Annotated in this window: 53 protein-coding genes, 2 tRNA genes and 2 pseudogenes (1 of these 57 cut by a window edge); 29 read left to right on the forward strand and 28 right to left on the reverse strand. The window is 69.0% G+C overall.

Annotation, left to right across the window (positions count from 1 at the left end):
* Window positions 1-158 precede the first annotated feature (158 nt).
* The 3 genes from ACZ45E_RS16680 to ACZ45E_RS16690 all read right to left on the reverse strand — a co-directional run bounded on the left by ACZ45E_RS16680 (window position 159) and on the right by ACZ45E_RS16690 (window position 2,954).
* The gene (locus tag ACZ45E_RS16680; RefSeq protein ID WP_468221468.1) at window positions 159-1,256 is read right to left on the reverse strand and encodes an LLM class flavin-dependent oxidoreductase; all 1,098 of its coding nucleotides are present in this window, start codon (window positions 1,254-1,256) and stop codon (window positions 159-161) included.
* A 141-nt stretch (window positions 1,257-1,397) separates the two neighbouring features.
* A complete protein-coding gene (locus ACZ45E_RS16685; RefSeq protein WP_468221471.1) occupies window positions 1,398-2,129 on the reverse strand; it encodes a maleate cis-trans isomerase family protein in 732 nt (243 codons plus the stop codon).
* A gap of 3 nt (window positions 2,130-2,132) precedes the next feature.
* Window positions 2,133-2,954, reverse strand: a complete 822-nt coding sequence (locus tag ACZ45E_RS16690) for a maleate cis-trans isomerase family protein (RefSeq protein ID WP_468221473.1) — start codon at window positions 2,952-2,954, stop codon at window positions 2,133-2,135.
* A gap of 272 nt (window positions 2,955-3,226) precedes the next feature.
* Between ACZ45E_RS16690 and ACZ45E_RS16695 the strand changes: the two genes are divergently transcribed.
* Both ACZ45E_RS16695 and ACZ45E_RS16700 read left to right on the forward strand, forming a co-directional pair.
* The gene (locus tag ACZ45E_RS16695; protein ID WP_468221476.1) at window positions 3,227-4,231 is read left to right on the forward strand and encodes a D-2-hydroxyacid dehydrogenase; all 1,005 of its coding nucleotides are present in this window, start codon (window positions 3,227-3,229) and stop codon (window positions 4,229-4,231) included.
* A gap of 172 nt (window positions 4,232-4,403) precedes the next feature.
* On the forward strand, window positions 4,404-5,801 hold the full coding sequence (locus ACZ45E_RS16700; RefSeq protein ID WP_468221478.1) for an amidase: 1,398 nt from the start codon (window positions 4,404-4,406) through the stop codon (window positions 5,799-5,801).
* Window positions 5,802-5,877: 76 nt separating this feature from the next.
* On the opposite strand, the gene ACZ45E_RS16705 is transcribed toward ACZ45E_RS16700, so the two are convergent.
* Window positions 5,878-6,396, reverse strand: a complete 519-nt coding sequence (locus tag ACZ45E_RS16705; RefSeq protein WP_468221480.1) for a DUF3830 family protein — start codon at window positions 6,394-6,396, stop codon at window positions 5,878-5,880.
* Window positions 6,397-6,505: 109 nt separating this feature from the next.
* Between ACZ45E_RS16705 and ehuB the strand changes: the two genes are divergently transcribed.
* From ehuB to ACZ45E_RS16730, 5 genes are all read left to right on the forward strand, one after another.
* Window positions 6,506-7,411, forward strand: a complete 906-nt coding sequence (ehuB, locus tag ACZ45E_RS16710; RefSeq protein ID WP_468221483.1) for an ectoine/hydroxyectoine ABC transporter substrate-binding protein EhuB — start codon at window positions 6,506-6,508, stop codon at window positions 7,409-7,411.
* The gene (gene ehuC, locus ACZ45E_RS16715; protein ID WP_468221485.1) at window positions 7,408-8,157 is read left to right on the forward strand and encodes an ectoine/hydroxyectoine ABC transporter permease subunit EhuC; all 750 of its coding nucleotides are present in this window, start codon (window positions 7,408-7,410) and stop codon (window positions 8,155-8,157) included. Before ehuB ends, ehuC begins: the two co-directional genes overlap by 4 nt.
* Before the next feature lie 47 nt (window positions 8,158-8,204).
* Window positions 8,205-8,822, forward strand: a complete 618-nt coding sequence (ehuD, locus tag ACZ45E_RS16720) for an ectoine/hydroxyectoine ABC transporter permease subunit EhuD (RefSeq protein ID WP_468221935.1) — start codon at window positions 8,205-8,207, stop codon at window positions 8,820-8,822.
* Window positions 8,812-9,627 carry an ectoine/hydroxyectoine ABC transporter ATP-binding protein EhuA gene (gene ehuA, locus ACZ45E_RS16725; RefSeq protein WP_468221486.1) on the forward strand — a complete coding sequence of 272 codons (816 nt, stop codon included), beginning with the start codon at window positions 8,812-8,814 and terminating at the stop codon, window positions 9,625-9,627. The genes ehuD and ehuA overlap by 11 nt, the downstream gene beginning before the upstream one ends.
* Window positions 9,628-9,810: 183 nt before the next feature.
* Entirely contained in the window at window positions 9,811-10,581 is a 771-nt protein-coding gene (locus ACZ45E_RS16730; protein ID WP_468221488.1) for an IclR family transcriptional regulator, read from the forward strand.
* A gap of 400 nt (window positions 10,582-10,981) precedes the next feature.
* On the opposite strand, the gene ACZ45E_RS16735 is transcribed toward ACZ45E_RS16730, so the two are convergent.
* The 5 genes from ACZ45E_RS16735 to ACZ45E_RS16755 all read right to left on the reverse strand — a co-directional run bounded on the left by ACZ45E_RS16735 (window position 10,982) and on the right by ACZ45E_RS16755 (window position 16,838).
* Window positions 10,982-11,055 (reverse strand) — tRNA-Lys (locus tag ACZ45E_RS16735).
* A gap of 64 nt (window positions 11,056-11,119) precedes the next feature.
* Entirely contained in the window at window positions 11,120-12,787 is a 1,668-nt protein-coding gene (locus tag ACZ45E_RS16740; protein WP_468221490.1) for an AMP-binding protein, read from the reverse strand.
* Between the two features lie 200 nt (window positions 12,788-12,987).
* Window positions 12,988-13,584 (reverse strand): lytic polysaccharide monooxygenase auxiliary activity family 9 protein, encoded by a 597-nt coding sequence (locus ACZ45E_RS16745; protein WP_468221492.1) that lies wholly within the window; start codon window positions 13,582-13,584, stop codon window positions 12,988-12,990.
* Between the two features lie 212 nt (window positions 13,585-13,796).
* Window positions 13,797-14,909: an SPFH domain-containing protein gene (locus ACZ45E_RS16750; RefSeq protein WP_468221936.1), complete on the reverse strand. Its 1,113-nt coding sequence runs from the start codon at window positions 14,907-14,909 to the stop codon at window positions 13,797-13,799.
* A 588-nt stretch (window positions 14,910-15,497) separates the two neighbouring features.
* Entirely contained in the window at window positions 15,498-16,838 is a 1,341-nt protein-coding gene (locus ACZ45E_RS16755; RefSeq protein WP_468221937.1) for a peptidoglycan-binding protein, read from the reverse strand.
* A gap of 225 nt (window positions 16,839-17,063) precedes the next feature.
* Here ACZ45E_RS16755 and ACZ45E_RS16760 point away from each other — a divergent pair.
* Window positions 17,064-17,137, forward strand: a tRNA-Lys gene (locus ACZ45E_RS16760).
* A 64-nt stretch (window positions 17,138-17,201) separates the two neighbouring features.
* Here the strand turns inward: ACZ45E_RS16760 and ACZ45E_RS16765 are convergent.
* From ACZ45E_RS16765 to ACZ45E_RS16775, 3 genes are read right to left on the reverse strand one after another with little or no spacing between them, the layout of a single operon-like run.
* A complete protein-coding gene (locus ACZ45E_RS16765) occupies window positions 17,202-17,813 on the reverse strand; it encodes a peptidoglycan-binding domain-containing protein (RefSeq protein ID WP_468221495.1) in 612 nt (203 codons plus the stop codon).
* Window positions 17,810-18,814, reverse strand: coding sequence for a tyrosine-type recombinase/integrase (locus ACZ45E_RS16770; protein ID WP_468221496.1), 1,005 nt, complete (start codon window positions 18,812-18,814; stop codon window positions 17,810-17,812). Before ACZ45E_RS16770 ends, ACZ45E_RS16765 begins: the two co-directional genes overlap by 4 nt.
* 10 nt (window positions 18,815-18,824) lie before the next feature.
* On the reverse strand, window positions 18,825-19,532 hold the full coding sequence (locus tag ACZ45E_RS16775; RefSeq protein ID WP_468221497.1) for a helix-turn-helix domain-containing protein: 708 nt from the start codon (window positions 19,530-19,532) through the stop codon (window positions 18,825-18,827).
* A 370-nt stretch (window positions 19,533-19,902) separates the two neighbouring features.
* Between ACZ45E_RS16775 and ACZ45E_RS16780 the strand changes: the two genes are divergently transcribed.
* The 6 genes from ACZ45E_RS16780 to glxA all read left to right on the forward strand — a co-directional run bounded on the left by ACZ45E_RS16780 (window position 19,903) and on the right by glxA (window position 28,084).
* Window positions 19,903-20,571, forward strand: a complete 669-nt coding sequence (locus ACZ45E_RS16780) for a Crp/Fnr family transcriptional regulator (RefSeq protein WP_468221499.1) — start codon at window positions 19,903-19,905, stop codon at window positions 20,569-20,571.
* Between the two features lie 65 nt (window positions 20,572-20,636).
* Entirely contained in the window at window positions 20,637-21,224 is a 588-nt protein-coding gene (locus ACZ45E_RS16785; RefSeq protein WP_468221501.1) for a hypothetical protein, read from the forward strand.
* 347 nt (window positions 21,225-21,571) lie between these two features.
* The gene (locus ACZ45E_RS16790; protein ID WP_468221503.1) at window positions 21,572-22,903 is read left to right on the forward strand and encodes a hypothetical protein; all 1,332 of its coding nucleotides are present in this window, start codon (window positions 21,572-21,574) and stop codon (window positions 22,901-22,903) included.
* Window positions 22,904-23,023: 120 nt separating this feature from the next.
* Window positions 23,024-23,911, forward strand: coding sequence for a hypothetical protein (locus tag ACZ45E_RS16795; RefSeq protein ID WP_468221506.1), 888 nt, complete (start codon window positions 23,024-23,026; stop codon window positions 23,909-23,911).
* A 292-nt stretch (window positions 23,912-24,203) separates the two neighbouring features.
* Window positions 24,204-26,150, forward strand: a complete 1,947-nt coding sequence (locus tag ACZ45E_RS16800) for a glycosyltransferase family 2 protein (RefSeq protein ID WP_468221508.1) — start codon at window positions 24,204-24,206, stop codon at window positions 26,148-26,150.
* Window positions 26,147-28,084, forward strand: coding sequence for a radical copper oxidase GlxA (gene glxA, locus ACZ45E_RS16805; protein WP_468221510.1), 1,938 nt, complete (start codon window positions 26,147-26,149; stop codon window positions 28,082-28,084). Before ACZ45E_RS16800 ends, glxA begins: the two co-directional genes overlap by 4 nt.
* A 138-nt stretch (window positions 28,085-28,222) precedes the next feature.
* Here the strand turns inward: glxA and ACZ45E_RS16810 are convergent, their stop codons facing one another.
* The 6 genes from ACZ45E_RS16810 to ACZ45E_RS16835 form a co-directional block, all read right to left on the reverse strand.
* The gene (locus ACZ45E_RS16810) at window positions 28,223-29,242 is read right to left on the reverse strand and encodes a glycoside hydrolase family 6 protein (RefSeq protein ID WP_468221512.1); all 1,020 of its coding nucleotides are present in this window, start codon (window positions 29,240-29,242) and stop codon (window positions 28,223-28,225) included.
* A 483-nt stretch (window positions 29,243-29,725) separates the two neighbouring features.
* The gene (locus ACZ45E_RS16815; RefSeq protein WP_468221514.1) at window positions 29,726-30,397 is read right to left on the reverse strand and encodes a class F sortase; all 672 of its coding nucleotides are present in this window, start codon (window positions 30,395-30,397) and stop codon (window positions 29,726-29,728) included.
* A gap of 11 nt (window positions 30,398-30,408) precedes the next feature.
* Entirely contained in the window at window positions 30,409-30,975 is a 567-nt protein-coding gene (locus tag ACZ45E_RS16820; protein WP_468221516.1) for a hypothetical protein, read from the reverse strand.
* 133 nt (window positions 30,976-31,108) lie between these two features.
* The gene (locus ACZ45E_RS16825; protein ID WP_468221519.1) at window positions 31,109-31,888 is read right to left on the reverse strand and encodes an HAD-IIA family hydrolase; all 780 of its coding nucleotides are present in this window, start codon (window positions 31,886-31,888) and stop codon (window positions 31,109-31,111) included.
* A gap of 295 nt (window positions 31,889-32,183) precedes the next feature.
* Window positions 32,184-32,990, reverse strand: a complete 807-nt coding sequence (locus ACZ45E_RS16830) for a hypothetical protein (RefSeq protein ID WP_468221521.1) — start codon at window positions 32,988-32,990, stop codon at window positions 32,184-32,186.
* 195 nt (window positions 32,991-33,185) lie between these two features.
* The gene (locus ACZ45E_RS16835) at window positions 33,186-34,601 is read right to left on the reverse strand and encodes an ROK family transcriptional regulator (protein ID WP_468221523.1); all 1,416 of its coding nucleotides are present in this window, start codon (window positions 34,599-34,601) and stop codon (window positions 33,186-33,188) included.
* A 52-nt stretch (window positions 34,602-34,653) separates the two neighbouring features.
* Between ACZ45E_RS16835 and ACZ45E_RS16840 the strand changes: the two genes are divergently transcribed.
* Window positions 34,654-35,736 (forward strand): Gfo/Idh/MocA family oxidoreductase, encoded by a 1,083-nt coding sequence (locus tag ACZ45E_RS16840; RefSeq protein WP_468221525.1) that lies wholly within the window; start codon window positions 34,654-34,656, stop codon window positions 35,734-35,736.
* Window positions 35,733-36,218 (forward strand): heme-degrading domain-containing protein, encoded by a 486-nt coding sequence (locus ACZ45E_RS16845; RefSeq protein WP_468221526.1) that lies wholly within the window; start codon window positions 35,733-35,735, stop codon window positions 36,216-36,218. The genes ACZ45E_RS16840 and ACZ45E_RS16845 overlap by 4 nt, the downstream gene beginning before the upstream one ends.
* Here the strand turns inward: ACZ45E_RS16845 and ACZ45E_RS16850 are convergent.
* The 7 genes from ACZ45E_RS16850 to ACZ45E_RS16880 all read right to left on the reverse strand — a co-directional run bounded on the left by ACZ45E_RS16850 (window position 36,202) and on the right by ACZ45E_RS16880 (window position 42,989).
* Window positions 36,202-37,590 (reverse strand): choice-of-anchor A family protein, encoded by a 1,389-nt coding sequence (locus ACZ45E_RS16850; protein ID WP_468221528.1) that lies wholly within the window; start codon window positions 37,588-37,590, stop codon window positions 36,202-36,204. The two genes, ACZ45E_RS16845 and ACZ45E_RS16850, sit on opposite strands and share 17 nt — an antisense overlap.
* Window positions 37,591-37,707: 117 nt before the next feature.
* On the reverse strand, window positions 37,708-38,565 hold the full coding sequence (locus ACZ45E_RS16855) for a fumarylacetoacetate hydrolase family protein (protein WP_468221530.1): 858 nt from the start codon (window positions 38,563-38,565) through the stop codon (window positions 37,708-37,710).
* Window positions 38,566-38,697: 132 nt separating this feature from the next.
* Window positions 38,698-39,477, reverse strand: coding sequence for a YidC/Oxa1 family membrane protein insertase (locus tag ACZ45E_RS16860; protein WP_468221532.1), 780 nt, complete (start codon window positions 39,475-39,477; stop codon window positions 38,698-38,700).
* Window positions 39,478-39,575: 98 nt separating this feature from the next.
* Window positions 39,576-39,968, reverse strand: coding sequence for a DUF6412 domain-containing protein (locus tag ACZ45E_RS16865; protein WP_468221534.1), 393 nt, complete (start codon window positions 39,966-39,968; stop codon window positions 39,576-39,578).
* A gap of 431 nt (window positions 39,969-40,399) precedes the next feature.
* Window positions 40,400-41,914 carry a sodium:solute symporter family protein gene (locus ACZ45E_RS16870; protein ID WP_468221537.1) on the reverse strand — a complete coding sequence of 505 codons (1,515 nt, stop codon included), beginning with the start codon at window positions 41,912-41,914 and terminating at the stop codon, window positions 40,400-40,402.
* A complete protein-coding gene (locus ACZ45E_RS16875) occupies window positions 41,911-42,123 on the reverse strand; it encodes a DUF3311 domain-containing protein (protein ID WP_468221539.1) in 213 nt (70 codons plus the stop codon). Before ACZ45E_RS16875 ends, ACZ45E_RS16870 begins: the two co-directional genes overlap by 4 nt.
* An 11-nt stretch (window positions 42,124-42,134) precedes the next feature.
* Window positions 42,135-42,989: a class E sortase gene (locus tag ACZ45E_RS16880; protein WP_468221541.1), complete on the reverse strand. Its 855-nt coding sequence runs from the start codon at window positions 42,987-42,989 to the stop codon at window positions 42,135-42,137.
* 161 nt (window positions 42,990-43,150) lie between these two features.
* Between ACZ45E_RS16880 and ACZ45E_RS16885 the strand changes: the two genes are divergently transcribed.
* The 5 genes and pseudogenes from ACZ45E_RS16885 to ACZ45E_RS16905 form a co-directional block, all read left to right on the forward strand.
* Window positions 43,151-44,191, forward strand: coding sequence for a hypothetical protein (locus tag ACZ45E_RS16885; protein WP_468221543.1), 1,041 nt, complete (start codon window positions 43,151-43,153; stop codon window positions 44,189-44,191).
* Window positions 44,192-44,283: 92 nt separating this feature from the next.
* Complete coding sequence (locus tag ACZ45E_RS16890; RefSeq protein WP_468221545.1) at window positions 44,284-44,796, forward strand: Uma2 family endonuclease; 513 nt, start codon at window positions 44,284-44,286, stop codon at window positions 44,794-44,796.
* Window positions 44,796-44,999 (forward strand): helix-turn-helix transcriptional regulator, encoded by a 204-nt coding sequence (locus tag ACZ45E_RS16895; protein WP_468221548.1) that lies wholly within the window; start codon window positions 44,796-44,798, stop codon window positions 44,997-44,999. Before ACZ45E_RS16890 ends, ACZ45E_RS16895 begins: the two co-directional genes overlap by 1 nt.
* Window positions 45,000-45,100: 101 nt before the next feature.
* Window positions 45,101-45,499: a very short patch repair endonuclease gene (locus ACZ45E_RS16900; RefSeq protein WP_468221939.1), complete on the forward strand. Its 399-nt coding sequence runs from the start codon at window positions 45,101-45,103 to the stop codon at window positions 45,497-45,499.
* Between the two features lie 80 nt (window positions 45,500-45,579).
* A pseudogene (locus ACZ45E_RS16905) lies at window positions 45,580-45,814 on the forward strand (ATP-binding protein); the annotation flags it as partial.
* A gap of 318 nt (window positions 45,815-46,132) precedes the next feature.
* Here ACZ45E_RS16905 and ACZ45E_RS16910 read toward each other — a convergent pair.
* Entirely contained in the window at window positions 46,133-46,294 is a 162-nt protein-coding gene (locus tag ACZ45E_RS16910) for a hypothetical protein (protein ID WP_468221550.1), read from the reverse strand.
* Window positions 46,295-46,605: 311 nt separating this feature from the next.
* Between ACZ45E_RS16910 and ACZ45E_RS16915 the strand changes: the two genes are divergently transcribed.
* From ACZ45E_RS16915 to ACZ45E_RS16935, 5 genes are all read left to right on the forward strand, one after another.
* Complete coding sequence (locus ACZ45E_RS16915; RefSeq protein ID WP_468221553.1) at window positions 46,606-48,687, forward strand: helix-turn-helix domain-containing protein; 2,082 nt, start codon at window positions 46,606-46,608, stop codon at window positions 48,685-48,687.
* On the forward strand, window positions 48,684-49,664 hold the full coding sequence (locus tag ACZ45E_RS16920; RefSeq protein ID WP_468221554.1) for a hypothetical protein: 981 nt from the start codon (window positions 48,684-48,686) through the stop codon (window positions 49,662-49,664). Before ACZ45E_RS16915 ends, ACZ45E_RS16920 begins: the two co-directional genes overlap by 4 nt.
* 2 nt (window positions 49,665-49,666) lie before the next feature.
* Window positions 49,667-50,530, forward strand: coding sequence for a DUF6339 family protein (locus ACZ45E_RS16925; RefSeq protein ID WP_468221556.1), 864 nt, complete (start codon window positions 49,667-49,669; stop codon window positions 50,528-50,530).
* Window positions 50,531-50,626: 96 nt separating this feature from the next.
* Window positions 50,627-51,589, forward strand: coding sequence for a DNA cytosine methyltransferase (locus ACZ45E_RS16930; protein ID WP_468221559.1), 963 nt, complete (start codon window positions 50,627-50,629; stop codon window positions 51,587-51,589).
* 82 nt (window positions 51,590-51,671) lie between these two features.
* Window positions 51,672-52,769 carry a DNA cytosine methyltransferase gene (locus ACZ45E_RS16935; RefSeq protein WP_468221561.1) on the forward strand — a complete coding sequence of 366 codons (1,098 nt, stop codon included), beginning with the start codon at window positions 51,672-51,674 and terminating at the stop codon, window positions 52,767-52,769.
* A 7-nt stretch (window positions 52,770-52,776) separates the two neighbouring features.
* Here ACZ45E_RS16935 and ACZ45E_RS16940 read toward each other — a convergent pair.
* A pseudogene (locus ACZ45E_RS16940) lies at window positions 52,777-53,525 on the reverse strand (IS5 family transposase); the annotation flags it as partial.
* 142 nt (window positions 53,526-53,667) lie between these two features.
* Here ACZ45E_RS16940 and cutA point away from each other — a divergent pair.
* On the forward strand, window positions 53,668-53,985 hold the full coding sequence (gene cutA, locus ACZ45E_RS16945) for a divalent-cation tolerance protein CutA (protein WP_468221563.1): 318 nt from the start codon (window positions 53,668-53,670) through the stop codon (window positions 53,983-53,985).
* A gap of 140 nt (window positions 53,986-54,125) precedes the next feature.
* Here the strand turns inward: cutA and ACZ45E_RS16950 are convergent, their stop codons facing one another.
* A complete protein-coding gene (locus ACZ45E_RS16950; RefSeq protein ID WP_468221566.1) occupies window positions 54,126-54,572 on the reverse strand; it encodes an ATP-binding protein in 447 nt (148 codons plus the stop codon).
* Between the two features lie 199 nt (window positions 54,573-54,771).
* Here ACZ45E_RS16950 and ACZ45E_RS16955 point away from each other — a divergent pair, with 199 nt between their 5' ends.
* Window positions 54,772-55,617 (forward strand): helix-turn-helix domain-containing protein, encoded by an 846-nt coding sequence (locus ACZ45E_RS16955; RefSeq protein WP_468221568.1) that lies wholly within the window; start codon window positions 54,772-54,774, stop codon window positions 55,615-55,617.
* Window positions 55,617-55,618: a 2-nt sliver of a DUF397 domain-containing protein gene (locus ACZ45E_RS16960; RefSeq protein WP_468221570.1), read on the forward strand. Its footprint extends 205 nt past the window's final position; a 2-nt sliver of its 207-nt coding sequence is all that appears in the window; its start codon straddles the right edge of the window (only 2 of its three bases are visible, at window positions 55,617-55,618); its stop codon lies beyond the right edge, outside the window. The genes ACZ45E_RS16955 and ACZ45E_RS16960 overlap by 1 nt, the downstream gene beginning before the upstream one ends.

Below are 55,618 nucleotides of genomic sequence, written 5' to 3' on the forward strand. Positions count from 1 at the left end.
ACGTCCACCCCGACCACACCTAACCGCCGCTTACGTTCCGCTACTGGGTAGTGGGGGGGGGGGGGGGGCCCCCCCCCCCCCCCCCCTCCCCCCCCCCCCCCCCCCCCACACTGCCCCCCGCGGCCGGTTCGCGCAGACGGGGGTTGAAAGACAGGCTCTCAGAGCTGCGGCAGCCCGTAGGCGTCCGCGATGAGTTCGTAGGAGCGCAGGCGTACGTCGCCGCTGTGGGCGTTGGCCGTGAGCATCAGCTCGTCGGCGCCGGTGCGCTTCTGGAGGTCGTCGAGGCCGGTGCGGACCTCGTCGACGGTGCCGTGGATGACGTTGGAGTTCCAGGTGCGGATGAACTCCTGCTCCATCTCGTTGAACTGGTGGGCCTCCGCCTCCTCGGGCGTCGGGACCAGACCCGGGCGGCCGGTGCGCAGCCGCACCATGTTGAGCGCGGCGGCCAGCACCTGGCGGCGGGCCTCGGTGCCGTCGTCGTCCGTGGCGAGCGCGGAGACGCCGATCAGCGCGTAGGGCTTGTCCAGGATCTCGGAGGGCTGGAACGACTCGCGGTACAGGTCGAGCGCCGGGATCGTGTTCTGCGCCGAGAAGTGGTGGGCGAACGCGAACGGGAGGCCGAGGACGCCGGCGAGGCGGGCGCTGAAACCGGACGAGCCGAGCAGCCAGACCGGCGGCCGGTGCGGGTCCTGGACCCCGCCGGGGGAGGTGGCCTGGACGCGTCCCGGGACCGCGTGGATGCGGGAGTAGTGGTGGCCGTCGGGGAAGTCGTCGTCGAGGAAGCGGGTCAGCTCGGCGAGCTGCTGCGGGAAGTCGTCAGCGCCTTCGTTGAGCCGGTCCGTGCGGCGCAGGGCGGCCGCCGTGGCGCCGTCGGTGCCGGGGGCGCGGCCGAGGCCGAGGTCGATCCGGCCCGGGGCCATCGCCTCCAGCGTGCCGAACTGCTCCGCGATGACCAGCGGGGCGTGGTTGGGCAGCATGACGCCGCCGGAGCCGAGCCGGACGCGGTCGGTGTGGGCGGCGAGGTGGGCCAGGATCACGGCCGGGGAGGACGAGGCCACCCCGGGCATGGAGTGGTGCTCGGCGACCCAGTAGCGGTGGTAGCCGCGGCGTTCGGCGAGGCGGGCGATGTCGACGCTGGTGCGCAGGGCCTGCGTGGCGGTGCGGCCCGCGCCCACGGTGACCAGATCCAGGACGGAGAGGGGGGTCGGGGCGGCGCCGAGGGCTGCGCCGCGGATCTCGTCGTGGTTGGCCGGCACGGGGTCCTCCTGGTGACGTGGGTCTGGGTGACTGCTGAGTGACCCCCGCTTAACGGAGGCGCGCTCCGCTTTATTCCCCGCGTTCACCTGCCACGTACGCCGACCAGGCCCGTCGCGCCCGCCCCGCCCCGCCCGGCCCCGCTACGCCTGGATCACCGGTTCCTTCGTGAAGAGGGACCCCAGCTCCGGCACGTTCACCCGGCGGTCCACCAGGCGCAGCGCCTCCCAGACGGTGACCTGGTTGGCCGTGAGGACCGGCTTGCCCAGCTCGCGCTCCAGGTCACGGACGTACGCCGCCGTGTGCAGCGCCGTGTCGGGCAGGAGGAGCGCCTGCGCGTCGGGGTGGTCGCCGGCCCGGGCCATCGCCAGGACCTCCTCCCAGCCCCATGTGCCGACCTCCGCGGCCGTGATGATCCCGCTGCCCCGCACCGAGAGCACCTCGGCGCCGGCCGCCTTCAGGAACGCCGCGAAATGGTCGGCGACATCCGCCGGGTACGTCGCGGCGACCGCCACCCGGTCCGCCCCGAGCTCCCCCAGCGCGTGCGCGAAGGCGAACGACGTGCTGGAGGCGGGCAGCCCCGCGGCCAGCGCCAGCGACCTGACCTGGTCCTGCGCGCCGTCCCAACCGAAGACGAAACTGGCCGACGTGCACGCCCAGACCACCGCTTCCGCGCCGGCCAGCCGCAGCTGCTCGACGCCCGCGGACAAGCGTTCGGCGGAGCCCATCTCGAGAAGCGCGTCGACCCGGTGGGCGTCCTCGCCGATGTCCGTGTGGACGACGGGCAGCCGGATGTCACTGTCGATCAGCATCTCGATGCGCGGGTAGTCGTCCTCGGCCGAGTGTCCTGGGTAGAGAAATCCGAGCGCTGTCATGTTCTATGCCCACCCTTCCTGGCCCTCCGGGAGTTCCGGCAGGCCTTGTCCGGGCCGGAGCCCTTGGTCCGGCAGGGGCCACTGCCGTCGCGCCGCCGGGTCGAGCAGCGCCTGATAGGGCCCCACCGCTCGCGTACCCAGTCGTCGCAGGGCTGCCCACATCGTGACCTGGTTGGCCGAGATCACCGGGATCCGCAGCTCCGCCTCCAGCTGCGGGATGACGTCGTACGTCGGCAGGTTCGTACAGCTGATGAAGAGCGCGTCGGCGGCGGCGCCCACCGCGTCGCGCGCCATCTCCGCCACATCCCGGTACGGGACCTTCCAGATGTGCCGGGTCAGACCGAGATACGCGCGCCCGGTGACCGCGACGCCCGCCTGGGCGAGGTACTCCTCCAGGGACTCGGTGACCGACTGCGTGTAGGGCGTGACGAGCGCGACGCGGCGGGCGCCCAGCTCGTCCAGTGCCTCCAGGAGCGCGCCCGACGTGGTGAGGGACGACCGCTCGCCCGAGCGGCGCATCGCCTCGCACATGGCGCGCTCACCCGCGATGCCGCCGACGAAACTGCCCGACGTGCAGGCGTACGCGAGGACTTCGGGTTCGGCGGCGCCGAGCGCCCGTACCGCCTCGTCCAGCGTCTCGTGCTCGCTGACCAGGCGCGCCAGGTCGAGGCTGACCTCGACCGGGACGAACGGCGTACGGGTGAGGTGGAGGGAGATCTCGTCGGGCACCCACCGCCACAGCTCGCGGTCGAGGGCGAAGTCGAACGGTGCGACGACGCCGACGCCGCGCTGCGGCTGTGGTCCCCCCAGGAAAGAGACGTCCATAGAGCATGCCCCAAGTTCAGCTGACGTGGTGATGCCGGGTGCGGTGCTTGAGCCGGCGGGCCCCCGCCGGGACGTCGGGACAGCGAGGAGGAGGGGAACGAGCGGACGCCGTACCCCTGTTGACGAAGGTAGGTTCAGGTGCCAGCGTGGTCAATCCGCCCATGTCAGATGGATACCGCGAGACGGTCGCACGCCATGATCGTGATGTTCCCGGCCCTCCCGACCCGCCTCTCAAGAAAAGCGGACCTTCGTTGCGAAACGATTTCCCTGCCGTGTCCGGTCCTGACGGCTCGGGCGCCGCGGACGGTGCCCCGGCCGGCGGCCGGCCCACCGTCCTCGTCCTGGACGCCGCGCCCGGCGAACCGCCGCCCCGGCTCGGCGGACTGACCGGCCGGGCCCGGGTGCTGCACGCCGCCGACGCGGCCGGGCTGCGGGCCCGACTCCACGAGGCCGACGCCCTGTTGGTGTGGGACTTCCTCTCCGACGCGGTGCGCGAGGCGTGGCCGGGCGAGGGGCCGCGGCCACGCTGGGTGCACACGGCGAGCGCGGGCGTGGACCGGCTGATGTTCCCCGAACTCATCGACTCCGGAACCGTGTTGACCAACGCCCGCGGGATCTTCGACGGGCCCATCGCCGAGTACGTCGCCGCGCTCGTGCTCGCCATGGGCAAGGACCTGCCGCGCACGCTCGCCCTCCAGGCGGAGCGCGAGTGGCGGCACCGCGAGTCGCAGCGCATCGCCGGGACGCGGGCCTGCGTCGTCGGATCGGGGCCCATCGGGCACGCGATCACCGCCCAGCTCAAGGCACTTGGTATCACCACGGCGCTGGTCGGGCGGCGGGCGCGGGCCGGTATCCACGGCCCCGCCGACCTCGACCGGCTGCTCGCGCGCGCCGACTGGGTGGTCTGCGCGGCGCCGCTTACCGAGGAGACCCGCTCCATGTTCGACGCGCGCCGGTTCGGTGTGATGCAGCCCGCCGCCCGCTTCATCAACGTAGGACGCGGGCAGTTGGTCGTGGAGGCCGACCTGGTGGACGCGTTGCACAAGCGGTGGATCGCGGGCGCGGCGCTCGATGTCTTCGAGCACGAGCCGCTGGCGCCGGACAGCCCGCTGTGGACGGCCCCCGGGCTGCTCGTCTCGCCGCACATGAGCGGGGACACGGTCGGCTGGCGGGACGAACTGGGGCGCCAGTTCGTGGAGTTGTACGGGCGCTGGGAGTCCGGCCGCCCGCTGACGAATGTAGTGGACAAGAAACGTGGGTATGTCCCCGGGAACTGATCCCGGCCGACGCGGACCGCTGATGCGGACCGCCGACGCAGACCGCTGATACGGACCGCCGATGCGGACCGCCGATGCGGACCGCCGACGCAGATCACTGACACAGATCGCTGACACAGATCGCTGACGCAGCACACTGATCCATGGTGGAACGCCATGGGGTGGAGGGCGCATGACGACCGAGCTCACCGGACTGACCGCGCAGGACCTTCTCGACGGTTACCGCAAGGGCGAGTTCAGCCCCGTCGACGCCACCCGGGCGGTGCTCGCCCGGATCGAGGAGACCGAGCCGGAGCTGAACGCGTTCGTGCGGGTCGACGCGGAGGGCGCCCTCGCCGAGGCGGCGGCGAGCACGGAGCGATGGCGGCGCGGTGAGCCACAGGGGCTGGTCGACGGGGTGCCGGTGACGGTCAAGGACATCCTGTTGCAGCGCGGCGGCCCGACTCTGCGCGGCTCGAGAACGGTTCGGGAGAGCGGGAGTTGGGACGAGGACGCGCCGTCGGTGGCGCGGCTGCGCGAACACGGCGCCGTCTTCGTCGGCCGCACCACCACGCCCGAGTTCGGCTGGAAGGGCGTCACCGACTCGCCGCTGTCGGGGGTGACCCGCAATCCGTACGACGCCTCGCGCACGGCAGGCGGGTCGAGCGGCGGCAGCGCGGCGGCAGTCGCCGCCGGCGCGGGGCCCTTGGCGCTGGGCACGGACGGCGGCGGCTCGGTCCGTATACCAGCCGCCTTCTGCGGGATCTTCGCGCTGAAGCCGACGTACGGGCGCGTTCCGCTCTATCCGGCCTCCGCGTTCGGGACGCTGGCGCACGTCGGGCCGATGACGCGGAGCGCGGCCGACGCGGCGCTGATGATGGACGTGATCTCGGGCGCCGACGCCCGCGACTGGTCGGGGCTCGCCCCCGCGCCGGACAGCTTCCGGGGGCACCTGGGGGCCGGGGTACGCGGCCTGCGGGTGGCGTACTCGCCGTCGCTGGGCGGGCAGGTGGCGGTGCGGCCCGGGGTCGCGGCGCGGGTGCGGGCGGCCGTGACGCGGCTCGCCGAACTCGGCGCATACGTCGAGGAGGTAGACCCGGACTTCTCCGACCCGGTCGAGGCGTTCCACGTGCTGTGGTTCAGCGGGGCGGCCCGCGTCGTACAGCATCTGCCTTCCGCGCAGCGGGAGTTGCTGGACCCGGGGTTGCGGGAGATCTGTGCGCAGGGCGCCCGGTACAGCGCGCTGGACTATCTGGCGGCGGTGGACGCGCGGATGGCGCTCGGCCGCCGGATGGGCCTGTTCCACTCGACGTACGACGTGCTGCTGACGCCGACGCTGCCGATCACCGCGTTCGAGGCGGGGGTGGAGGTGCCGCGCGGGTCGGGGCTGCGGCGCTGGACGGGCTGGACCCCGTTCACCTACCCGTTCAACCTCACCCAGCAGCCGGCGGCGTCCGTCCCCGTCGGGCTCGACGACCACCTGCCGGTGGGGTTGCAGGTGGTCGCGGCCCGCCATCAGGACGCGCTGGTGCTCAGGGTGGCGCACGCGCTGTACGAGGCGGGGGTCAGCGCGAGCACCACGGCCCGCTGAACCCGGGCTTTACAGACCCCGAAGGGCGTTGCGGCCCCCTGACCCCGGGCGCGTCACCGCCCCCAGCCTCCGGGCGTCACACGCGCTTGAACCCGAGCGTCTCCCCCACCGCCCCCGCCCGCCACAGGTCCTGGCACGCCGCCGCCATCTCGTCCAGGCCCTCGACCACCTGGCCCCACACGATGCCGGGCACCCATCCCACGTCCCCGTTCATCAACAGGTTGTTGCGCTCGTAGAACAGCGCGAGGTCGACGACGGGAGCCCCGGCGGCCAGCGACGCGCCGTCCCCGTAGCCGTAGGACTGCGACCCCAACTGCGTCCCGTTGAAGGAGAAATAACAGAGGTCGCCCGGAATGGGCGTCACCGTCGGATTCTCCAGCGGTGGCTCCTGTTCCGCGAATGCCGGGAACAGGGCGTAGATCTCATTGCGGGCGTATTTGGCGTGATAGACGTCGGAGACGAGTGGCAGGGCGTCCCACACCGCCGCACAGGTCAGTGGCGCACGGTCGGCGAGCAGCTTCGCCGTACAGGCCACCCCCCGCTTGGCCAGGGAGACTTCGATGTACCGGTCCTTCGATGCAGCTGAGTCAGCCATGCGCTCCATGGTCTGCCTCATCCACCCCTGTGGGTCAAGACCGCATCACCCGCGACAGGGGCGTGAATTGACCGGCATAAGTCGAGTCGAGTCGGGTAGCCGCGCGCCCATGGCTCCACCAACTCAGATACATAGAAGCGAGACTCCGGAGAAACGTCCTCTTCGCAGACGGTCACTGCTCGCCGGCGCGGGCGCGCTCGGCGCACTGGGCGCCCTGGGAGCGGCGGGCTGCAGCCGGGTACCGAACGGGGACACGCTCGCCCGGCTCAAGGGGCAGGGCACGGTACGCCTCGGCATCGCGGGTGAGGTGCCGTACGGGTACATCGACGACAACGGCGAGTTCACCGGCGAGGCGGTGGAGCTGGCCAAGGTCATCTTCAAACGGCTCGGTGTCGGCCATGTCCAGCCGGTCGCCACGGACTTCGCCTCGCTCATCCCCGGCCTGAACACGCAGCAGTTCGACGTCGTGTCCGCCGGGATGTACATCAACAAGGACCGCTGTCAGCAGGTCATCTTCGCCGATCCCGAGTACCAGATGCTGGACTCCTTCATCGTCCGCAAGGGCAACCCCAAGAACCTGCACAACTACGCCGACGTCGTCAAGGCCAAGGCGAAGTTCGGCACCGGCACCGGGTATGCGGAGATCGCGTACGCCGTGGACGCCGGTTACAAGGAGTCCGACATCGTGATCCTCCAGGATCAGGTCGCCGGGCTCAACGCGGTGGAGGCCGGGCGCATCGACGTGTTCGCCGGGACCGCCCTCACCACCCGCGAAGTCACCAAGAAGAGCCGTAAGGCCGAGCACACCGAGCCGTTCGCGCCGCTGGTGGACGGCAAGAAGCACGTCGACGGCGGCGGCTTCACCTTCCGCCCCACCGACACGAAGCTGCGGGACGCCTTCAACGTCGAGATCCACAAGATGAAGAAGAGCGGCGAACTGTTCCGAATACTCCAGCCGTTCGGCTTCACCAAGGCGGAGATGACGACGCTGACCGCCGAGGAGCTGTGCCGATGACCGCCGGACTGTGGGAACACTGGGTACTGCCGGGCATCTGGATCACGATCCAACTGACCGTCTACAGCGCGGCGCTGGCGACCGTGGTCGCGTTCGGCGTCGGCGTGGCGCGTACGCACCGGCTGTGGATCGTACGGTTCGTGGCCGGTCTCTACACCGAGATCTTCCGGGGCACGTCCGCCCTGGTCCTGATGTTCTGGATCTTCTTCGTCCTGCCGCAGCTTGCGGGCTGGTCCCTCGTCCCGATGTGGGCGGCCGTCCTGGCTCTCGGCCTCTCCTACGGCGCGTACGGCGCCGAGATCGTCCGGGGCGCCCTCTCCGCGGTGGCGCCCGCGCAGCGCGAGGCGGGGGTCGCGCTGAGCTTCACGCCGTGGCAGCGGATGCGGCTGATCCTGCTGCCGCAGGCCGTGCCGGAGATGATCCCGCCGTTCTCGAACCTGCTGATCGAGCTGCTCAAGGGCACCGCCCTGGTGTCGCTGCTCGGCATCGGCGACGTGTCGTTCGCCGCGTACCTGGTGCGTCTGGCGACGACCGAGAGCACCGAGATCTACTCGCTCACGCTCCTCATCTACTTCGTCATCGCGTTCCTGCTGACCCGCGGGATGCGGGCGCTCGAACGCAAGACCAAGGCGGGTCTCGGGCAGCGGCCCGAGCGCGGGGTCGGCGTCATGCGCAAGCTCAGCCTGCGCCAGCAGAACGAGACCGCTCAGCTCCCCGCTGGCGGCGGAGGAGGTGCCTCCCTGTGATCACCACTGCCGCATCGAACTGGGACTGGTCCGCGGTCGGCGACTTCATGCCGCACTTCTGGGACGGCATCCTCGTCACCCTCCAGGTCCTGCTGTACGGCTCGCTGATCTCCTTCAGCGTCGGCCTGCTCTGGGCGCTCGCCTTCCGGGCGCCGACGCGCTTCGTCCGCTGGCCGGTCGGGCTGATCACGGAGTTCATCCGCAACACCCCGCTCCTGGTGCAGCTGTTCTTCCTGTACTTCGTGCTGCCCGAGGCCGGTATCCAGTTCTCCGCGCTGACCACCGGTGTCGTCGCGATCGGCCTGCACTACTCGACGTACACCGCGCAGGTCTACCGCGCGGGCATCGAGGCGGTGCCGGAGGGCCAGTGGGAGGCGGCCCGCGCGCTGAGCCTGCCGTACCGCAAGACCTGGACGGCGGTCATCCTGCCGCAGGCGATCCGCCGCGTCGTGCCCGCGCTCGGCAACTACGTCGTGGCGATGCTGAAGGACACCCCGCTGCTCGCGGGCATCGGCGTCCTGGAACTGCTCCAGCGCTCGCGTCTGCAGGCGGCCCAGACGTTCCAGTACACGGAGGCCCTCACGGTCGTCGGTGTCGCCTTCATCGTCATCTCCTACCTCGCTTCCCTCCTCCTCCGATCCCTGGAGCGCCGCCTTGTCCACTGATGCGAACCTCTCGAAAGACCAGCCCAATCCCAAGGTGGACGGCACCGAACTGATCCGCTTCGACAAGGTCGTGAAGCGGTTCGGCGGCAACACGGTCCTGGACCAGCTGGACTTCTCCGTCGCCTCGGGCAAGCACGTCACGCTGATCGGTCCGTCCGGTTCCGGCAAGACGACGATCCTGCGGCTGCTGATGACCCTGCTCAAGCCGGACGAGGGCACGATCAAGGTCGGCGGCGAGTACCTCACGCACGAGGAGAAGAACGGCAAGCTGGTCCCGGCCGGCGAGAAGCACATCCGTGAGGTCCGCAAGAACATCGGGATGGTCTTCCAGCAGTTCAACCTCTTCCCGAACATGAAGGTGCTGCGCAACATCATGGAGGCGCCGGTCACCGTGCTTGGCCTGCCCAAGGACGAGGCGGAGCAGCGGGCGCGCGAGCTGCTCGACCTGGTGGGCCTGGGCGACCGTTGCGACGCGTATCCGACGCAGCTGTCCGGCGGGCAGCAGCAGCGGGTCGCCATCGCGCGGGCCCTGGCGATGCGGCCGCAGGTGCTGCTCCTGGACGAGGTGACCTCCGCGCTCGACCCGGAGCTGGTGGCGGGCGTCCTCGACGTCCTGCGGGACATCGCGCACACCACGGACATCACCATGCTCTGTGTGACCCACGAGATGAACTTCGCCCGGGACATCTCGGACCAGGTCCTGATGTTCGACGCGGGCCGGGTCATCGAGTCCGGTACGCCGGAGAAGATTTTCACGGAGCCGGAGCACGTGCGGACCAGGGAGTTCCTGAGCGCGGTGCTGTGACGGCGCCCTGACCGGCCTGGCCCTCTCTGGGGCATGACAATGGCATATGCCAAGGTGGCGCGTTCCAGTTGAGAGCGACGGAACGCGCCGCCAATCTCCACAACCGTCGCCCCTATTGGGGGTGTTGGCGGCTATCGTGGTAGAAGGCCAGCTGTCCGGAACCGGTCCTTGCAGGGGGATGCCGTGGCGCTGAAGCACGAACAGGACGCGTCGTCGTACCAGCCCAACCAGTCGGTGCGGCATGCTCTGCGCGTACTGGACGCCGTCGCCCACAGCGGCACCGGCGTCACCGCCACCGAGCTGGCGCGCGACACCGGCCTGCCCGCGGACGAGCTGACCGGGCTGCTGCGCATGCTCCGCCGCGAGGGATACGTCCAGCAGATCGCCGACGGCGCGTACGTCACCGGGGAGACACTGAGCAGTCTCGGTTCCGCCGAGGGCGGCGCGGCCGCGCTCACCGCGAAGCTGCAGGCCACGCTCGACGAGCTGCGGGACACGGTGGGCGCCGCGGTCTACATCAGCCGGTACATCGACGGCGAGGTCCGCATCACGCAGTACGCGTCGGGCCCCGAGACCCCCGCGGTCAACGAATGGGTGGACTTCCGGGTCTCGGCCCACGCGAGCGCCGTCGGCAAGAGCCTCCTCGGCCAGCTCGACCTGAACGGGCGGCGCGATCACCTCTCCCGCCACAGGATGGCCCGCCTCACCTCGCGCACCATCACCAACGAGAAGGTGCTCCTCTCCAAGCTGGCCACCCAGCCCGCGACCGTCCCGGTCCTCGACCTCCAGGAGTACGCGGTCGGCACGGTCTGCGCCGCGGTCCCGATCACCGCGGGCTCCGCCGTCGGCTGCCTGGCCCTCTCCCTCCCCCTGGAACACGCCCACCGCCTCCACGACGCGGCAGATCTCCTGAACAGAAGCGCGGCCCCGGTACTGCTGTCGCTGACGATCTAGCCCGCTCGGGGCGTGTCGGCCCGGAGAGTCGGGGGTGTGGGTGGCGAAGCCCCCACAACGCGCGGCGCAGCCGCGCAAAAACAACGGTCGCGGGACCGTTCGCGTTTTCCGCGAACACATCCCGCCACCGACAACGTGCGCCGCCAGGGACTCGAACCCCGGACCCGCTGATGCTGCATCTCCCGGGGGACGACCCCCGGACCCCCAGCCGTGGACCGAGCAGCAGCCCGAGGACGTTCTCAAGCGAAGGCCCCCCGCACGCAGGAGCAGGCCCCGGCGTCGGCCCGGAGAGTCGGGGGTGTGGGTGGCGAAGCCCCCACAACGCGCGGCGCAGCCGCGCAAAAACAACGGTGGCGGGACCGTTCGCGCTTACTGCGAACACATCCCGCCACCGACAACGTGCGCCGCCAGGGACTCGAACCCCGGACCCGCTGATTAAGAGTCAGCTGCTCTAACCAACTGAGCTAGCGGCGCCTGCTGACAGGAAAATAATACCTGGTCCGAGGGAGTGCCTTCGACCAGGTTTCCGGCGGGGGCGTCAGGGCGGCGGGAGGAGCGGTCCCCTGCCCTGTTCCCGGTATGCCCTGGTGAGGGCCTCGCGGTCGGACTCCGTGAGCCGGCGGTACGTCGCCTCGGCGGGCGGGCGCCACCACAGTTCTCCCCCGCTCCAGAACCCTTCGCGGCGCAACTCCCCCCGCCGCACCTTGTTGGTCGCCGTCACCGGCATCCGCCGCATGACCCGTACGAAACGGGGAGCCATCTTCGTCCCGAGGTCGCCCTGCGCCAGCAGGAACTCACCGAAGGCCGCCGGATCGAACCCGGCCCCCGCGCGGAGCGCCACCGTCGCCATGACCTGGTCCCCGGAGACCGGATCGGGCACCCCGTACACGGCGACGGCCGCGGCGTCGGACCAGCGGGCGAGGACGTTCTCGATCATGGCGGGGGCGAGGTTCTCGCTGTCCACGCGGATCTTGTCGTCACCGCGTCCGGCGAAGTACAGGAACCCGGCCGCGTCCCGGTAGAAAAGATCGCCCGTCCAGTACCAGCCGTCCCGCCGGACCCGCTCGGCGTACGCGGCGTCGTTGCGCCAGTACCCCTCGAACGGCGACCGCCCCCGGTTCACCAGCTCCCCGATCGCGGCGCCCCCGTTGATCAGCCGCCCGCCCCCGTCGAACGCGGCGGCCGGGCATTCCGCCCCCGTCTCCGGGTCGAGGACCGCGAGGTCGTCGCCGGGCGCCGCGCGACCGATCGCGCCGGGCGGCGTGTCGGGGGTCCGCTGCACGGCGGCGCCGCCCTCGGACGACCCGTACCCCTCGACGAGCCGCACCCCGAACCGTTCCTCGAAGCGCGCCGCGTCCACCGCCCCCGCCTCGGTGCCGAAGCCGACGCGCAGCGGATTGTCCCGGTCGTCGGGCCGCTCCTCGGTGGCCAGGATGTACTGCACGGCCCGGCCCACGTACGTGAAGTAGGTCGCGCGGAACTTCCTCGCGTCGGCCAGGAACCGGGAGGCGGAGAACCGCCGCCGGAGCGCCACACCCGCCCCGGCCGCCATGGCCGGGGCCCAGTCGGCGATGACCGCGTTGCCGTGGAAGAGCGGCATGCAGATGTAGTGCACGTCGTCCGCGCGTACGCCGAAGTGGCCGGCCAGTGACTGTCCGGCGGCGGCGAGGCGCGCCTGGGTGCAGATGGCGGCTTTGGGAGCGCCGGTCGAGCCGGAGGTGAAGTAGAGCAGCATGCGGGTGCGGGGCCCGACCCCGGCCGCGCTCTCGGGTGTGGCGCCCGCGTAGGGCGCGAGCAGTTCGGCGTAGGCGCCGGTGTCGGTCACCAGGACGCGGACGCCGGGCAGGGCCAGCCCATCGAGCAGCGGCAGCTTGGCCCGTTCGGTGATCAGGACGCGGCATTCGGTGTGGGTGATGTCGCGGGCGAGTTCGGCGCCGCGCCGGGTCGGGTTGATCCCGGCGACGGCGGCCCCGGCGAGCGCCGCCGCGCTCAGCCACTGCGGGAACTCGGGGGTGTTGTCGAGCAGCACCCCGATGTGGGGTTCCGCGCCGCGTGGCAGCAGATCGGCGAGCAGCGCGGCGCGGGCCGCCGCGGCCGAGGCGAGTTGATGGTGACTGAGGACCTGATCCTCGTACGCGAGCCCGGGCCGGTGGTCACCCCAGCGCTCCTGGACGAGTTCCGCGAAGGTGCGCGTCGTGGTTCCCATTGCGGCGCACGGTAGTTGACGGGGCGTCAGATGTGGAGTCGGAGGACGGAACGATCACGTCGGTGGGCGGACCGGCCAGGCCGGTGGACGCACCGGTCACGCGAAAGGCGCGGGCGCGCTTCCCCCCGCACACCGCCCGCGATCGGGACGGCGTGCGGGGAAACCCTCCGCGTCCGGCGTACCGGAGCGTCAGGGCGGGCTCAGAAGGTGACGTCCGAGCACGCGTAGAACGCGTTCGCCGTGTCGGCGATCGTCCACACCGCGAGTATCACGTGGTGGCCGGTCTTGCCGGAGGGCAGGGTGCCGGAGTGCGAGAGCGTGGCCGGCGGCTGGCCGCTGTAGGGCACCGTGAGGAACGGGGTGGTGTCCAGAGCGGCGCGGGTCAGCGGCTTGCTGGCGTCCCAGCCGTTCTTGGTGACGTAGTAGCGGAAGTCCGTGGTGGAGTGTCTGGCGGTGAACTGCCAGCGGAACGTGTAGCTCTGACCGCCCGTCACCTTGGTGGTGGGCCAGGCGGTGCCGTTCGGCTGCTTGGCTGCGTTGAGCGGCGCGAACTCGCCGTGGTTGCCCGAACAGATCTGGCCGTCCGCGGGGCCCGAGGCCGGGAAGCCCTTGGGGCCCTCGACGCTCTGCGGTTCCCACTGGATGTTGCCGCAGCCGCTGACGGTGCCGTTGGCACAGAGTTTCTGCCGGCTGACGGGCAGGTCGGTGTAGCCATGGCCGCTCGCACCGGCCGTGGAGAGCGCGAACGCCCCCACGGTGGTGAGGCCGAGCAAAGCCGCGTACATCTTTTTCCGCATGCTGCCGCTCCTGGGGGTGTGGGGAGTTGCCGGAAGCCGTGCGCACAGCGATATTGCAGGTCTAGACCAACCACCAATGTATGGGCGAGAGTTGGTCGTGTCCATACAAAGATGTGGTCCAGCCTTCACTCGCCCGTCTTCCCGGCCGTCACCCCAGGCCGTCACCCCGGGCCGTCACCCCGGCCGTCACCGCAGGCCGCCACTCCCGTTCGTCACTCACCCCGCCCCGTGTAGAACGCCACGGTCAGATCCTTCACGAGCGCCTTGCGCTCGTAGTCGTCCAGGTCGACCAGGCCCCTGGCGGTCAGCCGCGTCACCGTCTCCTCCACCGAGTCCACGACGGAGGTCAGCACGGTGTCGCGGTGCTGCGCGTCGAGCGCCGCGACCCGGCGGCGCCGCATCGCCGCCGCCACCTCGGGCGCGTACTCGATCCGCGTCGGCTGCGCCGAGAAGACCTCGATGCCGACCGGCCCGGCGTCCGCGGCCACCCGGCGCGTGAGCAGATCGCCCACGGCCTCGGCGTCGCGCAGCGTCGGCGTGCCCCCGTGCGCGGGGGTTCGCCGGGCTCCCCCGGTGGCGGCCGGGGGCGCGTCGGCGGGCAGCTGCGAGAAGACCCGGGCCAGCCCCGCCTCGACGCACTCGCGCAGATACTCCTCGTGGTCCTCCACACCGAGCTTCGCCCGCGCCGTGTCCTTGACCCGCCACACGACGAGTACGGATACGCGCAGCGCGACCCCGTTCGCGTCGACCGCGGGCATCTCCTCGCTGCGCCAGTGCCGCAGCCGCAGGTCGACGCGGTGGCGGAGCAGCAGCGGGTTGACCCACAGCAGCCCTGACCTGCGTACGCTCCCTCGGTAGCGGCCGAACAGGGTGAGCACCCAGGCCCGGCCGGCCCGGCCCCGCGCGAGCCCGCCGAAACCGAACAGCGCGAGCATGCCGGAGGCGGCGAGCGCCGCCCACTGCGGGGCGCCGAGCCCCGCCCCCTCGTACCCGGGCAGCCCCGCGATCTCCGTCATGATCCGCGGCAGCGCCCCGGCCCAGCCGAGGGAGGCCGCGGTACCGGCCGCCCCCACGGCGCCGCCGAACACCCCGAGCGCCCCGGGCAGCGCCCGCCCCCGGCGCTCACACAGCTCCGGGTCGACGAGCGGCGCGGTCCTGGCCGGGGTGCGCAGGTGCGAGCGCGGGGCGGGACGGCCGCCGCCCGTGCCCGTACCGACGACGGCCGGCCGCAGCGGCACGGTGACCGGGTCCGGATCGTCCCGGAACAACAGGTGCACCGGGATCTCGGTGGTCGTCTCGTTGCGAATGAGCCGAGTCCCCCGCATCCCGAGCACCCCCGACACGGCCGCCTCGGCCCCCTCGGCCCGGGCCACACCCACGCCCGCAGCCACCTCCACGCAGCCGATTTCACGGCGCCCGCCGATTCCCGGGTGGCCGTCACCTTCTCCCTGGTCAGCGGTGCCGCGCGGGGCGGCTGCCGATCCAGGGCCGCCGGTTTCGCCAAGGATGCCTACCACTCCGTGGCCGCCTACCCCTCCGTGGCCGCCTGCCGCTCCATGGTCACCGGCCTCGCCCCGGCCGCCGGCCTCCCCGCCACCTACCGGTCCGGAGCCATCGACTTCGCCGGGGACGCCTACCACTGCGTGGCCGCCCGACTCCCCGTCACCAGCACCCGCTCCCTGGCCGCCCATCCCTTGGCCGCCCAGGTCGCCCCGGATGCTCGTCCCGGGCCGATCGGCCGTCTCGTCCCACCCGTTCGCCGTCGCCCCGAGGTCGTTCTCCGCCCCGGTCGCCGTCAGCTGTCCGGGCTCTTCCGCCGTCGTACTCATCCGCGCCTCCGTACTGCGATCCGTAACTACCTGTCGCCGCCTGCCGCCGTGCCCGCTACAAGAACCGCCTCGTCCACGGAGGGCTCACGAGAAGAGCCGCCGCCATGTCTCCGGCCCCGGATATCCGTCGGCCGCCGAGCCACGCCAGCCCTGGGCCCGCTGGAACGCCTCCACGTTGCGCCGGTCCGCCTCGCCCCAGCGCGGGCCGGGGCCCCGGGTGTAGTACTTACCGAATCCTTTTTTCACGAGCTGGCGGCCGAGCCGGGTGACCGAGGAGTTGTTCGCGCCGGGCCGGAACTTCGCCGTGCCCGGGAACGCCGACCTCTTCGCCGCGGAGCCGCCACCACCGCCCGCGCCGGCCCGCGGGATGTCCTTGCCCTCGCCCTTGACCAGGTACGACCACGTCGTCGGCCCGGGCAGACCGTCCGCGTCCCTGCCGGACCAGCCCTGCGCCTTCTGGAACGCCTGCGTCGCCCTGCGGTCTGCGGCGCTCCAGCGCGGCCCCGGCCCCTGCTGGTAGAACCGCTTGCCGCCGCGCTCGACGAGCATCCGCCCGAGCTGGGTGACGTACTTGTTGTTCGCGCCGGGGCCGAAGGACGCGGCGCCGGGGTACTTGGCCGTCGCCGCCGACGCCGCGTGTGCGTCCGAGCCCGCGCTGCTGTCCACGCCGAGGCCCTTGTAGCGGTAGGCCACGTAGCGGCTGGAGTTGCTCCAGTACGCGTAGGGGGTGGTCTTCTTACGGGTGCCGGGGCGTGTCTGCTCGTAGGCGACGTAGTGGGAGCGGGCCCCGTCGGTCCAGCCGCCGAAGATCGTGACGTGCGAGCCCTTCTCCGGGTCGGCGGGGTTGTGGAAGAGCAGGATGTCGCCGGGCTCGAGCTGCGCCTTGGTGATGCGGGTGCCGAAGGCGGCGAGGCTGCCCGTCCACTCGTTGCGGGGCAGGCCCCAGGCCATGGAGACGAACCCCGAGCAGTCCTGGCGGTAACCGTCCTTCCAGTACTTGTTCATGCTGTACGGCACCTTCGCCGCGACCCATGTGTCGGCGCGGCCGATGATCGCGGCCCGGGTCGTGGCGCGCGGGGCGCTCTGCTGCGCGAGCGGCAGGGTCGCGGTCTCGGTGGGGGTGGGGGTGGTGCCGGGCGTCCCGTGCAGCGGGCTGGTGCCGCCCTGCGGGGCCGAGGCGCCGTCGCCGTCGCCGTCGCCCGGCCCGGGGTCCTCCGGTCTCGCCTCGTGGTGTTCGGCCGCCGCGGTCGCCGGGGGCGCCTGGAGGCCGCTGATGACGGTGCCGGCCGCGGCGGCGGCGACCAGCGCGTGCCGGGGGCCGATCCTGGTGCGCGCCAGATGCGGGGCGCGGGCGCGCCACTGGACGCAGCCTGCGCAGTCGCAGTCGTCCGCCGGGGCGATCTCCTCGAAGACCGGCTTCTCGATGTGCACTCTGCGCTCGCTACGATCCATGCGATTCCCCTCACATTCCGGTGCCGGCCGGTGAACTGTCGAGCCACGTTTTCGCACGCGGAAAGCGTCTCAACTCTCTACGCAAATCGCATGTTGACGGTGCGAAAGGTGGAAATCACCACAAACTGACCATCTGCCCGGCGCGTCGAGTGGTCAGGAGCACCCCGGGAGGTCGGGTAAAGTTATGCAGGTCAGCAGGCGCCGCTAGCTCAGTTGGTTAGAGCAGCTGACTCTTAATCAGCGGGTCCGGGGTTCGAGTCCCTGGCGGCGCACAGTCTGTGACCTGGGCATCCTTCTTTTCGGAAGGGTGCCCTTGGTCGTTTTCGGGGCTAGATGCTAGCGAGGGGTTAACGCCACTGTCTTCCGGCTGCACGGCAGGCGGTTCGGGAACGAGCGCGGCGGCGGCTTCAGCAGCCTGCGAGCTATTTCCGGCAGTACCGAGGTGTGGGTGTCGGCCGTGATCTGGATCGTTGAGTGCCCGAGGATGGCGGAGACCACTTTCATTTCGGCTCCGGCGGCGAGCGCCAGAGTGACTGATGCCGCAGGTCTTGCAGACGGACCGGCGGCAGATAGCCAGGGTGCGGGTAGGGCGGAGCGGATACTCGGGGAAAGCCGGTACCAGCCATGCGGGTCAACGATGCCGTTGACTTTGAGCCCGCGGCCTCGTTGGAAGCCAGTCACGGCCCGCCGCGTCAGCGGGCCGAAGAACCCATCTACCGGGAGCCCGAGCGTCGCTTGCACATCCTCAATGGCCGGGCCGGTGTCTCCCTCTCGGAGGGTGTTGGCCCGCTTGATCGTCCTGACGAAGTGGCGGCTGACGTAGTCGGGACGTAGCGGCATGCCGGTTTCGGTGGTGAAGACGAAGTGAGTGTCGGTCCAGGCTGGCCCCAGTAGCTCTCGCTCCTCCAACTGCCGTTGTCTATGCGCCCGCAGCACCGTGGCGGTCATGGAATCCAGCGCGAGGATGCCGTCACTGTCGTCCTTGGGCCGGGTGACTGCGGTCTCCCATCCCACCTGGACGATCTGCTGAACGATGGCGAGCGCGCCCGCGTCCAAGTCCACGTCCGGCCACCGCAGTCCGAAGCCCTCACCGCGGCGTGGTCCTCGGAAACCAACAGGTGGTAGTAGGCGTAGAGCCGGTCGGCCGTCATCAGACCGGGGAAGCCGCCGGTCTGCTCGGGCGTCCAGACAGCGACCTTTGGGCGCCGACCAGAGGCCATCCTGTCGATGACTCGCGGGGCGGTCCAGACGACTTCTTTCGGTCGGGGCGCATTCTCAACTTCAACTGCCAGGGCCGGGTTGTCGATGATGCGGCGCTGACGGACGTCGGCATTGAGTGCTGCCCGGAACGTGGCATGAATACGTTGCAGTGTTGCCGGACCGATCGGTCGCGAAGTGGTGGCAGCGCTGGCCACGATGGCGTCGTATGCGGTCCGAATCTGGACGGGCCGGAGCTTTTCCAGCGGGATGTCACCGAGCTGGGGCCCCAGGTAGCGCCGGGTGAACCCTTCATACGAACGGTGGGTGCTGGCCGCCAATTTGCGCTTGCTGCCCATCCACTCGTCCAGCCACTCGCCGGCGGTCTGCTCAATCGTGAGGGAGACGCCTGCGCCGAAACGACGGCGTACGTCGGCATAGTCCGGCAACTGCTGATAGCGGCGGTAGTGATCGCGAATGGAGGAAACGATCTCCAGCCGACCCGCATCGCCGTCAATGCTTGGTATCTCCAGGAGCTGGATGGCCTGCCGCAGCTCGGCGGCAGCGGTGGTCTGGCTGGCGAAGCCACCCCGAGTGATCTGTTGCCGCCCGTGCTCCAGGCGGCCCTCATCGGACAGTGACACATCGACGACGTAGGACCAGGTGCCGTGCTTCTTCGGACAGGCCAGACGCTTGCCGGCCGCGTTACTGCGGACCGGGCACTTGCAGCGCTCATAGGTGGTGCCTTGCATGACGCACGCCTTACCTTGCGGTCTGCATGTCGTCAGGATGGGCCGCACGAAGGTCGTGTTCCAGCTCGGTCAGCAACTCCCGGGTGATGTGGCTGCGCAACGTGGCCAGTTGACTCTTGGGTGCCTTGGGCCGACGCTCCTGGAGTTGCAGGTCTCGCTCCTGCGACAAGGTCCGATCCCACCGTTGCAGTGCCACCAGATTGACCCACACCGGCGACGTTCCCATCTTGCGGGCCACGTGCCGTTCGGCCTCGCCGACACTGGCGACGGCTCGCTCCACCAGGGCAGGGCCTGCCTTCCCGGATCGTTGGACCGCTGCCAGGAAGTCAGCCGCCCGATTGGCCAGCGCCAGCGACTCGGTGATCTCAACCGCCGGGGTGGGTATGGCCTGCACGGCAGCCGTATTGCCGGACAGCAATGCCTTCACCGCGGAGACCGTGAGCCGCACGCCAGGCGACAGCTCGACGAGGTCATCCGGCGCTCCAGCCACAAAGGCGGCCGGCGGCACCTCGAAGGCGAGGGTCAGCAACAGCACTTCCTCCAGCGCTATGCGCCGAGCCCCAACCTCCGCCTGCGCGACGGTCCCCCAAATCCAGGTCGTCAGTCCGTACCGCTGAAGCAATGCGGTGGCCTCTTCCTGCCTCAGGCCACGGGCTTTCCTGATCTCTCTCAGACCAGCTCCGAGCGCCTGCCGCAGCGTGTGTGGCGTCTGTTCCATGAGGTCACCTTGGGGAGAAAGGTGCCTCAACGGTACGTCCTGATCTGCTCATGCACAAAAGCGGTTGACTTGCAACAAATTAGGGCGGATCACTGCTCTCAGAACTGGTGGAACTACCGGTCGTCATAGACCTCGTCACCGCCGCCCGCGCCCTGGGCATTGGGCGCACGCGGGCCTTTGAGCTGATCCGGCGCGGCGAGTTCCCGGTGCCATCAGTCCGCATCGGCACAACGTGGCGGGTGCCTACCGCGCCGCTTCTGCAACGCCTGGACCTCTCCGCTGACCGATAGACCCGCAGCTCCTCATCCAGCGAGCGCGCAAGTGGTCTACGTTGAGGTCGAGTCCAAGCTCATCCCCAAAGGAAACAACGGTGTTTGGCGATAGCGAAGCGCAGGGAGCAACGCCTCCGGATCCCTTGGCCGCACTGGCGGAGGCCGGGGCCACGGCTCGGTTCAAAGCGGGCGAAGTCATTCTGCGGGAAGGCGAACCCTCAACGCACGCCGTATTGCTACGCGAAGGCCACGCCAAGGTCATCACACACTCCGCCGACGGCACCGAGGTCATTCTCGGACTGCGAGGCAGCCCCAACATCGTGGGCGAGCTAGCAGCCCTAGACGGCCGGCCACGGTCGGCCACCGTCGTCGCCATGACGGAAGTACGAGCCGCAATCGTCACGGCCACCCAACTCGGCGATTTCCTTGCAGCACACCCGACCGCAGCGGCCAGCGTGTTCCACACAGTGGCAGCCAGACTCCGCGAGTCCGATCAACGGCGACAGGAACTGACCACTCAGCCAGTCGCTCAGCGCGTAGTCGCCCGGCTGATCGAGCTGACAGAAGAGATTGGCATCCCAAACGATGCCGCCGGAGTGGTGCGCCTTGACCTGTCCCAGCAGGAGTTGGCGTCTTGGGCTGGAGCATCACGCGAAGCGGTCGTCCAGGTCCTCAACAAGCTGCGCCAACAGGGCACGGTGTCCACCGCTCGGCGGCAGATCATCATCAAGGACATCGACAGCCTCAAGGCAATGGCCGCCGACTGAGCGAGTCGAGTGGTATTTTTACTCACAAGAAGCGTTGAGTAGTACCACTCGGGGAGCGTGGCCACTTGCACCAGCAGGTAAGCCGGATCTTCTTCGGCATCGACATCGCAGGCTTCAACCGCGCCGACCGGTCCGACTACGTGGGTCTCGTCATGCGGCGGACGATCTACGACGCGCTTCAGCGCGGTCTCGACAGCGCCGACATCCCGCCCGAGTGCTACGAACTACTGGACCGCGGCGACGGCATCATGACCGTCCTTGATCCTTCCGTGGACATCGTCCAACTCGTGCACGCCGCCGCCCCAGCGCTCGCTGCATCGCTATATGCACACAACAAGTTGGCCCATCAAGCCCACCGCATCCAGCTGCGCGCAGCCCTCCACTGCGGCCAGGTCGTCCGAGACGAACACGGTTACGCGGGCCGGGACATCAGCCACGCGTTCCGCCTCCTGGACTCTCCTGAACTGCGCGTGGCCTTGACGAAAAGCAACGCCGACATGGTCCTGGCCATGTCCGACCCGGCTCGACTCCTCATGGCGTCCAACCCCTCCTCGGCTCAGCCGGCACTCACGCCCGTCCTCGTCACCACCAAGGAGAGCCCAGCGCGCGCCTGGTTCGCCGAGTTCGCGTCCGATCCCGCCCTGTCCAGGTGAGTGCAGAGTGGACATAACATCAGCCGCCCGCGCCTTAGCCTTTCCCCTGCGCACAATTCCGGCGATCCTCTTGGTCGTCTTCGCCGGGCTTTTGGGCCTGATCGCCCTGGTGTGCGGATCCGACCGCCGGGAGTACGCAATTGAACTAACTCACGCATGGATCACCGCCGCCTGCGTCATCGCGACTGGCCAGAAAATGACCATGATCGGCCGGAGCAGTCGGGCACGTTGATCGCCAGAACCTGAGTCGTCGCTAGCTCTGATCGCAGCCCGACTACGACCGACGGATCGGTGGTGTGGGTTGTAAATCCTCGGCACGTCCGATGATGCATCACTACCGTGGCCACGTGGCCACGACGAACATGTCCCCAACGTGCGAACCGCTCACGCCGGTCTACCCGTACAACGAGCCAGGACAGGCCGTCCTCCTGCACGACGGTCAGATCGGTGGGCTCGGAGGAGTCGATGTTCCTGGTCGAGTCGAGCTTACGTGCTCGAATGGCTTCAACTTTGAGTGGGAAGTTGGCGATGAAGCGTCGCCATTCTTTGCCAACCGAGACGAGGTATCTCTGGCGCTTCGCCGCCCGACGGGCGACATGACCATGCTTGGTGTTCCACGCAACATCGACGGAGGATGGTCGAACGGGGCTGTGTTCGGGGACTCCCAGGCTCCCCTGACCAGAATCCTTGTTCACTGGTTCAACCTGCCCAACTGGCACGGCCCGCTGGGACTAGTGGCGAAAACGGCCGGCGGAGTGCACGAATGGTCGGGCCGTTGGGTGCACCAAGCCGACGGCTGGAGCATCACGCTCGACGTTCGCCCCGATTACCAGCGGGTATGGCAAGGTCTCCACAAGACTGACGTGTACGTCATGACACACGTCATGGAGGTACGTCGCCTTGATGATGGCGTCTTCACGGCCGATGAGGCCGACCCCTTGCTGACCGCACTGCACGTCGGGATCTCGTTCGCCCTCGGCCGCTGGACCGCTCCGATGCTGCCGGTGGGACAAGACAGCGACGGTCGGGTGGTCTGGGAGCAGTGGCAAGGCTCTCACTGTGACCCGGCGCGCCCAAGCGGCGACGGCTGGTGGTACGACCAAGATCACAGCTCGCTGGACTCTTTCCTGAGTCTCGTGATCGACGCCTTCGCCGCCCCGGACAAGGTCACCCCGCTGCGCTTCCAGATGATGTACGCCATCTCCGCTATGAGGAGCCGTGACTTCATCGAGCCCCGGATCATCATGGGCACGGCCGGCTTGGAACACATCGTGTGGCAAAGCCTCGTCCTCAGCGGGATCATGACCAAACGGCAGTACACAGGAAGCCAGGCACACGTTCGGCTACGCAGAGTGCTGCGTGATGCGCAGATTCCCATCGATATCGATCCCGGCTACTTGCCAGCAGCTGCAAAGTACGCCGCCGAAGTGAAAACGAACGAGAAAAAGGACATCGACGGAGCTGACGTCGTGACCTGGGTCAGGAATCGGCTGGTGCATCCGCAGGAGTCTCAGGAACGCGTCTACGGACTGGACGGGCTGACGCAGGACGCCTGGCTCCTCACTCGCCACTACCTCGCGCTATTGATCCTCAACTTATTGGGATACAGCGGTAGTTACCGGGACCTCACCCGAATCCGCGGCTGGGTAGGCGACGTTAGTGTTGTGCCGTGGAAGTGAGCACTGGCTGATCCTCGTTGATGGATCACTGCGCTACAGCAGGACTCTGTCGCAGTCCCGAAATGTGATGCGCGGGCGGCGCTCGGTGTCCGACAATCGTCCCCTGAACATGGAGGCACGATGGCTTCAGATATGAAGTTTGAGGACGGCACGCTGCTGCGACTGAGGTCGCCAGAGCCGGGAGGCATGCCTCCCTTGTCTCTCATGCCGGGCTTCGGCGCACACCGCCTTGCGGTGCGTGTCGAGGTTGAACGGCTCAACGTCGCCGAAGGCATCAACCAGGTCACTTTCTCGGGTGAGTTTAGGGCCGCGAACGGCCTCGGCTGGATCGGATCGATCATGCCGGTATCGGTCCCCCTGCGCACCAAGGTGAACGTGCGGTCCGTGGAGCTGATCATCCCGGTCGCCTCCGAACAAGTCCTGGAGCTGGAGAAGCACCGCAACGGTCAGGACATGGCCGTGCAGCTGAATGTCGAGGGTGCCTTGCCACAGAGCTCTGGGTACCCGTTCGCCGACGTCCAGGAAGTGCGCCGGGTCCCAGCGAACGTCTGGGAGAACCAGATCGAGCAGCTGGGGCTGGCGGTGTCGTTCACCGTCACCGTGCCACTGCCGATGACCGATGGCCCGCTCGCTACCGCCGCAAAGCACCTCCGAACCGCGGACCGGCAGATCACGGCCGGCGAGTACTCGGACGCGATCCGCGAGACGCGCCTAGCCGTGAGCGACATGCGCAAGCTGAACATCTGGCCGATGAACGGCACCAAGAAGCGCGACGACCAGAATCAGGACGACCGGTACGGAGTCCTTCTCGACCGGCTCGCAGATCAGGCCGACGGGTACGCCGAACTGGTTCAGGCTCTGTTCAACCAGACAAGTGGACCTCAGCACAACGACGGCGCGATCCGCAGCGCCTCGTGGGTGCGATCGGACGCCATCGCGCTCAACGGTATGGCGGCTTCACTACTCCATCGGCTCGTCGAGGAAGTCGGCACGGCCGGCGCTCGGTAGCGGAAGCCATCAGCTCCTCAGCCATCCGCCCGAGTTCCACCGCCGCATCCTCGATCTGATCGCCTCCGACCTATCTGGGCTCTCAGCCTCGGTTGCCGGGGGCGCGGGGACGGGAGCCCCGTTCATCCAGCGATGCCGCGGGGGGGCATCGTGCAACCGGAAGGTCGTCGTTCCAGTCCTAGAAGGAAGTGGGACGGTCGCCTGCCACTGATACGTCGGGGAGCGGTCGAGGGGGACCGGCCCGGAGGAAGACCGACGACCACGCGGTGACTCGCGTGCGGGGGGATGACTCATGACGTCGACGCCGACGGGCGCCCGGAAGGACTTCGATCCGTCCGAGACGACCCAGCTTCGCGTGCCACCGCACCGCACCGGCGGCTTCAGACGTATCAAGAAGTCGCTGCCGCGGTACGACTACGAGCACTACAGCCGGCTCGCCGGGCCCCTCACCCAGCCCGACCCGAACAAGCCGTACGAGGTGCAGTACCGCTCGCTGCTCTCCCAGGAGCCGCACCGGTTACGCGCGGCCCTGATGCTGGGCGCCGCCCCGCTGCTCTCGCTCGTCCTGCTGTTCTGGCTGCTCCAGCCCGAGCACTGGACCGAGCGCGACTACGTGAAGTACGACTTCCTGCCCACGCTCGACATCGTGATGCTGGTCTCGATCGGCCTCATCGAGTTCTTCCGTTGTATGAACGTGCTGTCGAACGCGCACGCCACACTGGTCGCCCGCGACCCCATCCCGGTGGTGCCCGAGACCGGCACGAGAGTCGCGTTCCTGACCTCGTTCGTGCCCGGCAAGGAGCCGATCGAGATGGTCACCAAGACTCTGGAGGCGGCGGTCAGGCTGCGCCACCGGGGCCTGCTGCACGTGTGGCTGCTCGACGAGGGCGACGACGCCGAGGTCAAGGCGGTCTGCGAGCGGCTCGACGTGCACCACTTCTCCCGCAAGGGCGTCGCGAAGTGGAACCAGGCGAAGGGCCCGCACCGCGCCAGGACCAAGCACGGCAACTACAACGCCTGGCTGGACGCGCACGGCGACGACTACGACTTCTTCGCCTCGGTCGACACCGACCACGTGCCGATGCCCAACTACCTGGAGCGGATGCTCGGCTTCTTCCGCGACCCGAACGTCGGCTTCGTCATCGGCCCGCAGGTCTACGGCAACTACGACAACTTCGTCACCAAGGCCGCCGAGTCCCAGCAGTTCCTCTTCCACGCGCTTATCCAGCGGGCCGGGAACCGTTACGGCGCGCCCATGTTCGTCGGCACGTCGAACGCGGTGCGCATCAAGACGCTCCAGCAGATCGGCGGCCTGTACGACTCGATCACCGAGGACATGGCGACCGGTTTCGAGATCCATCGCGCCAAGAACCCGGCCACCGGCAAGAAGTGGCGGTCCGTGTACACCCCGGACGTGCTCGCCGTCGGTGAGGGCCCGAGCGCCTGGACGGACTTCTTCACGCAGCAGATGCGCTGGTCGCGCGGCACGTACGAGACGATCCTCAAGCAGTACTGGAAGGGCTTCTTCACGCTCCCGCCGAGCAAGCTCTTCAACTACACCATGATGATCATCTTCTACCCGATGGCCGCGCTGAACTGGATCCTGGCGGCGCTGAGTTGCGCGCTGTTCCTGGGCCTCGGCGCCTCGGGCGTGAACATCGACCCGACGGTCTGGCTGATGCTGTACGGCAACGCGTCGGCGCTCCAGATCGGCCTGTACATCTGGAACCGCCGGCACAACGTCTCGCCGCACGAGCCGGAGGGCTCCGGCGGCGTCGCCGGTATGGTGATGTCGGCCCTGTCCGCGCCGCTCTACGCGAAGGCGCTTGTCGACTCCCTGCTGCGGCGCAAGAGCAAGTTCGTGGTCACGCCGAAGGGCGACTCGGCCAGCCCGGACCGCTGGTTCGGCACGTTCAGGTACCACTGGTACTTCATCCTGATCTTCGCCGGGTCGATCACCGCCGGTTTCGTCTTCGGCCACTCCCACCCCGCGATGATCACGTGGGCCTGCTTCGCCCTGCTGATCACCGCGCTGCCGATGTTCGTCCGGCGGTACATGCTCCGCCAGGAGAAGAAGAAGCCGAAGCCGCCGGTCGCGGAGGCCCCCGGGGCGCCGCAGCCGCAGCAGGCCGGTCCGGCGCACAGCGTGCAGCAGCACAAGCCCCGTTGGGTCTCGGACCCGAACGCCGGGGGCGACGACCAGACCATGCGGATCTCCCTGGGAGGACGTAACAGGTGAAGGACGGTGCGAGCCGCCGCCGTGCCCGGCGCATAGCCATCGGCACGGTGGTGGTACTGGCGCTCGCCGGGATGAACGGACCCTGGCTGTACCGCTTCGGGTCGGCCAAGTACCACGACTACAAGATCAACAGACCCGAGTACAAGGCCGAGAACGGCAAGTGGGACGTCATCGACTTCCCCCAGGACATGCGCCTCAACACGATCCACGCGGCGCTGCTGCGCACCGGGAAGATCCTGCTGGTGGCCGGGTCGGGGAACAACCAGAAGAACTTCGACGCGAAGAAGTTCGACACCCGCCTGTACGACCCCGCGAAGAAGACGATCAAAAAGATCCCGACCCCTGCCGACCTGTTCTGCACAGGTCACACGCAGCTGGCCAACGGGAACCTGCTGATCGCGGGCGGCACCAAGAAGTACGAGAAGCTCAAGGGCGATGTCACCAAGGCCGGCGGCCTGATGATCGTCCACAACGAGGACCCGGACGCGCCCAAGACCATCAAGGCCGGCACGAGGTTCACCGGCAAGAAGAACGGCAAGACGTTCGTCTCCGACATCAACATCACGGTCGAGCGGGCCAAGAAGGTCTTCGACCCCGCCACCGGCCGCTTCCTGCGCAACGACCCGGGCATCGGCCGGGTCTACGTCGAGGCGCAGAAGTCCGGTGCGACGTACGAGACGGGCACCCAGGACAACTACCGGGTGCAGGGCCTCACCGGCGCCGACACCCGCAATGTGTACGGCATCGCGCAGAAGCTCGCTCTCGACAAGAAGGACTTCCAGGGGATCAAGGACTCCTTCGAGTTCGATCCGATCGCCGAGAAGTACATCAAGGTCGACCCGATGAACGAGGCGCGCTGGTACCCGACGCTGACCACGCTCTCGGACGGCAAGGTCCTCTCGGTCTCCGGCCTCGACGACATCGGGCAGCTCGTGCCCGGCAAGAACGAGGTCTACGACCCGAGGACGAAGAAGTGGACGTACCTCAGGGACGTCCGCCAGTTCCCGACGTATCCGGCGCTGTTCCAGACGGAGAACGGCAAGATCTTCTACTCGGGCGCCAACGCCGGTTACGGGCCCGACGACGTCGGCCGCAAGCCGGGCGTCTGGGACCTGACGACGAACAAGTTCCAGAAGATCCCGGGCCTCTCCGACCCCGACAAGATGGAGACGGCCAACACCGTCGAGCTGCCGCCCGCGCAGGACCAGAAGTACATGGTGATCGGCGGGGGCGGCGTCGGCGAGTCCAAGCTGTCCAGCAACAAGACCCGGATCGTCGGCCTGAAGGACGCGAGCCCGTCGTTCGTGGACGGCCCCGAGCTGGAGAAGGGCACGCGCTACCCGCAGGCCTCGGTCCTGCCCGACGACTCCGTGCTCGTCTCCGGCGGCTCGCAGGACTACCGCGGGCGCGGTGACTCCAACATCCGTCAGGCGCGGCTCTACGACACGGGAACCAACTCGTTCAAGCGCGTCGCCGACCCGCTGGTGGGCCGCAACTACCACTCCGGGTCGCTGCTGCTCCCCGATGGGCGCGTGCTCTTCTTCGGCTCCGACTCGCTCTACTCGGACAAGGCGAACACCAGGCCCGGCGAGTTCGAGCAGCGCATAGAGATCTACACGCCGCCGTACCTGTACCGGGATTCGCGCCCGGCCCTGGAGGGCGGCGAGAAGACGATCCGGCGGGGCTCGTCGGCGACGTACCGGACGGGCCACGCGTCGTCGATCAAGGCGGCCCGGCTGATCAGGCCGAGCGCGTCCACGCACGTCACGGATGTCGACCAGACGTCGATCGCCCTCGGCCTGAAGAAGTCGGCGGGTTCGGTCACGGTGACCGTGCCGAAGAACCGGTCGCTGGTCGAATCGGGCTGGTACATGCTGTTCGTGACGGACGGCGAGGGCACGCCGAGCAAGGCGCACTGGGTGCACGTGCCGTAGCGACGCCGGGGGGCGCGGGGCCGGATTCCCGCGCCCCTCTCGGCGCCGCCGGCAACGCGGCGAGCGTGCGTGCCAGACGCCGCGGGGCTGGGGGCACCTCCCGGCCGGAGGCTGGGGGAGGGACTTTCGAAACACGCCCTAGCTGCCGGCCTCGGCGAGCTTCGTCGCGTACTCGCCCCACCACTGCCCGGCCTTGGGCCCGCCCTTGCACGTGCCGTCGGACTCGCCCGGCCGCTTGACCCACAGGTACGCCTTCACCAGCGGGTCACCGGTCCTGGTGGTCGGGGCCTCACCCAGCGCCCGGCCCGGCGGATTGCACCACCGCTCGTCGGCGGCGCCGCCGGTGTACGGCCCGTTCCCGTTGCGGCTCGTGTCGATGACGAACGGTTTGCCGCCGACCTTCGCCGACAGCTCCTTGCCGTACGTCACGGACTCCGCGGTGGTGTAGAAGTTCGACACGTTCACCGAGAATCCGTCGGCCTGCTCGATCCCGGACCGCTGCAACGGCTGGAAGATCGCTTCCGGCCTGCCCCAGCCCGCGTTGCCCGCGTCCAGGTAGACCGTGGTGTTCTTCAGGGACTTGAGCTTGCCGATGGCCCCGTCGAGCAGGTCGTAGCGCTCCTCGTGGAACTGCTCGGGCGTGCAGTTGTCCACCATGTGCTGGACGGCGTCGGGCTCCAGGACAACCGTCGCGCGCCGGTCCCCGATGCCCGCCGCGACCTGGTCGATCCACTTCCGGTACGCGTCACCGTCGGCGGCGCCGCCGCCCGAGTACTGGCCGCAGTCGCGGTGCGGGATGTTGTAGAGGACGAGCAGCGCGTCCCGGTCCGCCTTCTGCGCGGCCTGGGTGTAACCGCGCGCCTGGCTCTCCGCGTTCTCGGGGAGGATCCACTCCCCGCTGGGCTGCTCGGCTATCTTGCGGACCTTGGCGGCCGCGTCCCCCTCGCCGTCCTTCTCCAGGTCCGCGACGGCCCGCGCCGCCTTGCTGTCCGGATTGACCCAGAACGGGTCGGCGCTCTTCGGCTGCTGCTTCACCGGCGGGTCCGGTGGACCGGCCCCTTTGCCGCCGGTCTCGCCGTCCGTGCCTCCGGAGGAACACGCGGACACCAGCAGCACCGCCCCCACGACGGCTGCGCCGGCCCTCAGTTTCCGGTACATCCACTCCCCCTTGGGTGCACTGTCTGGCCTTCAATCGTGACATACGCGGCGCGTCGGGCAGGCGGTCCGACGTCGCTTGTCAGAGACCTGTTACACCGTGCCCACCAGGGCCGATGAACGCCTGTTCGGTGCCGGGGGATCGGTGGTCGGACCGGCGCCCGCCGACCCGGTCCCACCCGGGGGCGTACGCCGGGGCAGTGGCCGCCACCTGCGGGGAGCACCCTCTGCAACCGGACTCGCACGCGGCGTCAGACGCCCTCTAGGCCGACGGGGTCATCCGTTCTAAAGTCGAGAACAGTGGCCCCAGACCTCGGCCTTCAAGACCTTCAGGACCGGACGGGCTCCTCAAGCCTCCCGCGCCGACGCCGGGTCACTCCCGCGACTCGCTGCGCGCGCGGTCGAGGACCAACCCGGTCGGTGGCCCATGGGGGGAGCGGGCCGCCGACCGGGTTGGGTGCGGCGACCGGTGGGGTGCGGCGCCCGTCAGCCCGCCGGCCTCGACGGCTCGTCGACCGCGGTCAGGTAGGCGGAGACGACGACGTTCGCGGTGTACGTGCGCGACGTGCTGTCGAAGGTGCCGCCGCAGGTGATGAGGCGCAACTCGGCGCGGTCGGCGCGGTGTTGGCCGTACACCTTCTGCGCGTCGAAGGAGGTGCGGGAGAAGACCTGGACGTCGTCGACGGTGAACTCCACGACGGAGCCGTCCTCGCGCACCACCCGGACCTTGTCCCCGCTCCTGGCCTCGCTGAGGTGGTAGAAGACCGCGGGCCGGCTCTCGGTGTCGACGTGCCCGACGAACAGGGCGGTGCCGCGCTCGCCGGGCCTGGCCCCCGCGCCGTACCAGCCGACGACGCCGCTCTGGTCGTAGGGCGGCGGCTCGACGGCTCCGCCACCGTCCAGGCCGCGCGCCACGACCGGGGCCTGGATGTGCAGGGCGCCGATGTCGATGCGCTGCGGGGCCGCCGCCCGGACCGGCCGGTGGGCGCCGGGCAGCTGGACGGCGAAGGGACGGCCGACGGCGGCGGCGTCGCCGGTGGTCGGCGAGGAGAGGTTCAGGTCGGTGATGCCGCGGCCCCACAGCCACAGGCCGAGCAGCAGAACCGCCCAGGCGACGCCCGTGATCAGGCGTCCCACTCCGTGCGAACGGTCACTCATGGCGCGCCCGCTCACCGCGAGGAGGACCGGCGGCGCCGGACGCTGCGGAAGGCGACGGCGACCGCGGCGACCGCCGTGAGCACCAGGCCGATGACGGCGTGCCGGGTGCCCGGGCCGTCCGACACCTCGGCCCGCGGGGAGTCGTGCCGAGCGGCGAGCTGGGCCGCGGCGCCGCCACCGCCGGCGTGGACCAGCCCGGTCGGGGTCGGCGCGGGCGAGGCGCCGGCCGCGAGGACCCGGAGGACCCCCTTGACCTTGGCGTCGACGCCGTCGCAGGCCACCTCGATCTCGTAGTCGCCCGGCTCGGCCGACGAGCGCACGCGGGCCTCGGCGAACAGAGCGGGCCGGTCCGCGTCCGGTGCGAGCACGGCGGGTGCGACGAAGACCTCGGAGCGGGCGCGGCCGGTGGTGCCGTCGCAGCCGCTCACCCGAAGCTCGACGTCGGTGCCCGCGGGGGCCCCGTACGGGTCGACGGAGACGGTTCCGCCGTGGTCGGCGGCCTGTGCGGTGGTGACCGGCACGGCCACCAGGGCGACGGCCGCCGCGGCGGCACTCAGAGCAAGCGGACCTGCACGCATCGTGAACCTCCTGGTACTGGCAGGTTCACGCGTCCGGCCGGTTTCCGCATCCCGGGGGCGTCCGACCGCAGGTCAGCGGGGCTGACAGGTCAGCGGGCCTGACAAGTCAGCGGGGCCTGACAGGTCCACCGGGTCAGACCAGGTCCACCAGATCCGCGATGGAGTCGACGACGTGCGACGGCGTGAACGGGTACTTCGCGATGTCGGCGTCGCTGGTCAGCCCGGTCCGCACGAGGAACGTCTGCATGCCCGCCTCCAGGCCGGCCAGCACGTCGGTGTCCATCCGGTCCCCGATCATGGCGCTGGTCTCGGAGTGCGCCCCGATGGCGTTCAGGCCCGTACGCATCATCAGCGGGTTCGGCTTGCCCGCGAAGTACGGCTGCTTGCCCGTCGCCTTGGTGATCAGGGCCGCGATGGCGCCCGTGGCGGGCAGCGGGCCCTCGGTGGAGGGGCCGGTCTCGTCGGGGTTGGTGCAGATGAAGCGGGCTCCGCCGTTGATGAGGCGGACGGCCTTGGTCATGGCCTCGAAGGAGTACGTGCGGGTCTCGCCCAGGACCACGTAGTCGGGGTCGTGGTCGGTGAGGACGTACCCGATGTCGTGCAGGGCCGTGGTCAGGCCCGCTTCGCCGATGACGTACGCGGTGCCGCCCGGCCGCTGGGACTCCAGGAACTTGGCGGTGGCCAGGGCCGACGTCCAGATGTTGCCGACCGGGACCTCCAGACCCATACGGGTGAGGCGGGCCTGGAGGTCGCGGGCGGTGTAGATGGAGTTGTTGGTGAGCACCAGGAACGGCTTGCCGGAGTCGCGGAGCCGCTTGATGAAGGCGTCGGCGCCGGGGATCGGTACCCCTTCGTGGATGAGCACGCCGTCCATGTCGGTGAGCCACGAATCGATGGGCTTGCGCTCTGCCATGCGGTGTCACTCCTGCGGTTCGCTGCGACAGCTGTGGATCCAGTGAGCTGAGGGGCGCCGGGACGACGCTGTGCCGGCGCCCCTCAGCCTAATCAGGAACCGCTGATCTTGACCCCGTCGATCGTCCGGAACCAGTTGTTGCCGCCGGTGTACCGGAACGGCACCTTCGCCCTGGTCACACCGGTGGGCACGGCCGGCGTGACGGTCTCGGCGCGGGAGGGGCGCTGGCGGCGCGGGTGGGCTGTTCGCCGGGGGCGGCGCGGGCGGTCCGGGCGGTCCGGGCGGTCCGGGCGGCTCAGCGGTATCTGACGCGTAGGCGCCGGGCTCCCAGCATGAGGGCGCCGCCGCCGAGGAGGAGGGCGCCGGAGGTGGCCGCCAGGCCGAGCAGCGTGCCGCTCGGGCCGGTCGCGGCCAGCTCACCGGCGTAGGACCGGCCCGGCACGTGACCGGTGCCGTTCCCGCCCCCGCCCCCTTCGTCACCGTCACCGACGCCGTCGCCGCTGCCGTCCGTGACGATGTCGAAGGGGTAGTCGCCGGCCTCCCCCACCCAGTCGCCGTCGTCCCCCCGGCGCTGGACGAGCGCGGCGGTGGCGACGACGCGGGCCGGGAGCGTGTCCGGGGTGAACGCGAGCCGGACCCGTACGGTGACGGTCCCGCCGGGGCCGACCGAGAACCCCGGGAACCCGTCGTCGAAGACGCCCACATGGTCGCCCTGGGCGGTCCTCTCGAACCGCACCGGCCGCCAGCGCGTGCCGTCGGAGAACTCCAGCCTGATCTGCGCGGAGCGCAACGTCCGCCGCTGGTCGACGAGGACGAGGACGGGGTGGAGCGCGCCGCACCCGGCGCCGGTGGTGTCGGTGAGGTCGAACGACCAGTGCCGGTAGCCGCCGCCGGCGCGGTAGAGGGTCGGGGGTGCCTCGCGGATACGGCTCGCGACGGGGAAGTCACGGCCGTCCGCGGCGGCCTCGCACACCTGGCGCGCCCGGCTCGGCCGGAGCCCGTCGCCCGCGGTCGCCGACGCGGGTCCCGAGAGGGCGAGGGCGGTGGCGGCAACGGCGGTGATGACGTGGGTGCTCCGGGCGATCGTGCGGCGCAGTCGCATGAAAAGCCTTTGCTGGTCGCGGAGTTGGTCGCGGAGTCGGTCGACCACCGCGGACCCGCGGGCACGACGGCCGTGGCCCAGGAATCTGCCACGCACGTGCGGCGGGGCCGCCACGACACGACCCCATACGGCCCAATGGCCGCCAAAGTCCCCTCGATCAGCTCACTTCCGGCCGATTGCGGTTGGCGCGGGGGATCAGCTCGCCCGGGGCTGCCGCCGCGGGGCGGGGAGGGCGGCGTTCCCGCGCCCGAACAGGGGGGCGAGGATCAGCTGCGCGGCGCCTTCGACGACGAGGGTCGCCCCGCCGGGCGCGGCCCGTACCGGTATCGCGGGGCCGCCACCCTCGCGCCGCGCACGGGCGTCCAGGACCCGGGCCACTCCCCGTACGAACCGCTCCTCGGCGGCGAGAACGGTCCGGCCGCCGAGCAGCACGGCGTCGATGTCGAGCAGGCTGACCAGGTTCCCGGCGCCTTCGCCGAGCACGCGCGCGGCCTCGTCGAGACCACGCCGGCCGACGCCCTGGCCCTCGTCACCGTCGCCCTTGTCGCCGCTGCCGTCGCCGTCCACCGCGGCCGCGACAGCCGCGAGGCACAGGGCTTCGATGCAGCCGCGGTTGCCGCAGTCGCACCGGGGGCCGTCCAGCTGGATCACCTGGTGGCCGAACTCGCCCGCCCCGGTCCGCGCCCCGCGATAGAGCGCGCCGCCGAGCACGAGCCCCGCGCCGAGCCCGGTGCCGAGATGGAGGTAGGCGAAGGAGCCGGCGCCCGCGGCACCTTCGAGGGCGAGGCCGAGCGCCGCCGCGTTCGTGTCCTTGTCGACGACGACCGGCAGCCCGAGCCGCTCGGCGAGCGCGTCCCGCAGCGGGAATCCGTCCCACTGCGGAAACCCGGTGACCCGGTGCAGTACCCCGTCGGCATGGTCGAGCGGCCCGGGCACGGCGACGCCGACACCGAGCACGGCCGCGCCCCCCGCGCGGCGGGCGCGAGAACCGCTCCCGGCGCCGACCCCTTCCTTGCCACCGCCGCCGCCCACATCGCCACTTCCAACACCGCCATCGCCATCGCCACTGCCATCGCGGCTGCCACCGGCCCCGCCCCGGACCGAAGCCGACGCCGATGTCGATGTCGACACGGACGCCGATGCCGATGCCGAAGCCGAGACCGAGGCCGAGACCGACGCCGCGTCCAGCAGCGCGTCCACCTCCCGGGCCGTGGCAGCGAGGACCGCGTCGGCGCCCGCGCCCAGGTCGAGCGGGGAGCGCCGGCTGGCGACCACGGTGCCGGCCAGATCGGTCAGGACGGCGCGCAGCTCGTCGCGGTCCAGGTGCAGGCCGACCGCGTGCCCGGCGCCCGCCACCAGGCGCAGTACGGTGCGCGGCTTGCCGCCGGTGGAGGCCCGGCGCCCCGCCTCCACGGCGAGCCCCTCGCCGCGCAGCCGGGCCGTGATCTTGCTGACGGCCTGCGGGGTCAGACCGGTGCGCTCGGCGATCTCCAGGCGGCTGATCCCGCTCTCGCCCGCGGTGCGCAGCAGGTCGAGGACGAGGGCCGCGTTGTGCCCGCGCAGGGCGGTCAGGTTCACGCCCGCGGTGGGCCTTGCATGGGTGTTCACCATCCCATTGTCCCCCGCGCTTGCACTTTGGCAACACCGTTGCTTAAGTGGAGGCATGACTGGTACCAGCTCCCCGCTCAAGGTGGGCCTCGTCGGCTACGGCCTGGCGGGCTCCGTCTTCCATGCCCCGCTGATCGCCGCGACCGAGGGCCTGGTCCTCGACACGGTCGTCACCTCGAACCCCGAGCGGCAGGCGCAGGCCCGCGCCGAGCACGGTGAGGGGCTGCGCTTCGCGGCCTCCCCCGACGAGCTGTGGGAGCGGGCCGGCGACCTCGACCTCGTCGTCATCGCCTCCCCGAACAAGACGCACGTGGCGATCGCGACGGCCGCTCTCCGGGCGGGGCTGCCGGTCGTCGTCGACAAGCCGGTGGCGGGCACGGCGGCCGAGGCCCGCGAGCTCGCGGCGCTGGCCGACGACCGCGGCCTGCTCCTGTCGGTCTTCCAGAACCGCCGCTGGGACAATGACTTCCGCACGCTCCAGGCCCTCGTCGAGGCGGGCGAGCTGGGGGATGTCCAGCGCTTCGAGTCCCGCTTCGAGCGGTGGCGGCCGCAGCCCAAGGGCGGCTGGCGCGAGTCCGGCGACCCGCAGGAGATCGGCGGCCTGCTCTACGACCTCGGCAGCCACGTCGTCGACCAGGCCCTGGTCCTGTTCGGCCCGGCCGTCTCCGTGTACGCGGAGTCGGACGTGCGCCGCGCGGGCGCCGAGGCCGACGACGACACGTTCATCGCGATCACCCACGCGAACGGGGTCCGCTCCCACCTCTACGTCTCCGCGACCACGGCCCAGCTCGGTCCGCGTTTCCGCGTCCTCGGCTCCGCGGCGGGCTATGTGAAGTACGGCCTCGACCCGCAGGAGGCCGCTCTGCGCGACGGCGAGCGCCCGGCGGCCGGCAAGCCGTGGGGTGTGGAGCCCGAGTCGCTCTGGGGCCGCGTCGGCGCGGGCGAGTCCCCGCTGACCGGCGGCGGCCGCCCGCAGCCCACGCTCGACGGTGACTACCCCGCGTACTACGCCGCCGTGGCCGCGGCCCTCCGTGACGGCGCCCCGAACCCGGTGCCCGCCACGCAGGCCGCCGACGCGCTCGACGTGCTGGAGGCGGCCCGCCGCTCGGCCCGCGACGGTGTGACGGTGACGCTGTGAGCGCCGGGCAGCCGGCCTCCGCCCTGGACATCGCGACGCTGGAGGAGCAGGAACGCCGCCTGGTCCTGGACTCCTTCACCTACGACGACGCGTGGGCCCTCGGCACGCTCCTGGTCGAACTGGCCCGCGAGCGGCAGGCGCCGGTCGCCATCGACATCACGCGGGGCGGCCAGCAGCTGTTCCACGCGGCGCTGCCCGGTTCGGCGCCGGACAACGACGCGTGGATCGCCCGCAAGCGCCGCGTCGTGGAGCGCTACCACGCGTCCTCGTACCTGGTGGGCAGCCGCTTCCGGGCCAAGGGCACGACGTTCGAGGACTCCTCGCGCCTCGACCCGGACACCTATGCGGCGCACGGCGGCGCGTTCCCGATCACCGTGCGGGGCGCGGGAGTGGTGGGCGCGGTGGTCGTCTCCGGGCTGCCGCAGATCGAGGACCACGCGCTGGTGGTCGAGGCGCTGGAGAGGTTCACCTCCGGCGGCTGACTCCGCGCCGCCTGCGCGCCACGACGAGGATCGCCGCGCCCGCCGCCGTGGTGGCCGCGGCGATCCCACCGAGCACCGCCGCACCCTCGGACGAGCCGCCGGACTCGGCGAGTTCCCCGCCGCCGGTGCCTCCGCTGTCGCCTGAACCCCCGCCTGTGGAGCCTCCGTTGCCGCCGCCCGACGTGCCGCCGCCGGTCGTCGTCCCCGGAGTGCTGTCGGAGGGGCTCGGTGTCGGGGACGGGACGGGGCGGGGTGAATCCGTGGGCGTGGGCGTCGGTGAGTCCGTAGGGGTGGGCGTGGGCCTGGGCTTGGGTGCCGGGGACTCGTCGCAGGTCGGCAGGTCGCCGTCGAAGGGGTAGGCGTGGAACTCCTGCCCCCCGCCGCCTCCCGCCGAGGACGCGTGGGTGAGCGAACCGGCGGTGTAGAAGCGGCCGTTGACACCGGGCATGGTCACCGTCGACATGCTCGCCGGGTTCCCCACCAGCGTGCTGCCGGAGAACTGCGCGGTGCCGCCGAGCGTGACGTCCGTCGCGTCGGGGAAGTTCCACAGCAGCCGGTCGCGCAGCTTCGCCGGGAGCATTCCTTCATAGGTGCTGATCTTCCGCGCGTCCCCGTAGACGTTGACGAGGACAGTGGCGCCGGAGGGGATTCCCTCGAACCGGAGGCCCTCCTGGCCACCACTGCGGCTGACCATGTCGAAGTCGACATCGAAGACCTGGATCGCGGAGCTGCCGTCACCGGTGAACACCGTGGTGCTGCCGTCGTTGACGGCGGTGCCGGTCGCCTTGCGGTGCGCCGTCCCGCCCTCGTACGCGTAGCAGTGGCTGGCCTTCTGCAGTTGGGTACGGAGCGGACGGAACGCTCCGGCGGCGGCCGCGTCCTTGACGGCCGCCGGGTTCACGGTCCCGGAGTGCGCACCGCCGTAGCGCACGTCGCCGCTGACGGTGCCCTCCTCCGCGAGGAGCCGCTCGCCCGTGGCGACGGTCAGATCGCCGCCGACGGTGAGGAAGTCGGTGCCGTTGTCCGGCGGCACGCGCGAGCCGACGCCCGCGACGCCCACGTTGTAGATCTGCGAGACACCGGCGTCCTTGTCCTGGTCGAAGTCGCCGAGGACGACGATCTTGCCCTCCGCCTCGGCGGCGGACCTGCGCACGAGCATGTCCCCGCCGACGAAGACGTTGATGTTGTTGTCGCGTCCGGCCGGGGTCCCGTTGTTCGGGTCCGGGTACGAGCCGGGACAGTTGCTCCCCTTGCAGGGCCCGAGGCCGCCCGGCAGTGGATCGGCGTGAGCGGCCCCGGCGCCGACGACGGCCAGGGCGGCCGAGGCGGCGAGGGTGGCGCTGACGGCCACGGGGAATCGGCGTGCACGCATATTTCGCATAACCGCACTATCCGAACAAAGCTTGGCGCCCCTCGGCAGACACGCGTGGGGCGCCCCCGAAAGAGGGGCGCCCCACCACGTCGCGGTGCACCGCGAGGACAGCGGCCGCTACGCCGGCTTCAGCTCCTGCCGCTGCCGGCCGAGGCCCTCGATCTCCAGCTCCACCACATCGCCGGCCCGCAGGTACGGCTTCGGCTCGGGCTGCCCCATCGCGACGCCCGACGGCGTACCGGTGTTGATCACATCGCCCGGGTACAGCGTCATGAACTGACTTACGTAGCGCACCACTTCGGCCACCGGGAAGATCTGCTGGGCGGTGGTGCCGTCCTGCTTGAGTGCGCCGTTGACCCACAGCTTGAGGCCGAGCGCCTGCGGGTCGGGCACCTCGTCCGCCGTCACGAGCCACGGCCCGAGCGGGTTGAACGTCTCGCAGTTCTTGCCCTTGTCCCAGGTGCCGCCGCGCTCGATCTGGAACTCGCGCTCCGACACGTCGTGGGAGACCGCGTATCCGGCGACGCAGGCGAGCGCCGCTGCCGGAGACTCGGCGTAGCGGGCCGTACGTCCGATGACCACGGCCAGCTCCACCTCCCAGTCCGTCTTGACCGAGCCGCGCGGCACGAGCACGGTGTCCTGCGGCCCGACGACCGTGTCCGCCGCCTTGAAGAAGACGACGGGCTCGGCGGGCGGTTCGGCCCCGGTCTCGGCGGCGTGGTCGTGGTAGTTCAGGCCGATGCACACGACCTTGCCGATCCGGGCCACCGGCGGGCCGATACGCAGCCCCGCGGCGTCGAGGACGGGCAGCTCGCCGGAGGTCGCGGCGGTGCGGACCCGGTCGAGCGCGGCGTCGTCCGCGAGCAGCGCGCCGTCGATGTCCGGCACCAGTCCCGACAGGTCACGCAGGGTGCCCTCGGCGTCCAGGAGCGCGGGGCGCTCGGCTCCGGCCGGACCGACTCGCAGCAGCTTCATGGGGTAACTCCCTCAGTTCTAGGAGAAGCCTCCATGGCTCGGTGCGGCCGCAGCCATCGGAGGTCTGGTCGATCCTCCAAGTTCGGCGTCCACTCCGCAATACCCCGTTCACGGAGTGGACCCGCCGACCGTCTACAGCGCGGGCACCGTGGCGCCGACCCCGTACGGCATGTCGCGGTACAGGGCGGCCCGCTCGATGGCGCTCCACGTCGTCGACGTGACGACGTACAGCGCGGCGGCCAGCGGCACCGCACCCACCGTGAACAGCGTCATGAACGACATCAGCGGCATGAACCTGCCCATCGCCGCCATGGCTCCCGCGCCCGGCACCTGCTGGTCGGCGGCGGGCGTCGGCGCAGCGGCGGCGGACAGGGCCATCTGCCGCTTGGTGCGCCGGTAGTTGAAGGTCGCCACCGCCGCGACGAGCGCGAACAGCGCCACGTACACCAGGCCCTGCGGCCCGAACAGCCCGCCGTGCCCGAGCGCGTCCTTGAAGTTCCCGCTGAGCGGGGCCGCGCCGAGGGTGTGGCCGAGCAGGGCGTTGGGGGTACCGCCGATGCTGTCGCTGGAGAACAGGTGGTAGAGCAGGAAGAACGCCGGCATCTGGAACAGCATGGGCAGGCAGCCCGAGAGCGGGGAGACCTTCTCCTCGCGGTGCAGTTCCATGATCGCCTTTTGCAGGGCCTCCGGGTTCTTCTTGTGCTTCTTGCGCAGTTCGGCGATGCGCGGCTGGAGCTTGAGCCGGTCGCGCTGCCCGCGGGCCCCGGCGCGCGACAGGGGGTGGACGAGGAGGCGGACGAACGCGGTGAACAGGATGATCGCCGCGGCCGTGGCCGAGGCGTGGAAGAGCGGCTGGAGCAGGTCGGCGACCTGCTCGACCAGGCTCGCGAAGACGGACATGAACGAAGACATGGGTGAGCCCTCCGGGGGTCTCGTCGTGCCGGAACGTGCCGGTGTTCAGCAGGGAGTTCGGCGTGACGGACTGCGGAGTGCGGCCGCGAAGGGGCCGGTCAGCAGGCCGTCGGAACGAGACGGCCCGGTGCCCGGGGCCTGGTGCGTCCCGAGGCGTCGGGATCGCGCTGGGGCAGGAAGGCGGTGCGCTGCTCACGGTCGCGCATCGTGGTGCGGACCCGGTGGGGCGGCACGGCCGGCGCGCAGCGTGCGCCGAGCAGGGCGCAGACGGCGAGGGCGGATCCCGCGGCGGCGGTCGCGGCGAGCGCGACGGCCCCGGCGAGGCTGCCGGTGTCGACGACGAGGCCCAGGACGCTCTGGACGAGGAGAAGCAGCAGCAGTGCGGCGGGCCGCAAGGCCCCGGCCCGGCTACGCGCCGGGACCTGAGCGCGAACCCGGCCCGGCCTCTGGCTCTGGCCGGGACTCTGGTTCTGGTCCTGGTTCTGCCTCATGACGCGCTCCCCTCCTCCCTGCCTGTGCCGACGATGGCGTTCATATGCTCCGCCCTTTATACAGGCTCCGTCACGACGGGCCGAAGCATGCGCCGGGGGGCGAGCAGGGCCCGGCTGACCGGATCGACGGAGGTTGGTGCGGGCCTTGGTCGGGTGCGGGTGCGTGGGGCTGATCGCGCAGTTCCCCGCGCCCCTGAGATGCGCACTGCGTGCGCCATCTCAGAGAGCCGCGCGGCCACACACAAGAACGCACCCCCGACCGCCCTATGGGGCGGCGGCGAAGCCGCCCGCTCCAGGGGCGCGGGGAACTGCGCGACCAGCCACGACGACGCCGCACCCACACACCACCAGAACCCGGCACCCCCCAGGGGCGCGGGGAACTGCGCAACCAGCCACAACGCACCCGCGCCAACCCACCACCGCAACCCGAGCTAACCCCCACCCCCTCCCACCACACCCCCAGAATCAACCGGATCCCGAGCCAGCACATCCCCGTCCGCCCGCGAATCCCGGTCAGCGGCACACGCATACGTCACCACCAGCGTCACCACGACATTGGCGCCAAGAGCAACGATCCCCGCGTTCATCCCGAACACCGGATCACGCCCGCTGAAGACCAGCCCGCACACCACCCCCACCCCCACCACGAGCCCGCTCAGCGCACCCACAAGGCTCAACCGCCGCCACACCAGCCCCACCAGCAACATGGGCACGAGCTGCGCCATCCCCTCGTAGGAGATGAGGGAGAGCCGTACCAGAGTGTTCGGCGCGGCGTACGTGAGCAGGAGCGCGATCGACCCGGCCACGACGACGACCACCTGCGACCCGGCCTTCTGCGCGGCCGACGAGGCCCGCCAGCGCGGCACGAGCGACAGCACGCTGCTCCCCCACATCGTGCCGATGACCAGCATGAACACAGCCATCGGCACGATCGACGACAGTGCGGCGGCGACCCCGATGAGCCCCACCGCCCAGGCCGGCAGCGAGTCGACGACGAGTTTGAGGAGGGCGAGGTTCGATTCGGAGCCGGTCAGGCCGGGCACGACGAACAGCGCGGCCATGCCGAGGAGCATCGGCACGAACAGCAGGATGTTGTAGGCGGGCAGCCACATCGCGTTGCGCCGCAGCCCGTCGGCGCTGCGGGCCCCGAGGTATCCGGCGACGGTGGTCGGGAAGATGACGACGGTGAGGGCGTTGAGGAAGGTGGTCGTCGCGAACCACCCCTGCCCGTACGGGCTCCCGCCGCTGCCGGGCAGCGTCAGCCAGGCGCTCTTCTCGTCGACGAGCCGCCCGAGGAAGTCCCCGTAGCCGTCGAAGTAGTGCAGGGGCACGTAGACGGCGAGGAAGGCGAGCGTGACGATGACGAGGAGGTCCTTCAGCACGGACACCCAGGCGCTGCCGCGCAACCCGCTCACCACGACGAAGACGGTGGTGACGGCGAAGCCGATGAAGTAGGCCCAGTTCAGGCTGATCGCGCCGTACGAGATCGTCTGCACGACCACGCCCATCCCCGTGATCTGCAACTGGATGTACGGGAGCAGGAACACGGTGACGAGGATCGCGACGGCGGCGCCGAGCCACGGCCTCCCGTACCGGTGGGCGACCATGTCGGTGATGCTGACGAGCGAGTGCTCGCGCGCGTACGCCCAGAGCATCGGCCCGACGACGTAGCCGACGGCGTACCCGCACGACATGTAGGCGACGACGTAGAGGACGGGGGAGCCGAAGTTGTATCCCCATCCGGCGGCGCCGAGGTAGCTGAAGCTGGTGTAGCCCTCGCCCGCCATCAGCACCCAGATGAACACCGCGCCGAGCGACCGCCCGCCCACGGACCACTCGGCGAGCCCGCCGCCCTTGCCCTTGCCGCGTACGGCGAGCAGCCCGAGGGCCAGCGTCACGACCATGAAAGCCCCGAAGAGGGTGCTGGCGACAGCCGCGTCGCTCATGACCGCGCCCCCTTGTCCCGGTACTTCCGGTCCCCGCGCCAGGTCAGCCATACGGCGACGGGCGTGAGCAGCGTCGCGGCGAGCAGCCAGGCGAACAGGAAGGGCAGCCCGAGCACGACCGGTTCGACGCGGTTCACGAACGGGAGCGCGCCGATGTAGAGGACGAAGGGCACGAGGAGCCAGAGCAGATGGGGCCGTCGGTTGATCACGGGCGTCGAGCCTAGCGGGGCGCCATCCGGCTGAGCTTCCCCCAGACCACGAGCCGGTACTTGGACGTGAATTCCGGGGTGCAGGTGGTGAGGGTGATGTAGTACCCGGGTTCGCGGTATCCGGCGGACGGCACGACCCGGCTCCTGGGCACCGGACCGACGACAGCGTCGTCCCCGGCGGAGGTCCGGGCGAGGCTCTTGTCCACGACGTACGTGTACGTGGCGTCCTTCGTCCGCACGGTGAGGGTGTCGCCGCGCCGCAGCCGGTTGATGTACCGGAAGGGTTCGCCGTGGGTGTTGCGGTGCCCGGCGAGCGCGAAGTTCCCGGCGCGGCCGGGCTGGGCGGTGCCCGGGTAGTGGCCGACGTACCCGTGGTTGAGGACGTTCGGCTTGCTGATGCCCTGGGCGACGGGGGCCCGTAACCCGAGCCGCGGAACGTCGAGGATGGCGTAGGCCTGGTCCCAGCGGGGCGCGGCCTGGTGCGTGCCGGTTCCGGAACCGCTCCCGGTGCCTCCGGAGGCGGCCGGGGACTCACGGGACGAGGTTCCGCCGGTGACAGCCGGATCGTCCGGGGCCGGGTCGTCCGAGGCCGCGGGGTCCTGGGCAGCCGGGGGCGCGGGTGCCGTGTCCCGCCCCCACTCCCGTTCCAGGGCCTGCACCTTGTGCCCGGCCTCGGCCTTGGCCTGCCGGTTGGTCCACCACAGCTGGTGCACGACGAGCAGGAGCAGCACGACCCCGAAGGTGACGGCGACCTCGGCGCCGCTCCAGAGCAGGCGCCGCGGGGACACCCGCCGGGACGGCCGCCCCTGGGTCACGACGCGGGGTCCGCTGTCGCCGACGCTGTTGCCGTACGTACGCTGCAGCACGCGCGCAAGATAGAGGGCGGGGCCGCAACTAGCCAGGGCAGCGACGTGAGTATGTCCCGGAACGACATCCGGGGCCGGCGCCGGGCCGCGTTCGATGGGGGTCGGTACAGCGCCCGACGGGGGCTCTTCCACCCGGGCCGTCCGGCAGTACCGTAGCCTCCATGCGCCCCGACACGCCTGCCACGCCCGCCGAGAACGAGCACGCCGACCACGTAGCGGAAGCCGAGCGCCTGGAACGCACGGCGGCCATGTACCCCGAGGACGCGGAAGCGCTGCTCCTCCAGGCCGCGGCCCACTACGAACTGGCTGACGCCCGCGAACGCGCCACGGCCCATTACGACGCCCTGCTGGCCTCATCGGACGTACACGACACCGCCCTGATCCGTGCCCTCAAGGCGGCGAACCTCTGGGAGTACGGCCACGAGGCCGAGGCCCAGGCGATCATCACGGGCCTGCGCGCGTCGGCCCCGCGCGCCCCGGCACCGTGGGTGATCATCGCGGAGTCCCTCGAAGCGCACGACGAGCTGGAACCGGCGCACGAGACGTTCACCGAGGCCCTGGAACTCCTCGTCCCGGAAGCGGAGCGCGACTCCGGCGACGTGGCGTACCCGAAGCACCCGCTGGTCCTGGGCCGCCACCGCGTCCGCCGGCTGCTCGGCGCGGACCACGACGCGTGGGACGCCCTGGCCGACCGCGTCAACCGCACGGCCGTCTCCCTCGACGAACTCCACGACCCGAAGCGCCTGTGGGCCCTCGGCTCGAACAACCCGATCGAACTCCGCGCCGAGATCGACCGCCTCCACGCGGAACTCGGCTCGTACCGGGAGGCCCTCTCCCGCCCATTCCCGGTGGCGGTCCTGCACTGGCCGTCGACGGAGTACGCGGAACTCCTCGCGGCGTACCCGACCCTGACCTCCGAATACCCGTCCTACGAAGCCCACTTGGCATCGATAGAGTCCTCGCTGCGCGAACTGGCCGCGTCCGGCACGGGCAACCTGGGCATCGTCACGGGCACGCTCCCCTCCTACGAGGCCTTCGCGGCCTCCGAGGCTTCCTCCCCCGAGGACGCGTCGCTGCTCCCGCAGTACGCGACGACACTGGCGGCACGGGGGCGCGCGGTGACGTGGCCGCCGGAGGCGGGGGGTGCTTGCTGGTGCGGGTCGGGGGCGGCTTACTCGGGGTGCCATGGCGGCGCGGCCTGACTCGCAAGCCATACGGCGAGGCGACGACCTACCGCCGCCTTCTCGGACTGCGCGACACCTTTCGCAAAGGTTTCGGCAGCCAGTCGGAGGCGGTGCGTCGGCCTGAGATCAGTCAGGGCCAGCTCCTCCTGACGATGAGCCCCGGGGCACGTCATCAGCGTGTGGCGCACTGCCTGCGTACTCAACTGGAGCCCCAGTTGGCGCCCGCTCTCGCCCTCTACACCGCAACCGACCTTGAGGATGCGGTTCTTGGCGTACTGCGAGTACCCGACATGGCCGTGGCCAACGCGAACTTCGAACCAACCGCCGCCGACGCCATGCCCCCACAGGACTGCCACCTGATCATCGAGGTCGTCTCACGCTCCACCCCGGCGAACGACTACGAGGGGAAGCTCCGCGATTACCCCGCCATGGGCATCCCGCACTACCTGATCGTTGACCCCCGCGACGGCACGGCCGTTCATTACTGGGCCCCCACCATGCGCACCGGGGCCCTCGCCTACGACAACCAGCGGCACTACTCCTTCGGCGACACCGTCACCGTGCAGGACTGGAAGATCGACACAGGCGGTCTGCCGCGCTACGACGAAGAGGCGCCTCGGTGATGGGCACAGCCGATCTCGTGCGCAGATGGCGCCACGAACGTGGCCTGTCCCAAGCTCAGTTGGCCGCGCTGATCGGCACTGGCCAAGCAGCGATCTCACGCATCGAGAACGGACGGGACATCCCTACGCTGCCGCTGCTTGAGCGGATCGCGGAGGCGCTGGAGTGCACGGTGACCGTGTCGTTCGAGCGCGTCGGCGGCTGACACGCAGCGCTGCTCCGGCCGACCCTTCACCGGGCGGGCCGGTCCGGCACAATGCACGGGTGGCCCACCCAATCCCGTCGTCCGCCTCCGTTTCAGCACGCATGAGTCGACAAGGCTCGCGTGACACCGCACCCGAACGGGCGGTCCGACGCCTCCTGCACGCCGCCGGCCTGCGCTATCGCCTGAACGTCCCAGTCCCCGGCATGCCACGCCGCACCGTCGATATCGCGTTCAGCAAAGCCAAGATCGCGGTTTTCATGGACGGCTGCTTCTGGCACGGCTGTCCACAGCACGCGACGAAACCGAAAGCCAACGCCGAATGGTGGCGCACCAAGCTCGACAAGAACATGGCCCGCGACCGCGAGACTACCCGCCACCTGGAGCAGGACGGCTGGACCGTGCTGCGGTTCTGGGAGCACGAGGATCCGGCGGACGTGGCCCTGGCCATCTCCGAAGCCCGCAACACACGGCCCGGCACGCCTGAACCCAAGCAACAATGAGGACTTGGGCCCGCTTGTCCACATCGTGCTCTAGCGTCACCATTGATCGCACGAAATTGCAGTTACCGCGAGGCGAGGCAATGACCACGGACTGGCAGTTCGATGTGCCCACCGCAGGGAGCAAGCGCCTCCCGCCCGACGCGCGGTACATGGAGGCGCTCAGCAGCCAGGGGCTTCGAGGTCACGATCGCCGACCTCGTGGACAACTCCATTGACGCCGGCGCCAAGGACGTGGTGATCCACCTCCTGCGGGACGGCGACGAGTTGGCCAACATGGAAGATCCCGACGATGCCACGACGGTCGGTGGACATCGCGTACACGAAAGCCGGGGTCGCCATGCGCCTCGACGGGCGCTTCTGGCACGGGTGTCCGGAGCATGCGACGCAGCCGAAGAGCAACGCGGCGTGGCGGCTGGAGAAGCTTGACAAGAACATGACGCGACAAGGACACCACTCGCGAGAGCATCGCCGACCAAGCAACCGACGCCGCACACCAGAACCACGAATCGCCCCCGATTCAGGCGAAGTTGAAGTACAGGTACCGTCGCACCGCTCCGTCACACCGGAGCAGCCCGCCAGGGATTCCGGGCAGCGAACGCCCCCTCGAGAACCCCCGTCAGGCCACCCCGCCAGTTACACGGGCGGCTCCTGGGACTCCACCTCGACGAGCACCTCGTGCCGCGCGAACGAGACCGTGTGCTCCCCGATGTCGAACGTGACGACCTCCCCCTCAGGACTGTGAACAACCTGGAACGACCAGTGACCGTCCCGAACACCCTCGACGTCGTAACTCACGCGCCCACCGAACACGGGTAAACCTTTCTGCAACAGCGGCAAATTGTCCATTCGTGCCCGCCTTGCCCCGTTCTGGGAACAAGCCGACAGAGCCCCGCCCACAACTCGCAAGCCGCACAGGGGCTTTGAGTGAAGCCACAGTACGGGAGTACTGGCAAGTTCGCGCGACTACAGCCCCACCAGACTCCACGACTAGTATGCTCAAAGGCAAGTGGAAAGGGTGAACGGCGTTGCAGAATGCCCCATTTTGACCGCTTCAACTTAAGAAGACTATCTCAGACCAAGATCAATTAACTGCGCCGAACGGAGACATGATCGAATTGGGAGAGGACTTCAGCGCCTGGTTGGGCCGCTTGCTGACCTCGCGCAACATGAGCCAGAAGCGGCTCGCCGAACTGACCGGTGTCACGGCAGCCGCCGTCAACGGGTGGGTCAACGGCAGGTCGGAGCCTCGGTACGAAAAGATCGCAGCGATCGCCGAGGCCCTGGGCGTGGAGATCGAGGACGCAGTCAACAGGCGCGCGCCGATGTCTCCGGCCCACGAGGCGTCGTGGGCATTCAGGCCGGCCCCGGAGGATGGGGGCCGCGAAGGCGGCAACACCGCAGCCTTCGCGTTCACACCGAGCCTGAACGTGCTGGCGCGTGAGGCGACTCAGAACAGCCTCGACGAGAAGTGCGATGGTGACGAACCCGTTACCGTGCGCTACATATTGCACGAGCTCACGGGCACCACCTTGCAGAACTTCCTGGACGCGGTGCAGTGGGATCGGCTGGAACCTCACTTGAAGGCAGCGTCAGACCCTCGGCAAAAGGTCGGTCGAGTCCTGCTCGACGGGCTGAATGAATTGAAGCGAAGCGGCCGACTCGTGCTGCTCCGCGTGGACGACTACAACGCGTCCGGACTCACTGGCCCTGAGTACGAGGACGGCCGTTTCGCGCGTGTGGTCAGGCGCACCTTGGACAGCGGGAAGGCCGGCTCCGCAGGTGGCTCCTACGGCCTGGGGAAAGCCGCGCTCTGGGCAGCCAGTCGTTTCGGACTGGTGCTCGTCAGCAGCACCCTTTCGGTCCCCGAGGACGGACGCACCGAGCGCCGTGTCACCGGACGCCTGGAGCTTCCCTGGCACCGGATGGCCGGTGTGGACTACGCAGGCCCCGCATGGTTCGGGGTGGAGGCACCAGGGCTTCAACACACCTCCAACTCTTGGTGGAGCGACAAGGATTCGACCGAACGCCTCTATCTGGAACGGGACGACGCACGCCCCGGAACTTCGTTCCTGGTGGTCGGCGCCTACGACGGCTCGGGCGAAGCCGAGGAACTCGACGAGATGCACGAGCGTCTGGTGTCGAGCCTCGCGCGCAACTTCTGGGCCTCAATGGTGGGTGGCGAGTTCGAGAAGCCCAAGCTTCGAGCTTCCGTCAGCGCCTTCCGTAACGGCACAGTCGTGAAGCACGAACAGGTGATCGACCCACATGTCTACGAGCCCACGCGCTCCCGAGCCGTGAAGGCCTTCCTGGACGGCACAACCGTCTCCGAGCTCACCGACCGGTCGCAGGTTCTGGAGACCGTGGTCCCGCTCGGACTCAAGCGCCGGAAGGACGAGTCCAGCTCGATCGATCCTGGGATTCACGAGGCTGTCCTGCTTGTGGCGCTCGCCGATGAGCAGGAAGCGAACCCCGATCAGATCTCTTACATGCGCGCCACCCGCATGGTGGTGAAGCAAAAGCGTGTCGGCGACCTGCCGCTCGGGCACCGCCCGTTCCAGGCAGTACTCCTCGCCGGCACCGCGACACGACGCGAGTCGCCCGACGCCGAAGCGGCCGAGTTCATGTTGCGCACGGCCGAACCGCCGGACCACAACGACTGGGTGAGTACTGAGGACCTCACCGCGACGTACGAGCGAGGTGCGCGCCAGAAGATCATTGACTTCAAGAAGGAAGCGGAACAGCGCGTACGCGAGGTCCTCCGCAGCAACGAACAGGAAGAGCCTCAACGCGAGGGACCAGAAGTACTCAGAGACCTACTACGTTTCGACCGTCCCCGGCTGTCGCGCACTCAGGGCTACCCGACGATCCAGGCCATCGAAGGGGATGTGGACGACGAAGGAGCCTGGCGAGTTGCGGTGACGGTGAAGCTACCCAAACGCGAGGATCCCTGGATCCTGTCCGCTACGCCCATGTTCCTCTCCCGTTCCGCGGGAGCGGTCCCGGTGGAGTGGGAAGACGTCACCCCGGTCGAGGGCTGCTCCCTCACGTCGCAAGGGAATCTGGCCTTCGCAGAAGGGGCGACGCGCGGCAAGTTCCACGGAGTCACCGATCCCGAAAGTCACCCGGTGAACGCGGCGATGTCTCAGATCTCGGTCGACGTGCGGCGCGCGAAGGAGTTCGACGCATGAGAACTGCATTTCCCTATCCCGTACTCAGCAGCGACGTGAACCTCCGTGTGGAAAAAGTCTTCGTGGAGAACAAGCCGGTTCCCATCAGCCGCGTGAACGACCGCAGTCAGATCGTTGCTCTGGATGATCTGGAAACCGGAACGAAGCACTGGGCCGAAATCCGCCTGAACGTGTCCGCAACTGTCGACGCGCGTGAGTTGAAGGGGGGGCCGTGGCTCGGCGTCTCGTGCATGGCGGTTCTCACCAACCGGAAAACGAGAGTCCATCAGGCATTCGAACTGCGCGAGAGCGAACCAGGCACTTGGGTCGGTGAAATCGAGATCCACCGACTGGAGCATGTAGGGCGAAGCCAGATCAACGCTCAGATCGTAGCGGAGTACGGCGGCGTCCCGGGGCGACTCATCGGATTCACCACACTTCCCTGGCAAGTCGACTTCGAGACCCGGCATCCCGCAGAAGAGCGCTCCCTCAAGATGAAGTGGCTCGACTTCGACGACCCCTCCAATGACCACCTCAAAGAATTCAAGGAAAGCCCTTGGATTCTTGATTTCGAGGGAGGAGAGCCGGTCCTGTGCCTCAACTCCTCTTTGGACGGCTTTCGAGGCGTACTCGAAAATGCCGCCACGCAGGAACAGAAACTTGTTCGCGAGGTCCTCTCTTCGCAGATTGCCACGGAGACCTGGATCTCTCTTTTCAACTCCGCCACATACTACTGCGAGGTCATTGAGGGCGAACCGGTATGGCCCGGCGGATGGCAGGAAGACGTTCTGCGGAAAATGCTCCCGGATGTATTCCCTGCTATGGGCGCCGACGAAGCCCTCTCGGCGCTCGTCGAGGCCCGCATAAATGGCGAGGACGGAACGAATATCCAGCGCCTCGTCGCGCACGCAGCAGGAATCCAGTCCCGCAAATCTCGAAAGGTTACGACCACGCTCCGGGACCTGCGTCGTATGGCGAACCAGAAGGGTGACAAGTAGAAATGGCCAAGACGTTCGAATGTCCCGCCAGGATCGGACGAATCACGGACTCCGTGGCGAACAAGGCCGTCACTCGAAATCTGCTCGACGGAGGTCCCCTTCCAATCGAGATGTTGGTGCGCGGATCGACCGTGACGGCAGACGAATCACCCCGATGGGAGGCCGCAGACCTGCGGGGGTTGCTCGAGGAAGCCATGTCGCGTTTCCGTGATGAGAAACCTTCCGCCTCCGATGCCTGGCTCGCTCCCCGCCTGCATTACACACTGCGCCTCACCAGGGCGGAGGCAGTCGACACCGCGTTGTGGAACTTCATCGCACTGCGAGTCGCCCCAGATTTCGTGCGTTGGCGGTGGGGGAAAGAGAAGGACGGCCGACTGGTAGTCAGTCAAGCTGCTCGATTCAGTGGACCCTGGTACAGGCAGAGTTTCTCCCTCCTGTGGTGGGCAGCGGAGATATTCCGTGACGGTGAAGACTACAGACCTGTCGAAATCGCGTGCCGAAATCAGGACGTTCTCAACACAGCCCTTCGCCTCAACATCTGTCGTCACCGGCCCACCGCTCAGGCCATGGTGGAACTTCTCGAGGACGAAACTATTCGCACTGGTCGAGAACTCAATGGGCTGGTGCGGGCGGTCACCACTGCCGACAGCACGTTGATGTACGAGCGATTGGGGCCGGACCAGCCCAGGGACCATTCCATCCTTCAGGAGTGGGTCGAAAGTGGCCACTTGGACAGTGTCTACGACCCGGGACGACTCCCTACAGGACCAATGGATGGATCGGTTCCGTATCGATCTGTCGAAGAACTCGCGAAGCTGTACAAGGAACTTTTCAAGGGCGCGCACGTAAGGGGCAGGAAGAACTGAGCCAAGAGGCTGCAGAAACGTTCCCTGGAAATAATTCCAGCACCTCTATTGATTCAGCGAAGTACTGATCCGAGGAAGACGAAAGAGGGGGATGAAATGCGATTCGTTGACGTATGTTCAGGAGGCGGCGGACTTGCTCTGGGGTTGGAGCAGGCGGGTTTCACTCCGGCACTGTTGGTCGACAACAGCAAGGACGCGTGCAACACCCTTCGCGAGAACCGGCCGGAATGGAAGATCCTCGAGGAAGATTTGATCGATTTCGTTCCTGACGAGCACAAGGAGAGCTACGACGTCGATCTGCTTTCTGCTGGACTTCCTCGCGTAAGCGCAGCAACGGCCGCAAAAAAGGGGGAACTCTACGAAGAGGTAAAGCTGCTGGAAGCCACTGCGCTCTTGGTTCACCCTGTTCGCCCCAAGGCCCTCCTGGTCGAGAACTCACCGGACCTGGTGGAATCACCACGTTTCGAATCCGTAAGAGCCGTATTTCATGAGGAGTTGGACCATCTCGGGTATCGGTACGAGTGGTTCGTCCTCAATGCCGCTGACTTCGGAGTACCCCAGGACCGAAAGCAGGGTGTTCTGGTGGCGCTGAGGAAGGACTACTTCGACAGCTTCCTGCCTCCGGCTCCCACGGTGACATCGCACACATCTCTCGGTGAGGCCCTACTGCCGTCAATGTCGTCCAAGGGGTGGCACGGCGCCGAAGATTGGGCTGCTCAAGCCACAAGCCCCGCGCCCACCCTGATCGGCGGATCCAAGAAACACGGCGGCGCCGACCTGGGACAGACCGGTTCGAAGCGTGCGTGGGCGCGCATGGGGATCTGTGGCCTGTCACTCGGGAACGACGTCCCCGAGCCCAACTTCGACTGGAAGCCCAACGGTGACGGCCTGGCCAAGCTCAGGATCACCGTTGATCAAGCAGCCATCCTGCAGTCCTTCCCGCAGGAGTGGACGATCACAGGGAAGAAGACCGCACGCTTCCGTCAGATTGCTCCGGCATGCCCGCCTCCGGTCGGCAAGGCACTCGGAACTGCCATCGCCGCAGCCCTGAACAGCTGACGAGGCCCCTCGACGGTCCCTTCCTGTCGCAGGTTGGCGGAAGGGGCCGAGCACCTTGCCGCGCCGGCTACACTTCCTCCCCATGACCAGCACTCAGCAACATTCACCCCAACCTGCGGATTTCCACATCGTGGACCTCTTTGCGGGACCTGGTGGCCTCGATGTGGCGGCTGACGTGCTGGGAGTCTCAACCGTTGGCATCGAATTCGACGCCAATGCCTGTGCAACTCGAAAACTGGCGGGGCTGTCGACCGTCCACGGCGACGTTCGCAGTTCGGACCCTATTTACTTCCCTAATGCCAACGTGCTTACCGGCGGCCCTCCCTGCCAGACGTTCACCGTGGCGGGCAATGGTGCGGGGCGGCGCGCGCTCGACGATGTACTGAAATTCGTTCAGCGAGTAGTTGACCGCGACGCTCCGCAGAATATCGATCTAGACCTTTCAGAAATGGAAGATGAACGGACCGGTCTGGTCCTGGAGCCTCTTCGATGGGCTCTGAAAGCCATCGACGATGAACGACTCTCCCCTTACGAAGCAATCATTCTGGAACAGGTACCAGCAGTACTTCCCGTCTGGGTGGAATACGCCAAGGCCCTGCGCAACGAGGGGTACTGGGCAACTACTGGGATACTGCGCACGGAACAGTTCGGAGTCCCTCAAACTCGACGTCGAGCCGTACTCATCGCCAGCCGTAGAGATGGGCTGACCGGGCTCTCCGAAGAAGCCGTCAAGCTCCCCGAAGCCACACACCAGCCGTACCGAAAAGGCGAGGAGCGCTGGCCTCCCGGCTCCAAACCCGAGCCATGGGTCACCATGGGCGATGTCCTGCCGCATCGCCCCAGCCCCTTCAAAGTGGTCTCCAATTACGGCACCGGCGGTGACCCGAAGGCCCGCGGAGAGCGCTACTCCTACCACCCTGCAGCCACGGTCACGGGGAAGATCTCTCGCAACAGGGTTGTGAAGAACGGCATCGATTTGGAGCGCTTCTCAGCCTCTGAGGCAGGTCTGCTTCAGTCATTCCCTGCCGCATATCCTTGGGCGGGCGGGGACATCCCACAGCAGATCGGCAACGCTGTGCCTCCCAAGCTCGCGCTGCATATCCTCAGTACGGCCTTGGGGTTCGGTATGCCCACTGAGGCCACCCTCGAGAAGCTTGCCTCCTGGCAGCCGCCCGCTTGAGAAGCCGGGACCGGAGCCGGATGATGAGTGCTGCGAGGGTGACGGTGCCGAGGTAGCGGGTGGCGACCGCGCGGAAGCCTTTCAGGCGGTTGATGGCACGTTCGACGGTGTTGCTTTTCTTGTAGTGCTCGCTGTCGAATCCGGTGTGCCGGCCGCCGCGGGGTACGGCTATCTGCCGTAACACGGGCTCGAGTTGGGGGCCGTCTGCATAGTGGCCGGGAGTCAGCAGGAGCGCGAGGGGGCGGTATCGTCCGTCGGCGGCGAGATGGATCTTGGTGGTGAAGCCTCCGCGGGAGCGTCCCAGGCATTCGCCGATGCCACCACCTCCTCCAGTCGGACGGTCAGTTTCCGCAGGACCGGATCGGGCTGGTTCGTCCCCGCACGGGCCCCTTTTTGAGGGACCGCGGCCGGCGGGGCCTTCCTCGCGCCGGCGGCATGCTGGTGGGCTCGTACTGAAGTGGAGTCCACCGACACGTCCCAGTCGATCTCACCTTCCGCGTCCTTGGCGGCCTGGATCTGTGACAGCAGCATCTTCCAGGTGCCGTCGGCCGACCAGCGGCGATGACGCTTATAGGCGGTCTCCCAGGGACCGAACCGCTCAGGCAGATCCCTCCACTGCACACCCGTCCGCACTCGGTAGAGCACCCCGTTGATCACCCGTCGGTGATCACTCCACCGGCCTCCACGCGTACCACCCCCAGGCAGGAACGACTCCAGCCGGTCCCACTCCGCGTTCGTTAAATCTCCACGGCCCATGTCTCCAGCCTGTCCCCAACAGCACTGTCAGGTCGGGAGATCCGAGACAGCACCTGGGAAACAGCCGTAGAGCCCGTGAGCACCCCGCCTTGCACCATGCCGGGCTCTACCCCGCACCCCGTGCCGCCCCTAAGGTTCCCGCATGACCAACTACCTCCAGGTCGCTACCGCCACCAGCACCCGGGACGAGGCGGTCCAGCTCGTCGAGGCGGTCGTCAGGGCGCGTCTGGCCGCCGGTGCTCAGGTCATCGGGCCAGTTGTTTCTGCCTTCTGGCATGACGGAGAGTTCGGCACGGGAGAGGAGTACCGCGTCCTGTTCAAGACTCGCGCGGACAAGTATCCGGAGCTGGAGGCGTTCATTCTGGAGCACCATCCATGGGGCTGGCCGGAGTTGAACGCGGTGGAGTTCGTTGAGACGTCCGAGACGTTTCGCGAGTGGACTGACAAAACGCTCGGCTAGACCTCCACCCGCTCCGCGAGTTCGTCCACCTCAGGCACTCCGCGAGATCGGGTTCTTCTCTCAGTACGTGGAACGCTGACCGCGAGCGGGCCGCGGGGCGTCCACGCCCCACGGCCCCGCCGTCCCGCCTGATATGGCACTTACTCGGCGGACCGCGCCTCCCGCGCGAAGTGAAGCTCCTGGAGCTCGAAATCACACCACACCGCCTTGCCCACCGGTGTCAGCCGAGTACCCCATTCCGCGACGAGGGCAGCGATCAGGTGCAGGCCCCGGCCGCACTCGTCGCCGCACTCCGACCGCGTCACCAATGGGATCGCAAGACTCTTGTCATGAACCTCGACACGTAGCCGGCCGCCCCTCACCTCCAAGATCAGGGTGGCGGCCGCACCCTCTCCCACGTGGTGCAGAACGTTCGTCGCGAGTTCTGTCACCACGAGTTGCGCTTCCTCGACGATGTCGTCGATCAACCACCGCTCAAGCTGTCTTGTTGCCTCACGTCGCAGTCGTCGCATCTCCAGCGGCACCGCCTCGAAGGCCAGGACCCGCCGGGCAGAAGGGGCATCGTCGTTCTCGTCGCCGTCGAGCATGGCGGGATCCTCTCTGTGCGGTCGCACCTGCGACCGGTTCATCGTCATCACTCAGCGTGTCGATGGAACTTCCAAAACGGAACTCCCATAAAGAAGGGTGTAGGAGCAGACCGCGGCTCATGCGCCCCCGGCGCACGCCTTGTTGCCCCCACCCACTTCTGACCAGCACGATCTAGGCGATCGACAGAGAGGCTCAGACATGACCGTCGGACCGACGACCCGCCGGCGCCAACTCGGCGCCGAGCTGCGCCGCCTGCGTGAGCGCGGCGGGCTCACCCTCGACGAGGCGGGCGCGCGCGTCGGCTCGTCGAAGGCCACCCTGAGCCGTTACGAAACGAAGGAAGGCAGCGTGAAGTGGCCCGTGGTCGACGCGCTCTGTCGCGAGTACGGAGCGACCGACGAAGAACGCGCTGCCCTGGTCGAGCTCGCCAAGGGCGCAAAGATCCAAGGGTGGTGGCGCTCCCTGGCCGACCCCATCCCCGAGTCCATGAACCTCATGCTCACGCTTGAGGACGAGGCCGTCCGCGAGGATCACTACGCCTCTATGTACATCCCTGGTCTCCTCCAAACCCGCGCCTACTCCGAGGCCGTCCATCGCGCATCCGAGATGCGGTGTCCGGAGCAGGAGGTACAGCACATGGTCGACATTCGCATGAAGCGCCAGGAGCTGTTGCTGCGATCGGACCCTCCGCATCTGTGGGTCGTGATCGACGAAGCCGCGCTGCGTCGGCTCGTCGGAGGGCGCGACGTCATGCGCGAGCAGTTGGGCCACCTCGTGGAATCCGCGGATCGGCCCCAGGTGACCGTACAAGTCCTGCCGTTCGCGAGCGGAGCGCATGCCGCGGCCGTCGGCAGCTTCGTCATCCTGGGAGGCCCCGCCCCCGAGCTCGATGTCGTGTACGTGGACGTTCTGGGCGGAGGGCTCTTCATGGAGAAGCCCAAGGAACTCGAACGCTATAGGTTGGCGTTCCAGTATCTGAGTGCCCAAGCCCTCGGACCTGAGGCCTCGGGGGAGCTCATCCGCCGTATAAGCAGGGAGTGTTGAT

It is taken from the genome of Streptomyces sp. NPDC030991 (assembly GCF_055571235.1).

Bases quoted from the DNA above. Each gene is read 5' to 3' on its own strand.
- ACZ45E_RS16745 (WP_468221492.1), bottom strand. From the start codon at position 13,584: ATGCGGAAAAAGATGTACGCGGCTTTGCTCGGCCTCACCACCGTGGGG.
- ehuC (WP_468221485.1), top strand. From the start codon at position 7,408: ATGACCGCCGGACTGTGGGAACACTGGGTACTGCCGGGCATCTGGATC.
- ACZ45E_RS16815 (WP_468221514.1), bottom strand. From the start codon at position 30,397: ATGAGTGACCGTTCGCACGGAGTGGGACGCCTGATCACGGGCGTCGCC.
- ACZ45E_RS16860 (WP_468221532.1), bottom strand. From the start codon at position 39,477: ATGTCTTCGTTCATGTCCGTCTTCGCGAGCCTGGTCGAGCAGGTCGCC.
- ACZ45E_RS16705 (WP_468221480.1), bottom strand. From the start codon at position 6,396: ATGGCTGACTCAGCTGCATCGAAGGACCGGTACATCGAAGTCTCCCTG.
- ACZ45E_RS16820 (WP_468221516.1), bottom strand. From the start codon at position 30,975: ATGCGTGCAGGTCCGCTTGCTCTGAGTGCCGCCGCGGCGGCCGTCGCC.
- ACZ45E_RS16810 (WP_468221512.1), bottom strand. From the start codon at position 29,242: ATGTACCGGAAACTGAGGGCCGGCGCAGCCGTCGTGGGGGCGGTGCTG.
- ACZ45E_RS16920 (WP_468221554.1), top strand. From the start codon at position 48,684: ATGAGAACTGCATTTCCCTATCCCGTACTCAGCAGCGACGTGAACCTC.
- ACZ45E_RS16690 (WP_468221473.1), bottom strand. From the start codon at position 2,954: ATGGACGTCTCTTTCCTGGGGGGACCACAGCCGCAGCGCGGCGTCGGC.
- ACZ45E_RS16930 (WP_468221559.1), top strand. From the start codon at position 50,627: ATGCGATTCGTTGACGTATGTTCAGGAGGCGGCGGACTTGCTCTGGGG.
- cutA (WP_468221563.1), top strand. From the start codon at position 53,668: ATGACCAACTACCTCCAGGTCGCTACCGCCACCAGCACCCGGGACGAG.
- ACZ45E_RS16855 (WP_468221530.1), bottom strand. From the start codon at position 38,565: ATGAAGCTGCTGCGAGTCGGTCCGGCCGGAGCCGAGCGCCCCGCGCTC.
- ACZ45E_RS16935 (WP_468221561.1), top strand. From the start codon at position 51,672: ATGACCAGCACTCAGCAACATTCACCCCAACCTGCGGATTTCCACATC.
- ACZ45E_RS16685 (WP_468221471.1), bottom strand. From the start codon at position 2,129: ATGACAGCGCTCGGATTTCTCTACCCAGGACACTCGGCCGAGGACGAC.
- ehuD (WP_468221935.1), top strand. From the start codon at position 8,205: ATGCCGCACTTCTGGGACGGCATCCTCGTCACCCTCCAGGTCCTGCTG.
- ACZ45E_RS16830 (WP_468221521.1), bottom strand. From the start codon at position 32,990: ATGCGACTGCGCCGCACGATCGCCCGGAGCACCCACGTCATCACCGCC.
- ACZ45E_RS16865 (WP_468221534.1), bottom strand. From the start codon at position 39,968: ATGAGGCAGAACCAGGACCAGAACCAGAGTCCCGGCCAGAGCCAGAGG.
- ACZ45E_RS16895 (WP_468221548.1), top strand. From the start codon at position 44,796: ATGGGCACAGCCGATCTCGTGCGCAGATGGCGCCACGAACGTGGCCTG.
- ACZ45E_RS16825 (WP_468221519.1), bottom strand. From the start codon at position 31,888: ATGGCAGAGCGCAAGCCCATCGATTCGTGGCTCACCGACATGGACGGC.
- ACZ45E_RS16740 (WP_468221490.1), bottom strand. From the start codon at position 12,787: ATGGGAACCACGACGCGCACCTTCGCGGAACTCGTCCAGGAGCGCTGG.
- ACZ45E_RS16950 (WP_468221566.1), bottom strand. From the start codon at position 54,572: ATGCTCGACGGCGACGAGAACGACGATGCCCCTTCTGCCCGGCGGGTC.
- ehuB (WP_468221483.1), top strand. From the start codon at position 6,506: ATGGCTCCACCAACTCAGATACATAGAAGCGAGACTCCGGAGAAACGT.
- ACZ45E_RS16955 (WP_468221568.1), top strand. From the start codon at position 54,772: ATGACCGTCGGACCGACGACCCGCCGGCGCCAACTCGGCGCCGAGCTG.
- ACZ45E_RS16915 (WP_468221553.1), top strand. From the start codon at position 46,606: ATGATCGAATTGGGAGAGGACTTCAGCGCCTGGTTGGGCCGCTTGCTG.
- ACZ45E_RS16840 (WP_468221525.1), top strand. From the start codon at position 34,654: ATGACTGGTACCAGCTCCCCGCTCAAGGTGGGCCTCGTCGGCTACGGC.
- ACZ45E_RS16775 (WP_468221497.1), bottom strand. From the start codon at position 19,532: ATGGAACAGACGCCACACACGCTGCGGCAGGCGCTCGGAGCTGGTCTG.
- ACZ45E_RS16800 (WP_468221508.1), top strand. From the start codon at position 24,204: ATGACGTCGACGCCGACGGGCGCCCGGAAGGACTTCGATCCGTCCGAG.
- ACZ45E_RS16765 (WP_468221495.1), bottom strand. From the start codon at position 17,813: ATGACCGCCACGGTGCTGCGGGCGCATAGACAACGGCAGTTGGAGGAG.
- ACZ45E_RS16700 (WP_468221478.1), top strand. From the start codon at position 4,404: ATGACGACCGAGCTCACCGGACTGACCGCGCAGGACCTTCTCGACGGT.
- ACZ45E_RS16870 (WP_468221537.1), bottom strand. From the start codon at position 41,914: ATGAGCGACGCGGCTGTCGCCAGCACCCTCTTCGGGGCTTTCATGGTC.
- ACZ45E_RS16885 (WP_468221543.1), top strand. From the start codon at position 43,151: ATGCGCCCCGACACGCCTGCCACGCCCGCCGAGAACGAGCACGCCGAC.
- ACZ45E_RS16770 (WP_468221496.1), bottom strand. From the start codon at position 18,814: ATGCAAGGCACCACCTATGAGCGCTGCAAGTGCCCGGTCCGCAGTAAC.
- ACZ45E_RS16795 (WP_468221506.1), top strand. From the start codon at position 23,024: ATGGCTTCAGATATGAAGTTTGAGGACGGCACGCTGCTGCGACTGAGG.
- ACZ45E_RS16750 (WP_468221936.1), bottom strand. From the start codon at position 14,909: ATGCGGGGGACTCGGCTCATTCGCAACGAGACGACCACCGAGATCCCG.
- ACZ45E_RS16850 (WP_468221528.1), bottom strand. From the start codon at position 37,590: ATGCGTGCACGCCGATTCCCCGTGGCCGTCAGCGCCACCCTCGCCGCC.
- ACZ45E_RS16835 (WP_468221523.1), bottom strand. From the start codon at position 34,601: ATGGTGAACACCCATGCAAGGCCCACCGCGGGCGTGAACCTGACCGCC.
- ACZ45E_RS16925 (WP_468221556.1), top strand. From the start codon at position 49,667: ATGGCCAAGACGTTCGAATGTCCCGCCAGGATCGGACGAATCACGGAC.
- ACZ45E_RS16900 (WP_468221939.1), top strand. From the start codon at position 45,101: ATGAGTCGACAAGGCTCGCGTGACACCGCACCCGAACGGGCGGTCCGA.